The sequence below is a fragment of the Ferruginibacter sp. genome (assembly GCF_031391665.1).
Classification (GTDB): Bacteria; Bacteroidota; Bacteroidia; order Chitinophagales; family Chitinophagaceae; genus Ferruginibacter.
On sequence record NZ_JANMUN010000020.1, the window covers coordinates 1 to 57,671 of the forward strand.

General features: G+C 36.3%; 49 protein-coding genes and 1 tRNA gene (1 of these 50 running past the window's edge). 27 read left to right on the forward strand and 23 right to left on the reverse strand.

Annotated elements, in window-relative coordinates:
• On the forward strand, window positions 1-482 hold a 482-nt coding region (locus ACY651_RS01315; RefSeq protein ID WP_462248919.1), incomplete at its 5' end, for a geranylgeranylglyceryl/heptaprenylglyceryl phosphate synthase.
• Window position 483: 1 nt separating this feature from the next.
• Here ACY651_RS01315 and ACY651_RS01320 read toward each other — a convergent pair.
• The 5 genes from ACY651_RS01320 to ACY651_RS01340 form a co-directional block, all read right to left on the reverse strand.
• Window positions 484-1,923: an alpha/beta fold hydrolase gene (locus ACY651_RS01320; protein WP_462248921.1), complete on the reverse strand. Its 1,440-nt coding sequence runs from the start codon at window positions 1,921-1,923 to the stop codon at window positions 484-486.
• Between the two features lie 63 nt (window positions 1,924-1,986).
• Entirely contained in the window at window positions 1,987-2,796 is an 810-nt protein-coding gene (locus ACY651_RS01325; RefSeq protein ID WP_462248923.1) for an AraC family transcriptional regulator, read from the reverse strand.
• Window positions 2,797-2,940: 144 nt separating this feature from the next.
• Window positions 2,941-4,242, reverse strand: coding sequence for a M28 family metallopeptidase (locus ACY651_RS01330; protein ID WP_462248925.1), 1,302 nt, complete (start codon window positions 4,240-4,242; stop codon window positions 2,941-2,943).
• Window positions 4,243-4,272: 30 nt separating this feature from the next.
• The gene (locus ACY651_RS01335) at window positions 4,273-5,004 is read right to left on the reverse strand and encodes a LytR/AlgR family response regulator transcription factor (RefSeq protein ID WP_462248927.1); all 732 of its coding nucleotides are present in this window, start codon (window positions 5,002-5,004) and stop codon (window positions 4,273-4,275) included.
• A 27-nt stretch (window positions 5,005-5,031) separates the two neighbouring features.
• The gene (locus ACY651_RS01340; protein WP_462248929.1) at window positions 5,032-6,255 is read right to left on the reverse strand and encodes a sensor histidine kinase; all 1,224 of its coding nucleotides are present in this window, start codon (window positions 6,253-6,255) and stop codon (window positions 5,032-5,034) included.
• 196 nt (window positions 6,256-6,451) lie between these two features.
• Here ACY651_RS01340 and ACY651_RS01345 point away from each other — a divergent pair, with 196 nt between their 5' ends.
• Both ACY651_RS01345 and ruvB read left to right on the forward strand, forming a co-directional pair.
• Window positions 6,452-7,753, forward strand: coding sequence for an OmpA family protein (locus ACY651_RS01345; protein WP_462248931.1), 1,302 nt, complete (start codon window positions 6,452-6,454; stop codon window positions 7,751-7,753).
• Window positions 7,754-7,864: 111 nt separating this feature from the next.
• Window positions 7,865-8,884: a Holliday junction branch migration DNA helicase RuvB gene (ruvB, locus tag ACY651_RS01350; protein ID WP_462248933.1), complete on the forward strand. Its 1,020-nt coding sequence runs from the start codon at window positions 7,865-7,867 to the stop codon at window positions 8,882-8,884.
• A 63-nt stretch (window positions 8,885-8,947) separates the two neighbouring features.
• Here the strand turns inward: ruvB and ACY651_RS01355 are convergent, their stop codons facing one another.
• Together ACY651_RS01355 and ACY651_RS01360 are read right to left on the reverse strand one after the other, a co-directional pair.
• On the reverse strand, window positions 8,948-9,646 hold the full coding sequence (locus tag ACY651_RS01355; protein WP_462248935.1) for a response regulator transcription factor: 699 nt from the start codon (window positions 9,644-9,646) through the stop codon (window positions 8,948-8,950).
• A gap of 224 nt (window positions 9,647-9,870) precedes the next feature.
• Complete coding sequence (locus tag ACY651_RS01360) at window positions 9,871-10,818, reverse strand: cytochrome-c peroxidase (protein WP_462248937.1); 948 nt, start codon at window positions 10,816-10,818, stop codon at window positions 9,871-9,873.
• Between the two features lie 84 nt (window positions 10,819-10,902).
• Between ACY651_RS01360 and ACY651_RS01365 the strand changes: the two genes are divergently transcribed.
• Window positions 10,903-12,456, forward strand: a complete 1,554-nt coding sequence (locus ACY651_RS01365) for a helicase HerA-like domain-containing protein (RefSeq protein WP_462248939.1) — start codon at window positions 10,903-10,905, stop codon at window positions 12,454-12,456.
• An 85-nt stretch (window positions 12,457-12,541) separates the two neighbouring features.
• Entirely contained in the window at window positions 12,542-14,458 is a 1,917-nt protein-coding gene (locus tag ACY651_RS01370; RefSeq protein WP_462248941.1) for an LTA synthase family protein, read from the forward strand.
• 285 nt (window positions 14,459-14,743) lie between these two features.
• On the opposite strand, the gene ACY651_RS01375 is transcribed toward ACY651_RS01370, so the two are convergent.
• A complete protein-coding gene (locus ACY651_RS01375) occupies window positions 14,744-16,645 on the reverse strand; it encodes a RecQ family ATP-dependent DNA helicase (RefSeq protein ID WP_462248943.1) in 1,902 nt (633 codons plus the stop codon).
• A gap of 22 nt (window positions 16,646-16,667) precedes the next feature.
• Window positions 16,668-18,764: a heavy metal translocating P-type ATPase gene (locus ACY651_RS01380; RefSeq protein ID WP_462248945.1), complete on the reverse strand. Its 2,097-nt coding sequence runs from the start codon at window positions 18,762-18,764 to the stop codon at window positions 16,668-16,670.
• A 62-nt stretch (window positions 18,765-18,826) separates the two neighbouring features.
• On the opposite strand from ACY651_RS01380, the gene tsaE reads away from it, so the two are divergent.
• From tsaE to ACY651_RS01395, 3 genes are read left to right on the forward strand one after another with little or no spacing between them, the layout of a single operon-like run.
• Complete coding sequence (gene tsaE / locus ACY651_RS01385) at window positions 18,827-19,240, forward strand: tRNA (adenosine(37)-N6)-threonylcarbamoyltransferase complex ATPase subunit type 1 TsaE (protein WP_462248947.1); 414 nt, start codon at window positions 18,827-18,829, stop codon at window positions 19,238-19,240.
• Window positions 19,241-19,294: 54 nt separating this feature from the next.
• On the forward strand, window positions 19,295-20,509 hold the full coding sequence (locus ACY651_RS01390) for an alanine dehydrogenase (protein WP_462248949.1): 1,215 nt from the start codon (window positions 19,295-19,297) through the stop codon (window positions 20,507-20,509).
• Between the two features lie 39 nt (window positions 20,510-20,548).
• A complete protein-coding gene (locus ACY651_RS01395; RefSeq protein WP_462248951.1) occupies window positions 20,549-20,932 on the forward strand; it encodes a hypothetical protein in 384 nt (127 codons plus the stop codon).
• Between the two features lies 1 nt (window position 20,933).
• Here the strand turns inward: ACY651_RS01395 and ACY651_RS01400 are convergent, their stop codons facing one another.
• From ACY651_RS01400 to ACY651_RS01425, 6 genes are all read right to left on the reverse strand, one after another.
• Entirely contained in the window at window positions 20,934-21,605 is a 672-nt protein-coding gene (locus tag ACY651_RS01400; RefSeq protein WP_462248953.1) for an ABC transporter ATP-binding protein, read from the reverse strand.
• Between the two features lie 180 nt (window positions 21,606-21,785).
• Window positions 21,786-22,583: an acyl-ACP--UDP-N-acetylglucosamine O-acyltransferase gene (gene lpxA, locus ACY651_RS01405; protein WP_462248955.1), complete on the reverse strand. Its 798-nt coding sequence runs from the start codon at window positions 22,581-22,583 to the stop codon at window positions 21,786-21,788.
• Window positions 22,584-22,697: 114 nt separating this feature from the next.
• The gene (locus ACY651_RS01410; protein ID WP_462248957.1) at window positions 22,698-24,104 is read right to left on the reverse strand and encodes a bifunctional UDP-3-O-[3-hydroxymyristoyl] N-acetylglucosamine deacetylase/3-hydroxyacyl-ACP dehydratase; all 1,407 of its coding nucleotides are present in this window, start codon (window positions 24,102-24,104) and stop codon (window positions 22,698-22,700) included.
• Window positions 24,105-24,228: 124 nt separating this feature from the next.
• Entirely contained in the window at window positions 24,229-26,661 is a 2,433-nt protein-coding gene (locus ACY651_RS01415; RefSeq protein ID WP_462248959.1) for a DUF5686 family protein, read from the reverse strand.
• A gap of 197 nt (window positions 26,662-26,858) precedes the next feature.
• Window positions 26,859-27,899 (reverse strand): UDP-3-O-(3-hydroxymyristoyl)glucosamine N-acyltransferase, encoded by a 1,041-nt coding sequence (gene lpxD, locus ACY651_RS01420; RefSeq protein ID WP_462248961.1) that lies wholly within the window; start codon window positions 27,897-27,899, stop codon window positions 26,859-26,861.
• A gap of 55 nt (window positions 27,900-27,954) precedes the next feature.
• A complete protein-coding gene (locus tag ACY651_RS01425; protein WP_462248963.1) occupies window positions 27,955-29,136 on the reverse strand; it encodes an HD domain-containing protein in 1,182 nt (393 codons plus the stop codon).
• A gap of 262 nt (window positions 29,137-29,398) precedes the next feature.
• Here ACY651_RS01425 and porX point away from each other — a divergent pair, with 262 nt between their 5' ends.
• From porX to ACY651_RS01450, 5 genes are all read left to right on the forward strand, one after another.
• Window positions 29,399-30,955, forward strand: coding sequence for a T9SS response regulator signal transducer PorX (gene porX, locus ACY651_RS01430; protein WP_462248965.1), 1,557 nt, complete (start codon window positions 29,399-29,401; stop codon window positions 30,953-30,955).
• A 190-nt stretch (window positions 30,956-31,145) separates the two neighbouring features.
• On the forward strand, window positions 31,146-31,415 hold the full coding sequence (locus tag ACY651_RS01435) for a hypothetical protein (protein WP_462219848.1): 270 nt from the start codon (window positions 31,146-31,148) through the stop codon (window positions 31,413-31,415).
• A 127-nt stretch (window positions 31,416-31,542) separates the two neighbouring features.
• On the forward strand, window positions 31,543-32,322 hold the full coding sequence (locus tag ACY651_RS01440) for an MBL fold metallo-hydrolase (RefSeq protein ID WP_462248967.1): 780 nt from the start codon (window positions 31,543-31,545) through the stop codon (window positions 32,320-32,322).
• A gap of 64 nt (window positions 32,323-32,386) precedes the next feature.
• A complete protein-coding gene (locus tag ACY651_RS01445) occupies window positions 32,387-33,355 on the forward strand; it encodes a ComEA family DNA-binding protein (protein WP_462248969.1) in 969 nt (322 codons plus the stop codon).
• Between the two features lie 135 nt (window positions 33,356-33,490).
• Window positions 33,491-34,630, forward strand: a complete 1,140-nt coding sequence (locus ACY651_RS01450) for an acyl-CoA dehydrogenase family protein (protein WP_462248971.1) — start codon at window positions 33,491-33,493, stop codon at window positions 34,628-34,630.
• Between the two features lie 13 nt (window positions 34,631-34,643).
• On the opposite strand, the gene ACY651_RS01455 is transcribed toward ACY651_RS01450, so the two are convergent.
• The 3 genes from ACY651_RS01455 to ACY651_RS01465 form a co-directional block, all read right to left on the reverse strand.
• A complete protein-coding gene (locus tag ACY651_RS01455; protein ID WP_462248973.1) occupies window positions 34,644-35,066 on the reverse strand; it encodes a hypothetical protein in 423 nt (140 codons plus the stop codon).
• Window positions 35,067-35,206: 140 nt separating this feature from the next.
• Window positions 35,207-35,542 carry a hypothetical protein gene (locus ACY651_RS01460; protein ID WP_462248975.1) on the reverse strand — a complete coding sequence of 112 codons (336 nt, stop codon included), beginning with the start codon at window positions 35,540-35,542 and terminating at the stop codon, window positions 35,207-35,209.
• 179 nt (window positions 35,543-35,721) lie between these two features.
• Complete coding sequence (locus tag ACY651_RS01465; RefSeq protein WP_462248977.1) at window positions 35,722-37,965, reverse strand: RelA/SpoT family protein; 2,244 nt, start codon at window positions 37,963-37,965, stop codon at window positions 35,722-35,724.
• 74 nt (window positions 37,966-38,039) lie between these two features.
• On the opposite strand from ACY651_RS01465, the gene ACY651_RS01470 reads away from it, so the two are divergent.
• The 5 genes from ACY651_RS01470 (at window position 38,040) to ACY651_RS01490 (ending at window position 43,271) form a co-directional block, all read left to right on the forward strand.
• Window positions 38,040-38,121, forward strand: a tRNA-Leu gene (locus tag ACY651_RS01470).
• A gap of 97 nt (window positions 38,122-38,218) precedes the next feature.
• Window positions 38,219-39,583: a trigger factor gene (gene tig / locus ACY651_RS01475; protein ID WP_462248979.1), complete on the forward strand. Its 1,365-nt coding sequence runs from the start codon at window positions 38,219-38,221 to the stop codon at window positions 39,581-39,583.
• A gap of 349 nt (window positions 39,584-39,932) precedes the next feature.
• On the forward strand, window positions 39,933-40,427 hold the full coding sequence (locus tag ACY651_RS01480) for a YMGG-like glycine zipper-containing protein (protein WP_462248981.1): 495 nt from the start codon (window positions 39,933-39,935) through the stop codon (window positions 40,425-40,427).
• Window positions 40,428-40,574: 147 nt separating this feature from the next.
• On the forward strand, window positions 40,575-41,762 hold the full coding sequence (locus ACY651_RS01485; RefSeq protein WP_462248983.1) for a pentapeptide repeat-containing protein: 1,188 nt from the start codon (window positions 40,575-40,577) through the stop codon (window positions 41,760-41,762).
• 135 nt (window positions 41,763-41,897) lie between these two features.
• Entirely contained in the window at window positions 41,898-43,271 is a 1,374-nt protein-coding gene (locus ACY651_RS01490) for a hypothetical protein (protein WP_462248984.1), read from the forward strand.
• Window positions 43,272-43,276: 5 nt separating this feature from the next.
• Here the strand turns inward: ACY651_RS01490 and ACY651_RS01495 are convergent, their stop codons facing one another.
• The 3 genes from ACY651_RS01495 to ACY651_RS01505 all read right to left on the reverse strand — a co-directional run bounded on the left by ACY651_RS01495 (window position 43,277) and on the right by ACY651_RS01505 (window position 46,330).
• The gene (locus tag ACY651_RS01495; protein ID WP_462248986.1) at window positions 43,277-44,830 is read right to left on the reverse strand and encodes an Rne/Rng family ribonuclease; all 1,554 of its coding nucleotides are present in this window, start codon (window positions 44,828-44,830) and stop codon (window positions 43,277-43,279) included.
• 287 nt (window positions 44,831-45,117) lie between these two features.
• Window positions 45,118-45,972, reverse strand: coding sequence for a tetratricopeptide repeat protein (locus ACY651_RS01500; protein ID WP_462248988.1), 855 nt, complete (start codon window positions 45,970-45,972; stop codon window positions 45,118-45,120).
• A 34-nt stretch (window positions 45,973-46,006) separates the two neighbouring features.
• Window positions 46,007-46,330, reverse strand: coding sequence for an HU family DNA-binding protein (locus ACY651_RS01505; RefSeq protein WP_462248990.1), 324 nt, complete (start codon window positions 46,328-46,330; stop codon window positions 46,007-46,009).
• 205 nt (window positions 46,331-46,535) lie between these two features.
• Between ACY651_RS01505 and mutY the strand changes: the two genes are divergently transcribed.
• The 4 genes from mutY (at window position 46,536) to gldD (ending at window position 50,374) form a co-directional block, all read left to right on the forward strand.
• Window positions 46,536-47,615: an A/G-specific adenine glycosylase gene (gene mutY / locus ACY651_RS01510; RefSeq protein WP_462248992.1), complete on the forward strand. Its 1,080-nt coding sequence runs from the start codon at window positions 46,536-46,538 to the stop codon at window positions 47,613-47,615.
• Between the two features lie 83 nt (window positions 47,616-47,698).
• Window positions 47,699-48,130 carry a single-stranded DNA-binding protein gene (locus tag ACY651_RS01515; RefSeq protein WP_462248994.1) on the forward strand — a complete coding sequence of 144 codons (432 nt, stop codon included), beginning with the start codon at window positions 47,699-47,701 and terminating at the stop codon, window positions 48,128-48,130.
• A gap of 81 nt (window positions 48,131-48,211) precedes the next feature.
• Window positions 48,212-49,552, forward strand: coding sequence for a gliding motility-associated protein GldE (gene gldE / locus ACY651_RS01520; protein WP_462248996.1), 1,341 nt, complete (start codon window positions 48,212-48,214; stop codon window positions 49,550-49,552).
• Between the two features lie 123 nt (window positions 49,553-49,675).
• Window positions 49,676-50,374, forward strand: a complete 699-nt coding sequence (gene gldD / locus ACY651_RS01525) for a gliding motility lipoprotein GldD (RefSeq protein ID WP_462248998.1) — start codon at window positions 49,676-49,678, stop codon at window positions 50,372-50,374.
• Between the two features lie 4 nt (window positions 50,375-50,378).
• On the opposite strand, the gene ACY651_RS01530 is transcribed toward gldD, so the two are convergent.
• Both ACY651_RS01530 and ACY651_RS01535 read right to left on the reverse strand, forming a co-directional pair.
• Window positions 50,379-50,744, reverse strand: coding sequence for a hypothetical protein (locus ACY651_RS01530; RefSeq protein WP_462249000.1), 366 nt, complete (start codon window positions 50,742-50,744; stop codon window positions 50,379-50,381).
• 43 nt (window positions 50,745-50,787) lie between these two features.
• A complete protein-coding gene (locus tag ACY651_RS01535) occupies window positions 50,788-51,465 on the reverse strand; it encodes a DUF2306 domain-containing protein (protein ID WP_462249002.1) in 678 nt (225 codons plus the stop codon).
• Window positions 51,466-51,688: 223 nt separating this feature from the next.
• Between ACY651_RS01535 and ACY651_RS01540 the strand changes: the two genes are divergently transcribed.
• From ACY651_RS01540 to ispG, 5 genes are all read left to right on the forward strand, one after another.
• Window positions 51,689-52,285 (forward strand): DUF3109 family protein, encoded by a 597-nt coding sequence (locus tag ACY651_RS01540; RefSeq protein WP_462249004.1) that lies wholly within the window; start codon window positions 51,689-51,691, stop codon window positions 52,283-52,285.
• Between the two features lie 14 nt (window positions 52,286-52,299).
• A complete protein-coding gene (gene blaOXA / locus ACY651_RS01545; RefSeq protein WP_462249006.1) occupies window positions 52,300-53,142 on the forward strand; it encodes a class D beta-lactamase in 843 nt (280 codons plus the stop codon).
• A gap of 231 nt (window positions 53,143-53,373) precedes the next feature.
• Window positions 53,374-55,017, forward strand: a complete 1,644-nt coding sequence (locus ACY651_RS01550; RefSeq protein ID WP_462249008.1) for a VWA domain-containing protein — start codon at window positions 53,374-53,376, stop codon at window positions 55,015-55,017.
• Between the two features lie 46 nt (window positions 55,018-55,063).
• Window positions 55,064-55,711 carry a hypothetical protein gene (locus ACY651_RS01555; RefSeq protein WP_462249010.1) on the forward strand — a complete coding sequence of 216 codons (648 nt, stop codon included), beginning with the start codon at window positions 55,064-55,066 and terminating at the stop codon, window positions 55,709-55,711.
• A gap of 51 nt (window positions 55,712-55,762) precedes the next feature.
• On the forward strand, window positions 55,763-57,671 hold the 5' portion of the coding sequence (gene ispG, locus ACY651_RS01560) for a (E)-4-hydroxy-3-methylbut-2-enyl-diphosphate synthase (protein WP_462249012.1). 80 nt of this gene lie beyond the right edge of the window; 1,909 of the gene's 1,989 nt are visible here — the first part of the coding sequence; the start codon lies at window positions 55,763-55,765; its stop codon lies beyond the right edge, outside the window.

Genomic DNA, 57,671 nt, shown 5'->3' on the forward strand with positions numbered 1-57,671 from the left:
CATTGTTGTACCTATCACTCATCAGTGGCCGCAATGCCGATTTATTAATTGGCCAGCATGTAATAAGTGCGCCGGTGGTAAAACAAAGCGGACTCGAAATTATGCCCACCGGTTATATGGTAATTGATGGTGGCGCACCCACAACAGTTTCGTACATCAGTAATGCCACACCTATACCGGCAGATAAAAATGAAATTGCTGTATGCACTGCCATGGCCGGCGAAATGCTGGGCATGAAATTAATTTATATGGATGCCGGCAGTGGTGCCAAACGTGCCATTACCGAAAGCATGATACAAAAAGTTGCCGGCTGTATTGATGTGCCTTTAATTATTGGCGGCGGTATTATTGAACCCGAAAAAGCTTACCTCAACTGCAAAGCCGGCGCTGATGTAATTGTGGTGGGCAATGCTATCGAAAAAGATCCTGCACTTATAAAAGAAATGGCCGCTGCGGTGCATAGTGTAGCGGTTAAGGTGTAATTTATTCCACAATCACATTTACTGAAGCAGCAACCATTTTCTTATACGGCTGCTCCATAAATAGTTTTAAAAAATCTATGCCGTCAGCATAATAACCCGGACCGTGTGCCTTGTTATGAAAGATCAATAACTGTGCGTTGGGCATATAGCGTTTTATCAGCCTGTTGTAAAATGGCCGGCACCAGGGATCGGCATCGCCGGCAACAATAAGCGCAGGAATGGCAGAGTACACCGGTTTTTTAACAATGGCAGGCTCCGGAATTACTTTCCAGCAACTGCATATATCATGATTTACATTATTGAATGCATAGCCCGCTAACCAGGGTAATAACAATTCCTGTTTTTTTATCATTTCTGTATTAGCGTAAGCAATTTGCTCACTGCAATACACCGAGTAACGCATACCATGAGAGAGCGTTTTATTGCCCGAAAAATTATCATCCAATATTTCTTTAACGTATTGCTGATGGTTGCCATTTATCAATTCAGTCATCACCAACGGAACTGTTCTTAATTGCCAGTTATTCATCCGGTTGATGACCGCATCCAGCAGTTCATTCTTTGTGTAGTTGATGTGCAGGGTATCAGCCGTGTTTTTAACAACATAAGTAATGCTGAATTTTTTTTTATTGATACTACCGAAGTATTGCTGAAACCGCTGCCGTAAATTTTGGTATTGAATAGTTGCAGAGTCTTTCTCAACATTATCAAATACCTGGTTGAGTGCTTCATTAATATTGAACAAAGCATCTTCTTCATAATTGGCATAACCTGGCAGCGGTGAATTTAAAATCAATGATTTTACGGCAGCAGGATGATTTCTTAATACGGTTAGCATTAAACCTCCGCTATATGAAACACCTAACAAATTCAAAGAGTCCAGTTGTAAAACTTTTTTCAGATCATTAATATCGGCAGCACTTTCAACCGTAGTATAGCAAGAGATATCAATACCTCCGGCGATTAAGCGTTTTCGGCATTTTTTTACCGCATTCCGCTCTAAACTATCTATAGGTAAATTTTCTGTATAAGATTTTATAACTGCAGCATTTATTTCGGGGCAGTCGAGGCAAGGCTCCGCCAATTTGGTGCCACGTTGATCAAAAACAATAAATCCACCAAACTCAAAAAAATCGGAACGGTAACGCAGGGTTTCAAAATTTTTAATAGTGCTGTATCCCGGGCCGCCGGTTGTATATAACGTAATATTTTTTACAGCATCAGCCACGGGTCTTCTGGCAAACACAAAAGGTATCTTTATTTTTCTGCCTGCAGGCTTTCTCCGGTTTTCCGGCACTATCAGGTAGCCACATTTAGTAACTAATCCTGTATCCACTTTTATTAAACAGGGGCAAGGTTCAATTGCAGGCAGGTAACCTTGTGCGATAATTTTTTGTAAACTGAGAATAATAATAAAGAATGAGAGGATAAATATTTTCATACTGCTATTTGTGCCACAATGTACAACTGGCGGTAACATAAAAAGAGTAAAAACCGGACAAAATCAATAAACCCAGGCAGATAATTTTTGCCCGGTAAACTGTACCACTTCTTTTCTAAAATGGCTCATATCATAATAGCCATAATCGTATGGAGAAAATGTTTTTTTACCTGACACGTATTTGGTTAATGCAGTTCGTGCCCTTACAATACAAAAATAATTTTTAGGAGAAATGCCGATTGTGTTTTTAAAATAGCGGTACAACGTTTTATTAGTGGTAGCCAGCACTGTTGCCAGTTGATTAGTACTATACTTCATTTCGGATTGCTTAAAAGTATGTATTGCATCAAATACTTTTTGATAGCCATAATACCCGGCAAATTTTACATTAAGTAAAGTAAGGAAATAATTTTCAAGCAGGGCTATCCTTTCGTGGAGCGTATATAGCCGCTTAAATTTTTTAATGATATTGTTGGTAAATATAGTATTGAGATTAAGAACTTCGCTTCCGATTTTTGCCTGTTCAATTCCAAAGATTGCTTCAAAACCTCCCGGGTGAAATTTAACTGTAAATATGTTATCGCTGCGCAGGTTGGTTCTTTCTACAATAGCATTTCTTAGTAATAGAATATCTGTAGCAGCATCAATAAAAATTTGTTGCCTGCCATTTTTTAAAATATAAGGAGAACCAAGATTGATCCATATAGTAGGTGTAAAGCTGGGGAATAATTTAACTGTAAATTTTTCAGTGGTAATGTATTGGTTGGTGGCTTCAACAGAAGTTTCGGAAAAAAACTCAATATAGTTTGCAAGCTCTTTGCAAGGTGCCTTAAAGTTATATAGTTTTCGTATGTCGTCAAAAATTTCAACCATTAACTTTAATTTGCTGTCAGCTATATTAAGAAGTATAAAATTAATATTCTAAAGTTGTTATTCTTTTTCTAGATCATCAGAAAAGAGAAATTGTTGGCCAGAGACCAAGAATGATAAGTAAAAACTTTTTCTAATTTAAATATCTTATTTAGTTTTCTCCACCCTGCCAGGCGTATCCTTACCACTTACAATAGTTTTGCTGCTCAGCGCAATGGCTTTTATAATCTCTGCCATATTATTCATATCTAATGTTCCAATCTCATCACTTTGTTTATGATAATTAGGTTCGTTATTGGGAGCTTCTTCCATTTTAGAAGTAGAGATAGTGTGAGCAGGTACGCCCAATTCGGCAAGTGTAGCATTATCGCTGCGGTAAAATAAATTTTGTTTAGGGTAGGGGTCAGGTTCAAACTTAAATTTAGAATTGGTGAGATTGCTTTGTAAAATTTTACCCATATCAGTTTTTTCGTAGCCGGTAATGTAAGCGCTGTTGGTGCCCCATTTACTTTCTGTGCCTATCATTTCAATATTAAACATGGCCATAACTTTATCGGCATTTAACTGCTTACTAAAATACTGGCTGCCAAAGCCACCAATTTCTTCGGCGGTAAAAGCCACAAAAATTATTGTGCGTTCATTTTTTTCTTTTAGTGCACTAAAATATTTTGCCAGCATCATCACGGCTGTTGTACCTGCGGCATCGTCGTTGGCTCCATTAAAAATACTATCCTGGTTTTTATCGGGTTTACCAATACCCAAATGATCGTAATGACCGCTAAAAACTACATACTCATCTTTTTTACTTTTACCCGGCAACACACCCATAACATTTTTAAGGCGCTGCTCTGTTAATTCATTTTTAATAGAAAGATTAAGCGTTGCCGGATTTATATTACCCGTTAAAATAAATACCTGCGAAACTGCAGAAGAGAATTTTGCATTGCCGGTAAAGCGCTGCATACTTTTAAATCGTCTTGCATGAAAAGTATCCACCAGTACCACTACATTTTTTTCTGTATCAAAAATTGGAAAAACTGTTTTATTAAAATCATCATCTTTTTTTACCACTATTACTTCATAATCTTTTAATGAAGTAATATTTATTTCTGCAGCAGTGGTATTGGCAGTTACATTGTTTACAGTTAAAGAATCGGCATCTAACCTGCCCATTACAGAAACAGGTTTTGCTTTTATCATAGCAAACTCCTGGAAATAAGTTTTGCTGTTGCCAAAAAATTGCAATTTGCTTTTTGCGAATTCTGCAGCAATAAAATCTGCTGCTTTATCAATACCCGGTGTAAATGTTTTGCGGCCCTGCATATCATCAGCCGAAAGTATTTTTTCAATACGTTCCACTTCGGCAGCATTTATTATTTTATCAATATCCTGTGCAAAACAAAGCAGGCATATAAAGCCTGCTGAAACTGTTAAAAGTATTTTCTTCATTATAAATTTTTCATTATTAATTATGCATTACTAAAGGCTCATCATCTCCTTAAACTTAACCGCCTGCCTGCGGCTTACTTCAATTTTTTCGCCGCCATGCAGTTCCAATAAAAGGCCGCCATTAAAATAAGGTTCTATTTTTTCTATCATGCGCAGGTTTACAATATGCTTGCGGTTGGCCCGGAAAAATACTTTTTCATCCAGCCTTTCTTCTAAAGCATTTAAAGATTTTAAGATAAGCGGCTTGTTGGTGCCAAAAAATACTTTAGCATAATTGCCCACGCTTTCAAACAAACGCACTTCGCCTAATTTTACAAACCAGCAGCGTTCGCCATCTTTTACAAACACCTGGTCGGCTTCTGTAAGCATGCCACGGTTAATACCGGCCATAGTTGCGGCCATTTCTTTTTCATCGGCCTGTTGCAATTTTTGTAAAGCATCGGCTAAGCGTTTAGGCTCCACCGGTTTCATCAAATAATCTAAAGCATTTACTTCAAAAGCTTTTAATGCATATTCATCGTAAGCGGTGGTAAAAATTACATGCGGAGCTTTTTCCAGTTCGGTAAGCATATCAAAACCGGTTTTGCCGGGCATCTGTATATCTAAAAAAATTAAATCTGGAGAAAGGTTTTCAATTTTTTCCAAACCTTCTGCGGCATTCGCAGCTTCACCAATTACCTCTATCTCCGGAAAATCGAGTAACAGTTTTTTTAATTCATTTCTTGCCAAACGTTCATCATCAATAATTACAGCTTTCTGCATAGTGTGTTTGCTTTTATGTTCATAATTTTAAATGGTAGCCGGCATGGTTACTTTGCTCTCCACCATATTAGTGCCAATATTTTTTATTTCAAAATGTGCTTTGCCCTGATACATTAAATTTAAACGGTCCTGTGTACTTTTAATACCAAAACCATCGCCATTTCTTTTGCCGTTAAGCTGCCCGGTGTTTTGTACCGATAATTCCAGGTTATCGCCTTTAAAATCGGCTGCAATACGCACTACACCGCCATTTATTAATTTACTAATGCCATGTTTAATCGAATTTTCTACAAGGGTTTGCAGCATCATTGGCGGTACCGGCTGGCTAAGTGTATCTTTATCAATATCCATTTCTACTTTCAACCTTTCTTCAAAACGCATGTGCTCTAAAGCAAGATAATCTTTTACAATATCCAGTTCTTTTTCTAAAGTAACGGTTTCTGCTTTTTCGGCCTGCATGCTGCTGCGTAAAATATTACTCAGTTCGGTAATGGCCCTTCTCGCCCTTTCGGGGTTTTCATCCACCAATGCCCTTATACTGTTAAGCGAATTAAAAATAAAATGCGGATTGATATGCGATTTGATAGTTTTTAATTCCAGTTCTTTTACAGTGCTTTCTAATTTTAAACGGTCAATTTGATCTCTTCTGTTTTTATCAACATAATGATAAACGATATAAATTAAAAACCAAAGTGCCAGCAGTAATAAATTTTGATAAATGCCCAGCAGTTCAGATTTATCTTCAAACTTCCATTCCCCTCTGCTGTTTCTGTACCAGCCGGTAGTTTTTTTTATGTCGGATATGGTTTTAAGGTTTACAGAATCTTTAAGCGGTGTATTGCTGTAATAAGTTACTTTATCTAGTCCTGCAATGGTTTCTGTTTTTTTCGCTTTTTCTAATTTATATTTTTGAATATAATTATCAAATGAATAAGCGGTATTATGTTCTATTGCATTACCACCATAAAATAATAAAAGGCTGGTAGCACCTATGCCAATGATAAAAATTATCCAAATTTTATTAAAAGAAAATTTAAGCCAGTTGGTTCTTTTAATTATCGTTCTTAAAATATGAGTTGATATAATGCCTGAAACTAAAAATATTCCCAGGCTTATTAAATATTCGTTTTCGCCGCCATGTTGTGCAAACTGTTCGGCAAAAACCACCAGGTTAAAATAGATATGTATAAGGCCAAAAATGCCCCATCCTATAATCTGGCATAACCAATATCTTACATTTACTTTACCCATAGTGCAAATCTAAACTCCAAGATAGTGAAATTACGGTGTGTTTTGATTAATGGCTATATGGTGTTGTGGGAGGTTTTGTTATAAATCATATCAATAAAAGCTTGCATTTGCAATATTTTTTCGCCACCTTGTGCAACCCTTTAACCTCTCCGGCACTCTAAAGCGTATTAACCAAAAAAAACTTAAAAAAATCAATATGTCATTTAATTTAATTGATGCAGCAAAAGGTATGTTTACTAACGAATTGGTAAGCAAAGCAAGTTCTTATTTAGGCGAAAGTGAAAGTGGTGTTTCAAAAGCCATGAGTGGTATTTTGCCAACCGTTTTCAGCGGTTTGCTTAATTCTACTTCTACTCACGAAGGTGCAGGTGCAGTTGCACAAATGGTAGATGAGCAAAAAAGCTCGGGTATATTAGATAATTTAGGTGGCTTTTTAGGTAACGACAGTGGTAGTCTTTTAAGCAAAGGCGCTGGTTTGTTAGGCGGCTTGTTTGGTAATAAAGTAAATGGTATTACAAGCCTTATCTCCAATTTTTCAGGATTAAAATCTTCGTCAGCATCTTCTTTATTAAGTATGGCTTTGCCAGCTGTTTTAGGTTTAATTGGTAAGCACTCAACAGGTGGTGCAAGCGGTATTGCTTCTTTATTAAGCAGCCAGAAAGATAATATTGCTGCAGCAATGCCGGCAGGTTTAAACCTTAGCAGTGTACTGGGTAATATTGGTGGTAATGTTACTAATGTTGTTTCAGGTACAAAAGAAACTGCAACACATTACGCTAACGAAACAGTTGAAAAATCAAGCGGCGGTTTAAAATTTTTATTGCCATTGCTTTTATTAGTTGCTGCTGCAATGGGTGCATGGTATTTTTTTGGTAAAGGCTGTAATAATACTGCAGAAACAGTTGCACATAATGTTACCGATACTGTAAAAGCTGCAACAGAGCAGGTAAGCACTGATGTTAAAACTGTGGTTACAAATGTTGCAGGCAAATTCGATTCGTTAACTAACGAATTTGTTTATGATGCAGGAAGTAATGTAACTATTGATTTGCCAAACGGAGCCGGTAAATTAGTAGTAGGAGAAAACTCAACTGAAAATAAATTGTACAAATTTTTATCTGATGCTAACGCAACGATTGATACCGTAAAAGGCAACTGGTTTGAATTTACAAATGTGAAATTTAAAACCGGAAGCTCAGATATTACAGATGCATCAATGACACAGTTAAAAAATATAGTAGCTATCAGTAAAGGTTATCCAACGGCTCAATTTAAATTGGGTGGGTATACAGATAATACTGGTGCTGCTGCTGCAAACGTTGCGCTTTCACAAAAAAGAGCAGATGCAGTAGTTACAATGCTTAAAAAATTAGGCGCTGCTGCAACTGCAATTGCAAGTGCTAAAGGTTACGGTCCCGAGTGGCCAATTGCCGATAACACCACTGTTGAAGGAAGGGCACAAAACCGCAGGGTTGCGGTTAATGTAAAATCGAAATAATTAGTTGAAGCATAAGGGAAATAAAAGCCTCCGTTTTTAACGGAGGTTTTTTTATAACGCAACCGTTTAATTATTTATAATTAATTTTACAAAATTGATAAAAAATAGTTCATGGAAAACCCAAATTTAAACAGTGATGCGGCCTTTGCAGATAAAGAATTTGAAAACACCATCAGGCCATCTGCAATAAATGATTTTAGCGGCCAGCCCCAGATTATAGAAAATATTACCATTTTTATTAAGGCTGCTAAAATGAGGGGAGAGGCGCTGGATCATATTTTATTTCATGGCCCGCCGGGTTTGGGTAAAACAACTTTAAGCAGAATTGTAGCCAACGAATTAGGTGTAAGTATTAAAGAAACCAGCGGCCCGGTAATTGAAAAGCCCGGCGACCTTGCAGGTTTGCTTACTAATTTAGAAGCTAACGATGTTTTATTTATTGATGAGATACACCGCCTGAGTACAGTTGTAGAAGAATATTTGTATGCAGCTATGGAAGATTACCGCATTGATATTATGATTGACAGCGGCCCCAATGCAAGAAGTGTACAACTTAATTTAAATCCGTTTACATTAATTGGTGCTACCACAAGAAGTGGTTTATTAACTGCACCATTACTTAGCAGATTTGGAATAAAATCAAGATTAGAATATTATGATGCCGTTACTTTAAAAAATATTATTCTCCGCTCCTCAAAAATACTGGGCACAAAAATTACCAGTGATGCGGCTGCAGAAATATCGGGCCGCAGCCGTGGTACGCCACGTATTGCCAATGGTTTATTAAGAAGGGTGAGAGATTTTGCACAAGTAATTGGCAATGGCGTTATCGATTTGGGTATTACAGAGCATTCGCTAAAAGCATTAAATGTAGATGCTTACGGTTTGGATGAAATGGACAACAGGATATTATCTACCATTATAGAAAAATTTAAAGGCGGCCCTGTAGGCATCACAACAATTGCCACAGCTGTAGGCGAAGAACCAGGCACTATTGAAGAAGTGTACGAACCGTTTTTAATACAGGAAGGATTTTTGCAACGTACTGCAAGAGGAAGAGAAGCTACAGAAAAAGCGTATAAGCATTTGGGAAAAACACAACCCAACTCTCCCAACACTTTATTTTCATAAAAAAAGCTGTTCGGATTACGAACAGCTTTTAAATTATTTCACACCTTTAAAGGATAGGGATCCTTATTCCGAAACCACTAACCTGAAACCATTACCGTGAATATTTACGATTTCAATCTTAGGATCTTCTTTTAAATATTTACGCAATTTGGCAATGTACACATCCATACTTCTGCCATTAAAATACGTATCACTTCCCCATATTTTTTTCAATGCAATTTCACGGCTCAGTAAATCATTTTTGTATTCACTCAGCATCTTCAGCAATTCATTTTCTTTAGGCGATAAAACCTGTACTTTACCTGCAATAGTTAATTCTCTCAATCGTGGGTTAAAATGATAATTGCCCAAATCAAATTCTGCATTTACTTCTTCACGGTGCATTTCTTCGTTGCGTTTTAAAATTGCTTTTATTTTATGCAGCAGCACTTCACTGTCAAAAGGCTTGGTAATATAATCATCGGCACCCAGTTTATAACCCTGAATAATATCGTCCTTCATTGTTTTAGCGCTGAGGAAAAATAAGGGCACATCGGGATTTACATCACGTATTTCTTCTCCCAATGTAAAGCCATCCATATTGGGCATCATAACGTCGAGCAAACAAATGTCAAATTTTTCCCGCTGAAAAGCCGCTAAGCCCAGCCGTCCGTCACGCTCTAATGTTACGTCGTAATCGTTTAATTCTAAATAATTTTTTAAAACCATACCAAGGTTGGTATCGTCTTCGCAAAGTAATATTTTGGGTTTTACTGCTTCCATGTTTTATTAGTTTAATAGCAAATAAAATTAATTCATTTTTGGTACAGCGAATATAGTGCCTAATTTTTTGTTAAAGGTAGAATTGTTGCCAGCAGATTACGCTGATGTCGCTGAAAAGAGTTTTGTCTGCGGCAAAATGGGTCTGCCACGGATTACACAGATTTACACGAATTTTTTTTGCCTGAAGTAGTTTATGCAATTTTCCATCTGCGCAATCTGCGAAATCAGCGGGAATATTTTTTATCGGTCAAAGTTTTTAAAAATGCCACTAAATCTTTTTGCTCCTTTTCAGTTAAGCCAAGTGGTTGTTTTAAATCATTATCAATATTGATGGAGTTAGATACAATTTTTCCCGGATCGTTATAATAATCCACCACTTCTTCCAAAGTTTTAAACATGCCGTTATGCATGTAAGGTGCTGTTACTGCAATGTTACGCAGGCCTGGTGTTTTAAATTTTCCTTTGTCCCTTTCTTTTTTGGTGATGGCATATAAGCCGGCATCGTTTAAATCTTTTGCATTGTACAAGCCAATATTTTTAAATTCATCTGTAGTAAAATCTTCCATACGGTGGCAGTTGAAACATTTTGATTTATCACCAATAAATATTTGCCTGCCACGCTCTTCTGAGGCTGATAATTTTTTAATGTTATTGCTCCAGTCATCAAACTTACTGTCCACAGTTTCTAAAGTTTGTTCGTAAGCCGCAAAGGCAGCCGATAAATTTTTTGCGTTAGGCTGTTGTTTAAATATTTTTTGAAAAAGATTTTTATATTCTTTGCTTTCGTTTAATCTTTTAACCGCTTCATCAATGGGCAATCCCATTTCATCGGGGTTTTGGATGGGCATTAGCGATTGCTCCTGCAAGGTTACCGCCCTGCCATCCCAAAAAAAGTACGGCCGGTTTTTCATGTTTAAAACTGATGGGGTATTTCTTGCCGTTAGCTTGCCATTAATTCCGGTACTGAACGCAGCAGTATCTGCAAATGCATACGCAGGTTTGTGGCAGCTGGCACAGCTTACGGAAGAATCCAATGATAATATTTTTTCGGAAAATAATTTTTTGCCAAGAGCGGCTTTAGTTTTTATGTCAGCATTTTTTTGCTGAAAAGATGAACTGACAATAAAGAGGGTTATTGCAGTTAAAAAAAGAATGCAAAAAGACTTTTTCATTTCTACAAAATTAACAGGAACTGGCTGAAAAAATGATTTTATTCATATCAATTACAGGTCGTATCTTTCAAAAAATTATAAACAATGCCCAGTAAAGAAGCTTTTATTCAGGCCATAAAAGATGGCTACACTTTTAAAGGAGAATCAGTTAAAATTGGTTGCGCTGTTTTAGATGGCGAAGTGGTTGCCGAAGCAAGTATCAATCTCCCCTTAAAAACAATGAACCGCCATGGTTTAATTGCCGGTGCAACGGGTACTGGTAAAACAAAAACCCTGCAAATGATCAGTGAGTTTTTAAGCGATAACAGTGTGCCGGTTTTATTGATGGATATTAAAGGCGATTTAAGTGGTATTGCTGCCGAGGGTGCCACCAACGACAAAGTAAAAGATCGTTATGCTAAGCTTAGCATGGAATATAAACCTGCTTTATTTCCTGCTGAACTAATGACTTTAACCGGGCAAAAGGGTGTTCATTTAAAGGCCACCGTTAGTGAGTTTGGCCCGGTGCTGTTAAGCAAAATTTTAGGCTTAAACGATACGCAAGGCGGAGTGGTAGCTATGCTTTTTAAATATTGCGATGATACTAAATTACCCTTGCTCGATTTAAAAGATTTTATTAAAGTACTGCAATACATCGGCGACGAGGGAAAAGCGGAAATAGAAAAAACTTATGGTAAAATATCTACCACCAGTACGGGAACTATATTGCGTAAAGTAATTGAACTGCAACAGCAGGGTGCGGATATTTTCTTTGGAGAAAAAAGTTTTGAAGTAGATGATTTAATGAGAATGAGTGATGATGGAAGAGGAATGATAAATGTATTACGGGTAACCGATTTGCAGGATAAGCCCAAATTGTTTTCTACTTTTATGCTGCAGATGCTGGCAGAATTATATGCCAGTTGCCCAGAAGAAGGCGATTTGGATAAACCCAAACTGGTCATGTTTATTGATGAGGCCCATTTAATTTTTCAGGAGGCCAGCGAAGCTTTATTGCAGCAAATAGAAACAATAATAAAACTTATCCGTTCAAAAGGAATTGGTATTTTCTTTTGTACACAAAACCCAATGGACGTACCGGCGAGTGTGTTAGGCCAATTAGGTTTAAAAGTGCAGCATGCATTAAGGGCATTTACTGCAGCCGACAGAAAAGTTATTAAGCAAACTGCACAAAATTATCCTGAAACAGAATTTTATAAAACGGAAGATTTAATTACACAGTTGGGCATAGGCGAAGCATTGGTAACGATGCTGAATGAAAAAGGGATTCCTACACCGCTGGCACATGTAATGCTTTGTGCACCACGAAGCAGAATGGATGTATTAACTGATGCAGAAATTGACAGCATTGCAGGTAAATCTAAATTAGTTGCTAAATATAACAAAGCTATTGACAGCGAAAGTGCATATGAAATTTTAACTGCTAAATTGGAAGAGGCTGCGGAAAATTCCGCAACAGAAGAAAAAGCAACGGGCAAAAAAACTAAAGAAGAAAAATCAACTTTTGAAAAAGTGGCAGATAATACCATTGTAAAAAGTATGGTACGCACTGCAGGAAATACTATTGTGCGTTCTTTATTGGGCGCTTTAGGTTTAGGTGGCAGAAGCAGATCAAGCAAAAGTAAAAGTTGGTTTTAACATAGTCTGACGCCATCGCCTGACCATGTTGACCCTGAGAAACCATTACTGTTTCTCAGGCTTTTTTGTTTTGTTATCTTTGCTCATGCTTAAGAAAATTTTCTATCACCGTTTTGGGCCGGTAGCAATTGTGGCTATTTTAGTTTGTGTAATCAGCCTAATTACTAGAATTATATTACTGATAATAAGTTGGCCGGGGCTGGAGTTAAATCCATTAAAACTTATTGGAATTTTTATAATTGGATTATTTTATGATCTGGTAGTAAGCGGTTTTTTTGCTATCCCCGTTGCTTTGTATTGCTGGCTGATGAAAGATTCCTTTTATCAAAAACGCTGGAACCGTATTCCACTATTTATAATTTTTTTTCTGATTACTTTTATTTTACTGCTCAATGCAGGTGGCGAAATTATTTTTTGGGATGAATTTAGTGCACGGTATAATTTTATTGCAGTAGATTATCTTATTTATACAACAGAGGTATTGGGTAATATTTGGGAATCGTACAATATTCCTTTAATAGGAACCGGAGTAATACTTGCAACTGTTGCTGTTGTTTTTTTAGTAAGAAAAAAAATTACACTTTCTCAAAAGGTAAGTATGCGTTTTGCAAAACGTACAGCTTTCTTTTTTTTATTTTTATTGATACCGCTTGCCGGTTATTTTTTAGTAAACAACAGGGTTAAAAATATCAGTGACAATAATTACGTAAATGAATTGAGCGGCAATGGCATTTATGAATTTGGTGCAGCATTTTGGAACAACGAAATTGATTACAACCGTTTTTATATTGTGCATAACGATACGGCCAATTTTAAAATTTTAAAAGAAATGCTGCAGGCACCCAATGCAACATTCACCGGCAATCCGCTAAGTGTTGAAAGAGTAATTAAAAACGACAGCCCCGAACATAAATGGAATGTAGTATTAATTAGTGTGGAAAGTTTAAGCGGCGATTATTTAAAACATTTTGGTAATAAAGAAAACATCACACCTTTTTTAGATTCTCTTATTCCACACAGTTTATTTTTTGAAAACTTTTATGCTAGCGGCACCAGAACTGTAAGAGGGTTGGAAGCTTTATCATTAGCCATTCCGCCAACTCCCGGACAGTCGATAGTGAGACGGCCGGACAATGGCGATATGTTTACTATGGGGAATGTTTTAAAAGCAAAAGGCTACGATGTAAATTATATATATGGCGGCAATGCTTTTTTTGATAACATGGGTAAATATTTTGGCGGCAATGGATATACTGTGTTGGATAAAAGGGATGTTCCCGAAAAAATGGTACATCATACCAGTGCCTGGGGCATTGATGATGAAGCTGCGTTTGATTTTACTTTGCAGCAGTGTGATAAAAGTTTTGCAGGCGGAAAATTATTCTTTAATCATATGATGACGGTGAGCAATCACCGGCCCTACACTTTTCCTGATGGAAGAATTGATATTCCTTCGGCAGCGCAGGTAGTTCAGGGCGGTGTAAAATATACCGATTACGCCATCAATAAATTTTTAAAAGACGCACAGCAAAAGCCATGGTTTAATAATACCATTTTTGTAATTGTTGCCGATCATTGCGCTAAAAGCGCCGGCAAAACAGATTTGCCCGTTAACCGTTATCACATTCCATGTTTTATTTACGCCCCACAATTGGTTAAGCCAAATATTGAGCAACGCTTAACCAGCCAAATTGATTTAGTACCAACTGTTTTGGGGATGCTAAACCTTAACTACACCAGTCGTTTTTTAGGATATGATATTTTTAAAACTCCTGCGGGCATGGAAAGAGCTTTTATAAGTACTTACCAGGATATGGGTTATATAAGAGATGGCAAACTGGTAATATTATCTGCGCAAAAGAAAATGGAGATGTTTATACCCGACTTTGTTTCTGGTACAAACACCAAAATTGCCCCGGATAAGCTGCTGATTAATGAAGCTATTGCTTGGTACCAGGGAGCTAATTTTTTGTATAAATCGGGAGACTATAAAGTAAAATAATAACTCTAAATGCTACTGTAAGTGACTGATTTTCAATTTTTCAAATAAAATGACTGTGTATTTAGGACATTATTACATAAGCTGGCAAATTATAAAATATTTTAAAAATATTTTATAAAAATGTTGTAAAATAGTAAATTCCGCATTATCTTCGTTTCGGTTTTTCATAGGATATTGGATTTTAAAGCGGGACTAGATTTCTATCTTGGTCCCTTTTTTATTTTATACCACTCCCGATTTTTTGAAGAATGTTGTTTTGTTACTAAACAACAGTTATACAGATTCTTACAAAAAAATTCTTCCTTCTTTATCAACTGTAATTTTACTTTCTGCCTGCAAATAATTTATCACTTTCCACAGTTTTTCCTTTTTTACATCTTTAAAATACTGATGCAGTTGAGTGAAAGATAAAGGGGTGTTTTTTACAGATTGTAAAATGCCGGATGATATCAAATCAAACTCTTCTTTAGTTATGATAATACCTTTTTGATTAATACAGTTATCACACTTACCGCAATCGTTTGCAGCAGGCGCATTAAAGTATATTGAAATTAATTTACTGCGACAGGCGTTGGTGTTTTTTATATAATTAATAATTGCTGCCACCCGTTGCTCAAAATTCTTTTTTCTTTCTAAGTAGTTTGCGGTATTAACGGCATAGCTGTCGGCATACATGCGGTTTTGCAAAAGTGTAATTTGAGGTTTATCTTTTTGTGGGGTATAAATAATAATTCCATAATCGTTTAACTGGGTCAGCTCTTTTTTTAAAACAATAATATCTTTCTTTAAAAAATTAGCCAGCAGGTTTTCATTAATTGTTGATGGAAAATCAAAAATACCTTCGTAAGACCTTAGCAGCCCTTTTATAGTTGGCTCTAAACTTGGATGCATTTTTTCAAACTCTGTTAAATCATTTCTGTTAGCAGTAAATAATACTGTCGAAGGTTTAAAAACCATTTCATTAAAACTGAGCACATCTTCCTGCTCCAGCACTTTAATGGCATAAGTGGCGGTAAGTATATTTAATTTAAAAGCACGGGTAAATGTGGTAATATCTATATCATAACTTAAGTCTTCACCGGTTCCTGCTGCAATTTGTAAATGATTCATTAAAGCGGTGTACACTTTTTTTATTTCTTCTTCTGTTGGAAACCGTATATCGCTTTGCTTTTGTAAATCTTCCAGCTCTTTATTGCTGAATAATAAAACGGCATAAGCTTTTTTGCTATCTCTGCCGGCACGGCCAGCTTCCTGGTAATAATTTTCCAGGCAATCAGGTACATCATAATGCACCACTACTTTTACATCCGGTTTATCAATGCCCATTCCAAATGCATTAGTACATGTTATTACCCTTGTTTTATTGGTAATCCAGCTCTCCTGCTTTTTACTTCTTTCATCATTATTTAAACCTGCATGATAATAATCGGCATTAATTTTATTCATCAATAACAGATCAGTAATTTCTTTTGTATGCTTCCTGCTTTTACAATACACTATTGCTGTGCCGGGTACATTTTTTAAAATTTCTAATAATTTATTTTGTTTGGAAGCAACGTTAAAAACACTGTAAGAAAGATTAGGCCTTTCGAATGATTGCTGAAAACGTTGATGCGTTTTGCCGAACAATAATTTTTCACAGATATCGTCCTGAACAATTTTAGTTGCAGATGCTGATAATGCCAATGCCGGCACATTGGGTAATAACTCCCTCAGGTTTGCAATGCGTAAATAAGGTGGCCTGAAATCGTATCCCCACTGCGAAACACAATGAGCTTCATCTACTGCCAGCAAATTTATATTCATGGCAGGCAGGTATTCTAAAAATAATTTTGTTTCTAATCTTTCAGGAGAAACGTATAAAAATTTATAATTACCATAAGCTGCATTTTGCAAAGTTTTTTTTACTTCAATAAAACTCATGCCACTGTACACTGCCAATGCATTAATGCCTTTTCTTTTTAAATTTTCTACCTGGTCTTTCATTAATGCAATAAGCGGACTAACTACCAGGCACAGCCCATCTTTTGCAAGTGCAGGTATCTGAAAGCAAATTGATTTGCCACCGCCGGTGGGCAGTAAGGCTAATGCATCTTTTCCCTGCAGTACTGCATTAATAATTTCTTCCTGCAGCGGCCGAAAAGTATCGTAGCCCCAATATTGTTTTAGTATTTCGCTAGAAGTCAACAGCCAGTAATTTGACCTGAAATTAAATTACTTTCTTGTAATTCAACCTAACTGAATTTACCGCCAGCACTACATCGCTAAAACCCATTGCCAGCGCTGCAATACCCGGATGTAAAAACCCCATAGCAGCAATAGGTATGGCCACTACATTATAAATAAATGCCCAAAATAAATTTTCTTTTATAGTGATAAAAGTATGTTTACCTAAACCTAATGCCAATGGTAAATGCTTAATGCCGTTATTGGTTAACACCACTTGTGCAGTTTGCATAGCCAGTTGCGATGCCTGTGAAATGGAAATGCCGATAGTTGCCTTCGCCAATGCAGGCGCATCATTAATTCCATCACCGATCATTGCAACCGGTGATACGGCATTCAGTTGTTCAATTATTTTTAATTTTTCTTCCGGTGTTTTTTCTGCATACACTTCATCAATGCCAATTGCTTTTGCCAATTTTGTACATTTTTCTAAACTATCACCACTTAATAAAACTGTTTTTATTTTTTTTGAATGGAGATAATTAATTACGTCAACTGCTTCTTCTCTTATTTCATCATCCATATCAAACCAGCCAATTAAAATATTATTTTTTGTAAGATAGGCAGTATGGGTTTGATCTTCGTTTTTCCCCAGCTGATAGATATTACCCTCCGCATCGTCTGCCTTCATACCAACACCTTTTATCTCTTCAATTTTTTTCCAATTAACAGGATTATTTATTTTCCATTCTGCAACTATTGCTTTTGCAATGGGATGATTGGAGTATTTCTCGATGGAAAAAACAATGCGTTTAAAACTTTCTTTATCAATGTCTATACATTCTATATTCGAAATTTTAAATTCGCCGTTTGTCAGCGTTCCTGTTTTATCAAAAACAACTGTAGTAATATTTTTAAACAGCTCTAAACTTTTTGCATTACGAAAAAGGATACCTTTTTTTGTTGCCCTGCCCAAGCCAACTGCAATTGCCGCAGGAGTTGCAAGGCCCATGGCACAGGGGCAGCTGATAACCAATACTGCAATACTTCTCATTAAAGAGCTGGTAGCAGAAATATCAAAAGCAAAATAATTCAGCACAAAAGTTAATACAGCAATGCCGATTACTACAGGCACAAATACGGCACTTATTTTATCGGCCAGTTGTTGTATCGGTGGCTTTTCTCCCTGCGCCTGTTTTACTAAATTTAAAATATTACTCAGCACCGTATCTTTTCCTACTGCAGTAACCTGGGCTTTTACAGTGCCATCGGTAAATAAACTTCCGCCAATTAAACTGTCTTTTTTTTGTTTGTGTATGGGTTTGCTTTCGCCGGTTAATAATGCTTCGCTAACATAAGCATCGCCCCATAAAATTTTACAATCCGTTGGTACCTGCTCGCCGCTTTTAATTAATATCAAATCACCCACATGCAGCTGGGTATTCTCTACAGCAAAAATTAATTCTTTATGTTCTTCATCAAAAGCAATCATATTGGCCATTACTTTTTGGTTGCCGGCTAATTTATTTAATGCTTTTTGTGTGGTAGAAACCGATTTGTGTTCTATCCATTCTCCTAAAAAAACCAATGTTATAATTGTTGCAGTGGTTTCATAAAAAACATAATCCATCCCATAATTACCCAACGTACCAATTAAACTGTATACGAATGCAGCTAATGCGCCAATGGCAATTAAAACATTCATGTTAGGCATGCCTCTGCGTAAACTTTTAAAAGCGCTAACACCAAAATAACTCATGCCCACAAAGAATACTGGTAAGCAAATAGCCATTTGTATCCAGGGGTTCATTAAAAAATGAATATGCCATGGCAGCATATGCAACATTAAAACCAAAGTAAATGGCAGGCAAAATAGAAAACGCTGTAAATGATTACTGAAAAAAGTTGTTCGTTTTTGGTTAGTAGTTGTTAGTCCTTCGTTTTTAACCTGGTAACCTAAATCAGCAATACCTTTAGAAATTTCTTCTTTTGATTTGCTGCCATTAAGTTCAAAATTTACATCGCCGCCGATAAAATTTACTTTTACGTCCTTCATCCCTTCTTTTTGAAGGTACCTTGTAATAGACAGTGCACAGTTGGTACAATCCATTCCTTCTACTTTCCATTCAATTTTTTCCATAGCTCAAAATTATTTATTGCATTTGTTACCCAATTACTAAACAAGGAAAATATCTTTGCAACATGGAGGTAATTTTTAAGTTAGATAATATACAGGAAGCGGCGTTAAAGTTTTTATCAAATGTGGATAGCAGTAATGTTTTTGCATTTTATGGAGAGATGGGTGCCGGTAAAACAACTTTTATACATGCGTTGTGTGATGCTATGGGTGTAAAGGGAAAGGTATCAAGCCCTACATTTTCTATCATTAACCAATATACCACAGCTGAAAATAAAACTATTTATCACCTGGATCTATACCGGCTTAAAGATGAAACAGAAGCTATTAACGCAGGTGTGGAAGATTGTTTGTACTCCGGCAATACCTGCTTTGTGGAATGGCCGGAAAAAGCACTTAGTATTTTTCCTGATAATACTTTTAAAGTAACTATTACAATGATAGATACTGATGCCAGAAAAGTCAGTATTAATTTGTAATTTGAGTGGCACAATAATTATCAACTTTTAACTTTTAACCATCAACTTTTTACTGTGGCTACTACCAAACCTTTTGTATCGCCTTCTTTTACTTACGAAACTTTAGAAGAAACTTTAGATATAAAACCCAAAGGCGAAGCGTTGTTTATTGGCATACCTAAAGAAAATTCTTTTAGCGAAAACCGGATTGCCCTTACTCCCGAAGCGGTAAGTGTAATGATTGCTAATGGGCACCGTGTAGTGGTGGAAACCGGAGCAGGCCATGGCGCCAGTTACAGCGATAATAATTACAGCGAAGCAGGTGCTAAAATTGCCCTGGATAAAAAAGAGGTGTACGAATGTGATATACTGGTAAAAAGTGCACCGGTAAGTAAAGCCGAATGCGAACTGCTGCAGCCCGGCCAATACATTATTTCTCCAATACACTTAGCCGTAATGGAAAGAGAAATTTTACAGAAGATGATGGATAAAAAAATTACGGCTTTAAGTTTTGAAAATTTAAAAGACGATAGCGGCCATAACCCTATTGTACGCAGCATGAGCGAAATTGCAGGCAGTGCTGTAATGCTTATTGCCGGGCAGTATTTAAGTAATGCTAATAATGGTAAAGGGGTTTTGGTAGGTGGTATAAGCGGCATACCACCCACAAAAGTTATTATTATTGGTGCAGGTATTGTTGGCGAATATGCTGCAAGAACAGCTTTAGCCATGGGTGCAAGTGTAAAAATATTTGACAACAGTATTTACCGTTTAAAGCGTTTACAAAATAATATTGGCGGACGGCTATGGACCTCCGTTATAGAACCTAAAATTTTAGCCAAGCAATTAAAAACCTGCGATGTGGCAGTAGGTGCTTTAAGCAGCGCCGGTGGCAGAACACCTATTGTGGTAACTGAAGAAACGGTTAGCAGCATGCGGCCCGGCAGTGTTATTGTAGATGTAAGCATCGACCGTGGTGGTTGTTTTGAAACCAGTGCTGTAACTACACACGAAAAGCCGGTGTTTTTAAAATATGATGTGATACATTATTGTGTACCCAATATACCCAGCGGTTTTGCCCGTACTGCATCACAGGCAATTAGTAATGTACTGATGCCTTTGTTATTAGAAACCGGCGAAGATGGGGGTATTGATAATGTGATATGGTATAAAATAAATATCCGCAGCGGTATTTATTTATTTAAAGGCAGCCTTACCAATTTTTATTTAAGTGAGAGGTTTGATTTAAAATATACCGATTTGAATTTGCTGATAGCGAGCAGGAGGTAGTTGGTCTCTTGGGCTGAAATAGAAAACTTTAATATTGTTATGGTTAAAAAAATATTTTTTATAATTGCAATTATAATTACAACATTCGTAAGTGCTTCTTCGCAAGTACAAAATAGAATATCTTTAAAAGGAATAGAAGGCAATGAGATTAAGTTGAGCCAATTGGCGGACACGGCGGTAAAATTAATTACAACAATTGATTTGCCCTTCAATCGGAATACTGTAACTCTTTATTTAACTGATCTTGGATACCCTCCAACAATTGCTGTACAAGTTACTGTTGGCGGGAATGTTTATAATCTTTTTAAAGATAAATTAAGAGTCGGGTCTTCAATAATTATTGAAGATTTGAAAATAAAAAACCCAAAAACTGGAGTGGAAATATTTTTTAAAGGCAGTAGATATAAAATAATTGCAGAGTAATTTACTTATACTTCCCAATCCCAATCACTTCCTCACAAAACTCATACTCCTGTTTATCGTTGCTGCTTACAATTACTAATTTATCAGCAGTGTAATTTTTAATAAGATTGTGGTATAGCGCAATGCCATCTGCATCTAAATTAGTAGTGGGCTCATCCAATAATAAAATGGGTGTGTTGCTGAAAAAAGCCTGCGCCAGTTTTAAGCGTTGCTTCATGCCACTACTGTAATAACGTATTTGTTTGTTGGTGGCATTTTGTAAACCCACGGTTTGTAATATTTCGTCAATAGAAACTGAATTAATGAGTGGCTTAAATTGTGCATGAAACAGCAGCATTTCTTTTGCCGTCATTTCTTCTATCAATTCTAAATAAGGAGCGGCAATGGAAATGTGTGTATAGAGTTGTTCGTTGTTAGTTGGTAGTTGTTCGTTTTTAAATTCGATAGTACCTTCGTTGTGTGTGAGCGAACCGGCAATTACTTGTAATAATGTTGATTTGCCCGACCCGTTAGAACCGGTAATAGCATACGTTTTACCTGAATGAAATTGATATGTGAAGTGGCGGAAGATCCACTCACGGTTAAATCTTTTGCCAACGTTGTTAAGCCTCACCCCAACCCCTCTCCCAAGGAGAGGGAACTCGATTGGGGAGTTTGATTCTTTTTGGCTCATATATTTTAGAAGAGATTTTTTAAATACGCTTAGATAAAAGCTCAATAATGATATACCGTACAAGAGTGCGACGCCAATGAAGTTGATTAATATTAAATGTTGGGCTCAAAAAAATTAACAGCGCAATCTCCGCTTATATCTTCTCCATTTCCCTTCCCCGGGAAGGATAGGATGGGCTTCCTACTCATCATCCCCACTTCCTTTTGTAAATCTTTTTATTATTCCTCTGCCGCTTTCTCTTATAAAAGTTACAATTTCATCTCTCTCATCTGTTGCAGGAAATTCCTCTTCAATTAAATTTAATGCCTGCGATGTGTTCATGCCTTTGTTATAAATTATCCGGTAGATATCGAGAATTTGATTGATCCTGTCTAACGAAAAACCACGGCGCTTTAAACCCACAGAATTTACACCGGCATAACTTAATGGCGTTCGGCCTGCTTTAATATAAGGCGGCACATCTTTACTAACCAAACTGCCACCAGCAACAAATGCATGCTGCCCAATTTGTACAAACTGGTGTACAGCACACATGCCTGCCAGAATGGAATTATCACCCATTACCACATGGCCGGCCATTTGTGTATTGTTGCTCATGATGCAATTATTACCCACAATGCAATCGTGTGCTATATGGCTGTACGCCATTATCAGGCAATTATCTCCCACCTTTGTTGTCCACCTGTCTTTACTGCCACGGTTAACCGTAACAAACTCACGTATAGTGGTATTGTTACCAATTTCTACGGTAGTTTGTTCGCCTTCGTATTTTAAATCTTGCGGAATGGCGGCAATAACTGCACCGGGAAAAATGCGGCAGTTTTTTCCAATTCTTGCACCTTCCATAATGGTAACGTTGCTGCCTATCCAGGTACCTTCGCCAATTTCTACATTGGGATGAATAACACTGAAAGGATCAATTTTTACATTGGTAGCAAGCTTTGCACTGGGGTGAATGTATGTGTGGGGGTGAATCATCTTCTTTGGTTAATTGGTTAATTTGTTTATTGGTTTATCAGGTTATTGATTGTTGATTAGTGCAGATAAACGAATTTACTGATTTACAAATTAACCAATCAACTAATAAACTATTCAACTTCTCTTCACCAGCTGCGCTGTTAAATCTGCCTCTGTACACAATTTATTGCCAACATACACGCTGCCTCTCATAATACAAATACCACGGCGTATGGGCTCAATCAATTCCATTTTTAAAATCATTGTATCGCCGGGCACTACTTTTTGTTTGAATTTACAATTATCTATTTTTAAAAAATAAGTATCGTATTGTCCTTCGGGCATGGCGTTAATACAAAGTATGCCGCCGGTCTGTGCCAATGCTTCTATTTGCAACACGCCGGGCATTACCGGGTTGCCGGGAAAATGACCCTGAAAGAAAAATTCGTTAAAGGTTACATTTTTAATACCCACAATTTGCTTATCGCTCAGTTCAATTATTTTATCTACAAATAAAAATGGAAAACGGTGCGGTAAAGTTTTTTCAATTTGCTGCTGCGTATAAACAGGTTGTTGATTGGGATTGTAAATAGGAATATCCTTAGTGTGTTTATTTTTTTTGATGTATTGTTTTATTTTTTTTGCAAACTCCACATTGCTGCTGTGGCCGGGGCGGTTGGCAATTATATGCGCTTTAATAGGATAACCAATTAAAGCAAGGTCGCCGATTACATCTAATAATTTATGCCGTGCAGGTTCGTTTGGAAAACGCAGTTCCAAATTATTTAAATAACCTTCGCTTTTAACTTCTACTTTGGTACGGCCAAATGCTTTTGCAAGGCGGCTCATTTCTTCTTCGGTTACCGGCTTATCAACAACAACAATTGCGTTATTAATATCACCACCTTTTACCAGGTTATTATCTAACAGCATTTCCAGCTCATGCAAAAAACAAAAAGTACGGCAGGGTGCAATTTCTGTTTTAAATTCATTTATTGTTTTAATGCTGGCATGTTGTGTGCCCAGCACAGGGCTGTTAAAATCTATTAGAGTAGTGATGTGATAATGTGTTGCTGGCAGCGCCGTCATATCCACTCTTTTCACATCATCGTAATGAGAAATGTTGGTATCGATAGTGTACCATGCTTTGGCTGCATCCTGTTCTACTACTCCGGTTTCTTCAATTATTTCTACAAAGGGTTCGCTGCTGCCATCAATGATAGGAATTTCGGGGCCGTTAATTTCGATAAGGCAATTATCTACACCCATGCCAACCAATGCTGCTAAAATATGTTCAACTGTACTTACTTTGGTATCACCCTGTTCTAATGTTGTACCTCTTGATGTATCGGTTACCAAATCGCAATCGGCTTTTATTACAGGCATGCCGGGTAAATCTATCCGCTGAAATTGAAAACCAAAACCTGCATTGGCTGGCTTTAGAGTCATATCTACATTTATACCCGTATGCAGGCCTGTGCCGGAAATACTTACCGATGCAGCAAGTGTATGTTGTTTATCTGGATTGAAATTGATATCCATCAGCGTTAAAAATTTGTTGGCAAAGATAGTGAAGAACGGACAACAGACCATAGACTGCTGACCACTGAATACGGGGTGAGTAGTGCGCTATACTGTTGTCCGTTGTCTATCGTCCGTCGTCTATTTAAAACTGAAACTGAAAACTGCCAAAAATTCCAAAACGGGAACTTTTATTATCAGGCAAAGGCCTTGGCAAAACACGCCAAACAAAATCGAGCCGGAGTATTTTAAAAATGTTATCAATGCCGGTACCCACTTCTAAATATGTAGTACCATTTAATGTTTTAAAAGTATTGCTGCTGTTGTTGAGTGCAGTATTTGCAGCACTTAACGAACCCCAAACTGTTTTTGCATTCCAGAACTGGCGCCATTTTAATTTACGTGTAACAGGAATAAAACGGAATAAGCCCGAGCCCACATTATGCTCTACATTAATGCCAGCATATTTATCACTTAAATATTCGAAGCGGTTCATCAGGTTAAAACTTCCGGGGTCATAATAATAAATATCGTTGCCGGGATGATTCTCTAAAAAAGTAAAAGGCAGTGCGCCAGTAATTTTACCTGCATAAACTTTATAATAGAAAGAACCATAAGGAGAAATTTTCATGTAATCTTTTACCGATAAACCAATTTTAGTATAGCTGTAAGCGCTGTTTACAACACCTGAAAAACCTTTTGCCAGCATCAGTTCAGTTACCGGATATTTTGTACCCATCGAATAACGGAAATAATCGCCTTCTATAAATTGTTCCAGATAAGCAAAGCGTAATTTTAATGCCACTTCAAAATTCGTAAGCGGCTCACCTTCTTTTACAGGAAAGGTTGTTTTAAAAGGTAAATTTTTAAGCGGCTCGTATTTACGGTGGCTGATAAACCATTCAGTAGAAAAGCCTTTACCCAGTTCGTTAAAAATTTCAAAACGTGTATCCTGCAGTTGTATAAATTTTCTGGTAATATTTGGCTTGCGTATAGCAAGAGAAAAAATATTATCCTGCCCCACATCACCAATCTGGCTGATGCCATTATCAATATCATTTGAATAAGAAAGATGCAAGCGAAAACGTTTGGGGTCTCTTTTTACAATCCAGTAAGCTTCTGCTTTCCCTTTAAATTTTTTATCGCCAAAACCATACGCTAAATAAGTATGAAAATAAATGTGCTTATTAAAACCGGTAGTAGTGCCTAAATCAAAACGTAGCCTGGTGCCTTCCCAATTGTTGGCGCTTATCCAGTTAAACCATGGCCCAATTTCAAAATTGGTTAATGTTTTATAACCGGTGCCAATAAATTTTAACGTGTTTTGCAGGCGCTGAAATTTAGGCATTGCAAGCAATTTATTAATGGTAGTGTAAATGGCTTTTTCATTTTTAGATAAACTGTCGTGGCGCAATACATTCCATACAGAATCGGTTTGTGCATTACTGCCCGGTGTTGTTTTAGTTATTTCTTCAACAGTTTGCTGTTTAAATAAATTGGTAATAGAATCGCTGTTGATAATAATATTTCGGTAGCTGGTTGTTTTACGGCCAATGAAGGTGAGTGACTGTTTACCCAATACTTTAAAATCGGCAAAAAATTTATCCCGGTTTAAAAAATAAACGCTGTCGTTTACAGGAATAAATTCCTGGAAAACGCTGATGCGGTCGATATAATTTATGTTGGCATCTTTACCCAGGTACAAATTTATTTTTAGTATTTGAAAAGTAATGCCCATAACCCAGGCATCGCCTTCAAAAGTATTTTGCCCTGTGCGTTTGGGTGTAAAAACAAAATGAAATATTTTTTTACCGTTAACCACCTGTGTATCGGGCACAAAAAAATTGTAGTACACATCAGCATTTTCATTAAAAGGGCCAATAAAATCTTTATCCATAACATTAACGTAATTGCCATACACATTTACATTCTGGTTCATTACACCCATCATTTTGCTGATGCTTTCATTTTTAAAACCAATGGTTTTGCTGGCTTTAATATTTTCAAAAAACTTTTTAGTGTTGCGCTGAAAAGCATAGTCGCTTACACTTTCTAAAAGATAGGCGGGTAAAAAAGGTTCTTTTTCGCTGGTGCTGTCAATATTATCAAACACAAAAGAAAAAGGTTTTAAAAGAAAATTCTTTTTAGCTCTTTCCGGTTTAAAATTTTTGATATCTACTTCTAATTTATTATAAGCTTCGTAACCAAAGTTGGGCAGGTTGTATCTGTTGTACTGTTTCTTTTTGCTCATTATCTTTTTCCACAAAAACAAACCTTTATTAAATTTTGTTTTTACAATTACTGCATTGGTAGCGGCGCCACGCTGCAACTTAATAATAATTTTTTTATTATTTACAGTATCGCCGATGGGGATTTTATATAACTCGTAACCCACATAACTTACCACCAGTGTGTCTTTTAAAAAATTACTGATGTAAAAAGAAAAATTACCTGCACTGTCGGATGTTTTACCAATACCCGACCGTGTAAAATAAATGGAAGCATAACTAACAGGCTCTTTGGTATGGGCATCCTGTATAACACCTGAAAAAGTGAGGCTTTGTGCACGAAGCTGCACTGTGAAAAAAATTACTGCAGTAAATAAAACGAAACGTAAAATGCTCAATGTAAAATATTATTGATACTGATTAATAAATTCAGATTAATTGTTTATTATTTTACAACTAACCTTTTTTAATTTATAACGCTGTTGTTATAAATTAAAGATTACATAAGCAGCAAAAGCGTTGGCAGGTAAATAAAAGCTTTACGAAATTATTTTTTTTCTGTTAAAGCAGCTATTTGTTTTTCTAATTCTTTAATTCTTTTTTCCAGCTCGGGCAATTTGCGGCTGGTAGCCTGACTGCGTAAAGCAGCGGTAAACTCGTATGCAGGTGAGCCGGTAACAACTTTACCTGCCCCTAATGATTTGCTTACGCCACTTTGTGCATTAATTTTTGCGCCATCGCCAATGGTAATATGGCCAACCACACCTGCCTGTCCGCCAATCATAACATTATTGCCAATTTTTGTGCTGCCGCTTATGCCACTTTGAGCAGCAATAATGGTGTTGTTACCCACTTCTGCATTGTGCCCAATTTGCAAAAGGTTATCTAATTTTGCGCCAGCTTTAATTAATGTACTTCCCATCGTTGCTCTGTCGATAGTGGTATTAGAACCAATCTCTACACTATCCTCAATAATTACATTACCAATTTGCGGAATTTTTTTAAAGGTACCATCAGCCTGTGGTGCAAAACCAAAACCATCGCCGCCAATAATAGTGCCGGCATGTATCACCACAGTTTTTCCAATAATACAATCATGATAAATTTTTACTCCCGGATGAATCACTGAATTTTCTCCAACTATCACATTATTACCTAAATAAACATTGGGGTAAATTTTTACACCATCTGCAATAATAACTTTTTCGCCCAAATAAGAGAAAGCCCCAATAAAAACACTGTTGCCAATTTTTGCTGTTGCATCTATATAAACAGGCTGCTGAATGCCCGTTAATTGCTGTTGTTGTATTTGCTGGTATTTATCTAACAGTACTGCAAAAGAAGTGTACGCATCCGGCACTTTTATAATTGTTGCTGCCACAGGCTGTTTTAATTCCTGTGTTTCATTTACAATAATGATAGATGCGTTTGTGCTGTACAGGTATTCCTCGTATTTTGGGTTAGATAAAAAAGCTAACTCACCGGCTTGCGCTTCTTCAATTTTACCAAACGAGCCTACAGTAACATCGGCGTTGCCTTCTACTTTGCCGCCAATTATTATTGCTATTTGTTGTGCAGAAAATTGCATATTTTATTATTCAGTCAGTAAGCCAATAGCCATTTACAATTTTAAAATTATTATTTCACCGTAAGTAACAAATGTAATATTTTTTAATCTTACCCTTCATATTTTGATTAATTAATGCATTATCCACTTCGGATATATCTTTAACGCTGCCATCTTTAAACAAAATATAAATGTGCTCATCATCAAAATTATACGTACTGCTTACTGCTTCTCCGGTAAAAACAAGAAAAGCAGCTTCTTCTTTAGATATATTTAATTTGATACCGGCTTCAGTAGTTTTTTCTGCAATTAAATTTTTATCAACCGGCTCCGCATAATATTTTACTTTTAAAAGCTGACGGTTAATAATGCCTTTACACAAGGTTGATAAAACTTTGTCTTCATGCGTACTCCACGCTTTAATTGCAGCAAGCACATCATAATCATCTAATCCGCAAAATTCAGCAATGGTTATTTTACTTTCAGGTTCGTTAATTAATTTGTTCAGCGGCATTGGCGCAACGGCTTCTATTTGCTTGGCCCTTTTTATTATTTGCTGCAGCATTTGCTCGGCACAAAGCACCGTTTTATGCAGGTAAACCTGCCAGTACATAAGGCGGCGGGCCACTAAAAATTTTTCAATTGAATAAATAGCTTTTTCTTCTACCATTAATTCGCCATTGTGTACAGCAAGCATTTTTAAAATACGGTCGTAGCCAATTACACCTTCGTTTACACCGCTAAAAAAACTATCCCTTGTTAAATAGTCCATACGGTCCACATCTAACTGACCGGTAATAAGCTGGTGTAAAAATTTTTTAGGGTGAATGCCGGTAAAAATATCTATTGCTAATTGTAATTGGCCGTTGAATTGTTCATTCAGTTCTTTCATTATCAGTAACGAAATTGCTTCGTGATGCATACCTTCTATCAATACATTTTCAAGCGCATGGCTGAAAGGGCCATGGCCAATATCATGTAAAAGAATGGCGATTTTTGCAGCCTGGTTTTCTTCGCCAGTTATTTCAACGCCTTTGCTTTTTAATTCGCTTAAAGCATTGCTCATTAAATGATAAGCGCCTAATGAATGATGCAACCTGGTATGCACCGCACCGGGATAAACTAAATAAGCCATAGCCATTTGATTAATACGGCGCAGGCGCTGATAATAAGGATGGGCAATAATTTGATAAATAAGTTCATCATCTACTGTGATAAAACCATAAACGGGATCGTTAATTATTTTGCGAAAGGACATATAATAAGTTGACAGATGATAGTTGGCCGTTAACAGCCAGTATATATTTGTTAAAAGATGTACAAAGCTAAATAAAGCACGGCATCATTGATATAAAAAATTAAATTTGTAAAAATTGAAAAGTTGCTCTTTTTTAAAAACTGCTTTATACGCTACGATAAAAGCTCAGTAAAGATATGAAGTTGAAGAGTGCGACGCCAATGAAGATGACTAGCATTAATAAAGCCGGGAACAAAAAAATTACAAACACCAAACCATCAATATGAGCATAGCAAAAATACTTTGGGTAGATGACGAAATTGACAGTCTGAACAGCCAGATAATGTTTTTAGAAAATAAGGGCTACGAAGTGCAAACCAAAACCAATGGCTTTGATGCCATTGAATTTGTAAAAGAAAATATTGTGGATGTAGTGTTGATGGATGAAAGCATGCCCGGACTAACGGGCCTGCAAACACTGCAGCAAATAAAAGAAGTGAACAGTAATTTGCCAGTAGTGTTAATTACAAAAAACGAGGCAGAGAATTTAATGGATGAAGCCATTGGCTCACAAATAAGCGACTATTTAATTAAACCCGTTAACCCCAACCAGGTTTGGCTGAGTTTAAAAAAAATAATTGATAATAAAAGACTGGTGGCAGAAAAAACTACTTCATCTTACCAGCAACAATTTGGAAGTTTGTTTATGGCCCTAAACAATAACCCTGATTATAATGAGTGGATGGAGATTTATAAAAAAATAGTTTTTTGGGAACTGGCTATGAAGAACAGTGACAGTCCTGAAATGCAGGAAGTATTCGACTCACAAAAAAACGAAGCCAATACCGAGTTTTTTAAATTCGTAAGCAGAAATTATGCTTCGTGGGTTGGTCCTAAAAGCACAGGTGCACCAATATTGAGCAATACTTTGATGAAGATGAAAGTGTTTCCGCATTTGGAAAAAGGCACACCTTTATTTTTTGTGCTGATAGATAATTTACGTTTTGATCAATGGAAAACCATACAGCCCATTTTTGCAGAAAGCTTCCGCATACATGAGGAAGAAACTTTTTATTCTATTTTGCCCACGGCTACACAATATGCCCGTAACGCCATTTTTGCCGGGTTGCTACCAATAGATATTGAAAAACAATTTTCGTCGCAGTGGAAAAATGATGATGAAGAAGGAGGGAAAAATATGTTTGAAGAAGATTTTTTTAAAGCACAATTAAAGCGGATGGGCAAAGGCGATTTAAAATATTCGTACACTAAAATTACCAATAACCACGACGGGCAAAAATTAGTTGATAATATTCATAACATGCTGAGCAATGATATTAATATTATCGTGTACAATTTTGTAGATATGCTGAGCCATGCCCGTACCGAAATGGAAGTGCTGAAAGAATTGGCAGGCGACGAAACCAGTTACCGCAGTATTACTGAGAGTTGGTTTACGCATTCGCCTTTGCATGCTGCACTTAAAAGAATTGCGGATAAAAAATTAACATTGATTGTAGCTACAGATCACGGAAGTGTAAGGGTAAAAACGCCGGCAAAAGTAATTGGCGATAAACAAACTACAGCCAACCTGCGGTATAAACATGGCCGCAATTTAAATTACGAAGCAAAAGAAGTATTGGCTTTTCGTGATCCAAGGGAAGCTGGATTGCCGGTACCTAATGTAAACTCCAGTTTTATTTTTGCCAAGGGCGATTTGTTTTTATGTTATCCCAACAATTATAATCACTTTGTAAATTATTATAAAAATACTTTTCAGCATGGCGGTGTAAGTTTGGAGGAAATGATTGTGCCGGTGATACGGATGACGAATAAGTAGAGCCAGAAGCCCCCCTCCGCCCCCTCCGATAAGGATCGGGATAAATTACGGGGGAACTGCGAAGTTTATAAATATTTAAACAGCTTTTTATTTATCAACGATTGTTGAAAAGTAAAACAAGTAGAACTACCTTACTGCTTTACTTTTGTAGTGCTTAAAATTCACGATTCACCATTGACGATTCACGGGAATGAAATACACACAAAACATATTAGATAAAATTGAAAAAATTGCGGAAGAAGCCGGTTATGTAATCCGTTACGAGCGGGGCAATTTTCAAAGCGGTTATTGCATTCTGCAGGCAAAAAAGGTAGTGGTGCTTAATAAATTTTTTCAAACTGAAGGAAGGATAAATACTTTGGTTGACCTAATGCCGCAATTAGAAATAAATTTTGATGCCCTTACTTTGGAAAGCCAGAAGATGTATGAAGAAGTGATGAGTGCTGAGGCCAGTAAGTAATTAGGAATTTGTTTTTCAATTCAGACAGCTTTTAATTTAAATACCGGTTCAAAATATTCGTACAGTTTATCCAGCACCCTAATTCCCAATTACAAATTCCTAATTCCCAAATCGCTATTTTTGCCGGGTGCAAAGCCCCCAATTAAAAATAACATTTCTCGGTACCGGCACCAGCAGCGGTGTGCCAATGGTTGCCTGCCCTTGTGCAGTTTGTACATCCTCCAATACAAAAGATAAAAGATTACGCAGCAGTATTTTGGTTGAAAGCGATACAACAAAAATTGTTGTTGATACTACTCCCGATTTTCGTTACCAGATGCTGAGGGCTGATATAAAAAAATTAGATGCAGTGTTGTTTACCCATCCGCATAAAGATCATATTGCTGGCTTAGATGATATACGGGCTTATAATTTTTTTCAGCAAAAACCAATGGAAGTATATGCTAACTCTTTGACCGAAGAAGCTATAAAAAGAGAATTTGCGTACGCTTTTTCCGATAAAAAATATCCCGGTCTGCCACAATTAAATTTAAACACCATTGATGAAAAACCTTTTTACATTGGCGATATTCCTGTAATTCCTGTACCGGTATGGCACCATAAAATGCCCGTGTTGGGGTTTAGGTTTGGTAAGTTTACCTATGTTACCGATGCCAACAGAATTGAAGAAACAGAAAAAGAAAAAATAAGGGGCAGCGAAGTAATGGTACTAAATGCTCTACGTAAAGAAAAACATATTTCTCATTATACTTTAGATGAAGCCGTTGCCGAAGTGCAGGGCCTGAATATTCCGCAAAGTTATTTTACCCATATCAGCCACCAGTTAGGCAGGCACGAAGATGTAAACGCCGATTTGCCTGAAGGTATTGAATTGGCCTGGGATGGTTTACAACTGCATTTTGATTAATTACCACTTTAGGGTATTGTTTGGGTTAATTACAACCCCTATTTTGTATTTAATTCAGTTGCTTATGTGGAAACAAATAATTTCCTCCTATTTTACTTTCACCAAAAAAGAACGCACCGGCACTATTGTACTGCTGGTATTAATTTTGTTATGTACTGTTTTACCTTTTCTGTACCCTTTTTTTATTACAACAACACCAGCAGATGGCGCTGCTTTTAAAAATGAAATTGAATCGCTTAAAATAAAACAACCCGACAGCACCAACCGGTTTACAAAAAATAATTTTGATGAAGATAATTACCAAAATTATTATCAGCCAGCCGAAAAAAATTACCGCAATAAAAGTTTTAAGGGAGAACTTTTTTATTTTGATCCCAATACTGCAACTGCTGCAGATTGGCAAAGGTTGGGCGTTAGAGAAAAAACTATTGCCACCATTCAAAACTATTTATCAAAAGGCGGTCATTTTTATAAGGCTGAAGATATTGGTAAAATTTGGGGATTGCATCCTGATGAAATAGAACGACTGCTACCTTACATCAACATTGCACAAAAAGAAAATAATTACCCTCAAAAAAATTACGAACAAAAAACCTCTGAAACGAAAATTTTTGATAAACCAAAATACACCATTTCAACTGTTGATGTAAATAGTGGAGATACAACTGCATTTATTGCACTGCCTGGTATTGGCAGCAAACTGGCACAACGCATCATTAATTTCAGGAATAAACTGGGCGGCTTTTATAAAGCAGAACAGGTGGCAGAAACATTTGGTTTGCCAGATTCAACTTTTCAAAAAATAAAATCAAGGTTAAATATCAGCAACGCCTCAATAAAACAATTTAACCTTAACTCCGCCACTGTTGAAGAAATGAAAACCCATCCTTACATTCGCTATAATATCGCCAATGCCATTGTGCAATACAGAACGCAGCATGGTAATTTTGCGACTGTTGCAGATATTAAAAAGATAATGATGGTTACTGACGAAGTGTTTAATAAAGTGGCGCCATATCTTACCATTCAGTAATAATTTTTCATGAATTGTGCTAATTAAATTGAAGTGTACAAATATGAAATACACTTTATTTTTAAAAGTTGCTGTTCCTCTTTAGGGGATAGTGGTAAAATGCCATAAATTTGCTGCTCAAAGATTAGATACATTATGAATTTTCAGCAAAGTGAACTAACACAGCAAGTCGCACAAACTGCCAAAGATTTTGCGGTACAATATATTAAGCCCCACTTAATGGAATGGGACGAAAGCCAGGAATTTCCCCTGCATATTTTTAAAGAAATGGGAAAGCTGGGTTTGATGGGAGTTTTTGTGCCGGAGCAATATGGCGGCAGTGGCATGGGTTATTTTGAATACAATGTGGTAATACAGGAAATAGCAAAAGTTTGTGGATCTATTGGGTTATCATTAGCTGCACATAATTCATTGTGTACCGGCCATATTTTAGCATTTGGTAATGAAGAACAAAAGAAAAAATATCTCCCCAAATTAGCAACAGCAGAATTTTTAGGGGCATGGGGTTTAACAGAAGCCAATACCGGCAGCGATGCAGGCAACATGAAAACTACGGCTGTAAAAGATGGTAACGACTGGATATTAAACGGCACCAAATGCTGGATCACCCACGGAAAAAGTGGTGATGTGGCGGTTGTAGTTTGCCGTACCGGCGAGCCAAGAGCAAAAGATAATTCAACTGCGTTTGTGGTAGAACGTGGTACACCTGGTTTTAGCGCAGGTAAAAAAGAAAATAAGTTAGGGATGAGGGCAAGCGAAACTGCCGAAATGATCTTTGATAATTGCCGCATACCTGATGCAAACCGCCTCGGTAATGCAGGCGCAGGCTTTAAGCAAAGCATGAAAGTTTTAGATGGTGGACGGATTTCTATTGCTGCATTAAGTCTGGGTATTGCAAAAGGAGCTTACGAGGCATCTGTGCAATATTCCAAAGAGCGTTACCAGTTCGATCAGCCTATTGCAAACTTTCAGGGCATAAGTTTTAAACTGGCAGATATGGCTACAGAAATTGCCGCCGCCGAATTATTAATTGATCAGGCCTGCTATTTAAAAAATAATGGCCTGCCTATGACGAAAGAAGCGGCCATGGCAAAATATTATGCCAGCGAAGTGGCCGTAAAAGTTAGTACAGATGCGGTACAAATTTTTGGCGGTTATGGTTACACCAAAGATTTTCCGGTAGAAAAATTTTACAGGGATAGTAAGTTGTGTACAATTGGCGAGGGCACAAGTGAGATACAGAAATTGGTGATAAGCAGGGAGGTGTTGAAGTAAGATTAATAGCCACTCATTTTATTTTTTCAAATTCAATAATTGCCGGCAAAGATCTGCGTAAATAAAATTTACTTATTGTAAATCTTAATTTATCAGCAGCAAGTGTAAAGCTATGTACAGGAAATCCATTGTAAGAGCTTAAAATGTCCCTCATATAAATCTTGTTCATAGTATCATCAAAATAATAATCGTATGAAGTAGAATGATTTATTGGGTAGTTTGGATTTAGAACAGTATCCATATAAGTATTTGAATTAAAGGCAACCATTGAGTAGCCTGAACCCTTGTCAATTAGTTTATTAGTTTCAAAATTTAGCGTATCTAAACGAAGTGTTGTTTCTATCCAAACTCCTTTAAATGAACTCTCCGCCTCATGCTTATTTTTATTACATGAAAAGAAAAATACCAACATTAAAGTAAAACTAATTAGCCGCATATAGTTTTTAAGAGTTGACAATACTAATCGACCTTCCGTTGCTTTAATAAATTTATTTTTTTTACTACATACACATATACCGACTAAACTAAAAAGCCACCCCAATAACGAGATGGCTTTACTATTAGTTTCCAGGGAAATTATTTTTTATCTCCACCAAACATTCCACTCAATTTATCTTTTACATTGTCAAAAACTTCTTCGGCTTTGTGGGCTGCATTTTTTGCAAACTCTTCTACTTTTTCGCCAGCCTGGCCGGGTATTACATCACTAATTTTATCCATCATACTTGGTGCTTCAGCAACTGGTGCGGCTGCGGCAACGCTTTCAGGAGTAGCAGCAAACATATTGTCAACAGCACCACCCAGCATGGGAAATTTTTCTTTTACAAATTCTTTAATGGTTTCAAGGCTTTTAGCAGCCTGCTCCGTAGTAATACCAGCTTTGGCGGTAAGGCGGTTAATTAATTCCTGCATAATTTTCAGTTTTAAATTTTGATATACAAAGATGATGTGTTTTTTAATAAATTGGTTGCACCACAAGTAAAGCTAATGTTAAATAGATCATGGACGATGGACCACAGACCACAGATTATTATGAGGGGTTAGTGGTTATAACAAAAAGGAGTTAGATATTCAGGCTCCAAATCCGTCGTCTATTCTGTATCATATCTGTCCACCCTCTCAATACCCGGCAGCGCCACCAACCGCTCTACTAATTCATCCAGCTCATCTTTATCATGTACAAATATTTTTATGTTACCTCTAAAAATTCCTTCGGCAGCTTCTATAGTCATTGCCGAAATATTAAATTTCATTTCGCCACTGATGAGGTTGGTAATTTTATGAATAACACCCACATCATCTACACCAATAATTTTCAACCCGGTTAAAAAAGATATTTCTTTATTTTTTGCCCATTTTGTTTTTACCACACGGTGACCGTAATTAGATAATAACCTTGTGGCATTGGGGCAATTGGTTCGGTGAATTTTTAATCCTTCGCCGGTGGTTACAAAACCAAATACATCATCGCCTGGTATGGGTTTGCAGCAGTTGGCTAAAGTATATTGAATTTTATCGCTGCTTTCGCCAAAAATAATAAGTTCGGCATCCTTATCTTTTTTAGCATGCAGTTTAGCGTGTGTATCTGCATCATGTTTTTCTTCATGCTCATGTTTTACCGGTTTGGGTAAAAATAACCTGTCGCCGGATGCCGTAAAATCTTTTAATTCTTTAAGGTCAATTTTTTTTATGGCAATTTCATATAATAAATCAAGCGAAGAATTGAGTTTGTAAAACGAAGCCAGCTCTTCCATGTTATGCTGCGTCATCATACCGCCAATGGCTTCCAGTTTTTTTTGCAGAATGTATTTACCATCTTCTGCAACTTTTCTTTTTTCTTCTTTTAAAGTGTCTTTAATTTTTGTTTTGGCTTTGGTGGTTACCACAAGGTTCAGCCATTCTTGATTGGGCTTTTGTTTGGCGCTGGTAATAATTTCTATCTGGTCGCCGCTGCGTAGTTTAGTGCCAATAGGCACCAATTTATGATTCACTTTTGCACCAATGCACCTGCTGCCAACTGCGGTGTGTACACTAAAAGCAAAGTCAAGTGCTGTTGCACCTGTAGGCAACATCCTTATTTCTCCTTTAGGTGTATATACATAAATTTCCTCTGCAAGAAAAGAGGTTTTAAAATCCTGTAAAAAATCCAGGGAGTTAGTATCCTGGTTGCCCAGTGCTTCCCGTATTTGCTGAAACCATTTATCAAAGCGGCTTTCGTCATCTTTACCTTCTTTATATTTCCAGTGTGCAGCCAAACCTTTTTCAGCAATTTCATTCATGCGTTTGGTACGTATCTGCACTTCTACCCATTTACCCTGAGGCCCCATTACGGTGGTGTGCAAGGCTTCGTATCCATTGCTTTTGGGGTTGCTCAGCCAGTCTCTTAAACGTTCAGGGGATGGATTGTATTCATCAGTAATTATGCTGTACACTTTCCAGCATTCTTCTTTTTCTTTTTCAAGAGAAGCGTTTACCAAAATGCGTATGGCAAATAAATCATACACTTCTTCAAAGCTTACGCCTTTCTTTTTTATTTTTGTCCAGATGGAATGTATGCTTTTTGGGCGGCCATAAATTTCAAAATCAAAATCAGCTTTCTCTAATTTTTCTTTTAAAGGCCTTATAAAATCGTTGATGTATTTGGTACGTTCTCTTTTGGTATCGTTTAATTTTTGAGCAATGTAACGGTAAGTATCCGGCTCCATATATTTCATGGCCAGGTCTTCCATTTCGGTTTTAATATTGTATAAACCCATGCGGTGTGCCAGTGGGGCATAAACGTAAACGGTTTCGCTGCTTATCTTTAATTGCTTCTCCCGTTTCATGCTGTCCAGCGTACGCATATTATGCAGGCGGTCGGAAAGCTTTAATAAAATTACTCTTGGGTCATCGGTAAGCGTTAGTAAGATCTTTTTAAAATTTTCAGCCTGCTGGGTGGTGTTGGTGTCCATCACCGTGCTTATTTTGGTGAGGCCGTCTACAATTTTTGCAATCTCGTTTCCAAATTCTCTTTTAATATCGTCAAGGGTAATGTCAGTATCTTCCACTGTGTCGTGCAGTAATGCACAAATAGTGCTGCGTACGCCCAGGCCTATTTCTTCTACACAAATTTTAGCCACAGCCAGCGGATGTAAAATATAAGGCTCGCCGCTTTTGCGCCGCATGGTTTTATGTGCCTCTACCGACATTTCAAAAGCCGTACGAACCAGCTCCTTATCGCCGGATTTTAATTTAGGTTTTAAAACACGGAGCAGGCCACGGTACTGCCGCAGAATCTCTTTTTTTTCTTCTTCTTCAGTGAGGTTGTATTTCGGTATGTCTGTTATAGTTTCCATCTGTTAGAACGAATTTACGGAAAACAATTCTGTTTCTATTTTTTACAGAAATCCCTTACTTTTGCACCCCTTAACCGGATGTGGCGAAATTGGCAGACGCACCAGACTTAGGATCTGGCGGAGCAATCCATGTAGGTTCGACCCCTATCATCCGGACTTTTTCAAGTTAATTGGTTAATTAGTTAATTGGTATTCAAGCGTGAATGCTACAACTAATTAACCAATAAACAATTTAACTAATTAACATTAAGAAATGGCTACAGTAGTAAGAGAAAACATTGGTTTATTGCACGATAAACTAATTGTAAAAGTTAGTAAGGATGATTATTTTCCTTCTTTTGATAAAAAATTAAAGGAGTACAGCAAAAACGCAAATATCCCCGGTTTTAGAAAAGGAATGGTACCAGCAGGCATGATTAAAAAAATGTACGGCGGTTCTATTTTTACCGATGAGGTTATTAAAACTGTAGAAAAAGAATTATATAATTACCTGAATGCCGAAAAGCCAGAAATTTTCGCTCAGCCTTTGCCATTAACCAACGATGTAGCTAAAATGGATATTAATAATCCGGCTGATTATGAATTTGGTTTTGAAATGGGATTGAAGCCTGATTATTCTTTGGCTGAAATCAGCAAAGCAAAAATTACCCTGCATAAAGTAAAAGCTACCGATGCAATGGTGGAGGAAGAAATAAACCGGATGCAAATTAAAGGCGGTAAAATGACAGAGCCTGAAACGGTAAATAACGAAGAAAATGTTTTAAACATTTTATTTAAGGAAAGCGATAAAGAGGGTAATGCTGTAGAAGGGGTAACAAAAGAAAATTCGGTAATACTTAAATATTTAACTGCCGCTACGCAGAAAAAATTTATGGGTAAAAAAGTTGGCGAAGTTGTAACCGTACAATTAAGCAAAGCTTTTGACGAAGATAAACTGGCAATGATAGTGCAGGATTTGGGTTTTGAAAAAGATGATGCCGCCGCCGCAAAAAAATATTTTAATCTTGAAATTGTAAAGATTGGTTTAGTTGAAAAAAGAGAATTGAACGAAGATTTTTTTAAAGAAATTTATCCTGCAAAAGATATTAAAAACGAAGATGAATTAAAGGTTGCTATTAAAGAAGAAATACAACAATATTGGGATGCACAAAGCCGTAATCAAATGCAAGATCAATTGTATCATTATTTAATTGATGAAACAAAAATGGAATTTCCTGCAGATTTTTTAAAGCGCTGGTTGCAAACCGGAGGCGAAAAACCTAAAACTGCAGAAGAAGCTGAAGCCGAATTCCCTGGTTTTATCAACCAGTTAAAATGGACTTTAATAAGCGATAAATTAATACAGGAAAATAAACTGCAGGTTACCAACGAAGAATTAAGGGATAGTATGAAGGCGGAAATAATGAAATACTTTGGTGCCATGAGTATGGGTGATGATACCAGCTGGATCGAGAGCTATATCGACCGAATGATGAAAGATGAAAAGCAGGTGGATAGCAGCTATCGCCGTTTAATTACAGATAAATTATTTAGCTGGATAGAAACCCAGGCAAAGTCAAAAGAAAAAGAAGTAACTGGCGAGGAATTAAATGGCATGATGCATAATCATCATCACTAATAAGATAAGGTTGTTAAAATAAATTAACGTGTTTAAATATTTATCCCGGTTACAATGGTAATCGGGATTTTTATTACTGTAATTCCAGCCCGTACATTTATTAAAAAAATTTAATTTAAGCTGGAGTTAATAAAAGTATAGATTGTTTACAGAGTTTGGCATGGTATTGTTATAATGGTGTTGAAGGCAGGCTGAAAAATTAAATGAAACCTGCCCAATAGTAAAGGGTGATAGCATATAAAGAGGAGAATTTTACCCAAATCGTGTATTTAAATACAATTTTAAAATAAAACCCACCATCAGTTTTAAAAATTAGCTGAAGGGAATACTAAAAACTAAAACAAATTTTATGAAAAAGATCATTTTAATTGCTACCGTAGTAACTGTATTTGTTGCTTGTAAAAGCAAATCTACTTTAGATGCCAATAAAAACATGGTGCTGGTAGATACAACTGGCTTGTCGCTAAGTAATGGCTCTACAGATGTTTCAAAAAACAATGCAAACGTTAACACAAATAATAATGCAGGTGTAACCCCGGCAAGAAGAAGAACAAATAGCGGTACTAATGCAGGTTCTTCTAACAACGGTAATTCAAATACTTCAAACCAGGGCACAAGCACAGTTCCAGCCAAGGAAAAAGGCTGGAGTGATGCAGCAAAAGGTACAGCAATAGGTGCAGGTTCTGGTGCAGTATTGGGAGCGATCTTAAGCAAAAATAAAGCTAAAGGTGCGGTGATTGGTGGTGTTATAGGAGGTGCTGGTGGATATGCAATTGGCAGATCTAAAGATAGAAAAAGTGGCCGTGTTGCAAGACAAAAAGCAAGAAAGGCAGCTACTAATTAAGTAGTGCTGTACAAATAAAATTAAATGCCTCCGGATTTTCGGGGGCATTTTTATTAGATGAAACAGCAATAAAATTTTATACCCACTTTATGGTATTGACAAAAGTTTATGGAAGTTGTATTTTACTAATAATAAATTACAACTGTTATGGATGCAAAAGATATGCTGGGCATTATAGCTGCCTTGATACCTGTATTGGCAACAGGTTTATTTGGTTACTGGCAATTTCTTAACCAGCGGAGATCAATTCAATACAGCGAGAATATAAAGAGCCTTTACTCAGCCTCAAAAGAAGAAGTACTGGCATCTATTGCCAACCTGGTTACGTTTAAAAAGTCGCCACAAATGCGCCGCATTACTCAGGACGTATTAATAAACAGGTTATATACCGAACTGGATTATAATGTTTGCAATGCAATTGGAAGCCAGTTGGTAAGTATGATTGAAAGAAATAATCCGGCAGAATTGAATTATATTATTCAGAGATTGATTGAAATAAACTACAATTATTTTTTGCAAACATATGGCATTGGTCAACGGGCTGCCGATTTAAAAGACATATTAGGTAAAGTAGAAAAAGATTATGCAGAGCAAATAAAACATAAAGACGATGAAACAAAAGTGATCGGGCTTGCGGTTGATATTAAAAAAAGGGTTACTGAAAAATGGAATGAATACAATACAGTTAAAGATTTGAATGATTACCGCCTGATGTGGCACAAACAGGTAATTGCAGATACTATTGGAATGATATTAAGCAGTGCCACCAGCAGGCAGTTTAATAATATTAGTGTAAATTTTGTTGCCAACGATTTTAATTACTGCACTTTTAGAAATATAGCTATCCACAACTGCTCTGTAAAAAAATCTGCATTTAGCCAGGCATTGCTGCAGCAGGTAAAACTGGATAATGTGTATATTAATGATGCCATTTTTAGCAGTAGCATTTACGAGGATATGGAGTTGAGTAACGGCAAAATTATTAAAACCACTTTTCACGGATCAAGTTTTAGAAACGTAAAATTTTGCAACATACAAATGGATGATGTTTGTTTTTTAGGTTGCAGTTTTATCGATTGCACTTTCGATAATAAGGTAACGGGCATTAACCCTGTTAGTATGTATCAATGCGAATTTTCAGGCATTCCGCCTGTATTTATAAATGCTGTTACCAGTTTAACTAACAGCGACTTTGCAAGTTATTTAGAAACTACAAAAATATCAGGCTCCCGTTTAAGCAGTATTAAAGAGCATTACGAAAAGTGGTTTAATAAACCTTCAGAACCGGCAGCAGCACCCCTACCAATTATTAAAGAAAAAATAAAAAATCAATGATTTAAAAGCAACAACTATAATATCTACCCTGTTTTTCGTTTAACAAATTCTTAGCACTGCAATTATAAGATAAATTTTATTCCCTCCGTTGTGTGGTTGTTCCCTCCCCATTCATAATTTTAAAACAAACCAGCCATGCTAACTCAACGGGTTTATCTTTCGTTTGTGCTTTGCACTTTTATATTATTTTCCTGTAACAATAAAAAAGTAAAAAACACTGCCGGGGCAGTGGCAGCAACAATTTCAGACACTGTACTAGTGCAGCCCGATGCAGTCATTGATCTTTCTGGGTACAGCAAAGCTTTTACAGAAAATGTTACACAAACATTTACAGCACCGCCACATAAAATTTCTGTTTTAACTGCTAAGAAAGGGCTAAGGGTAACAGTTAACCCGGCGGCATTGCAAAAAGAAGACGGCAATGCTGTTGATGGAAAAATAAATGTTAGCATAATTGAATTAACCACCAGCGAAGATTTATTTAAGAGCAATGCCGCAACTGTAAGTAATGGGAGATTACTTGCTTCGGGAGGAAGTTATTTTATTGGTATGGAATGTAACGGACAAAAATTAAAAATTAAAGAAGGTAAAATTTTAAATATGGAATTTCCAAAATTAAAAAATAATGAGATGGAGTTATTTTATGGCAACAGAAATAATGAAGGAAGTATGAACTGGCTAAAAGCAGAACAACCGCTTGTATTTAATACTGCTCAAAATTTTGCTGATTATAATCCGCCTTATCCAGACACTGCAGCCTGGAAGCCTTATTACAGTAAATACCATTTGTACGATTCGCTAAACAGTAAGGTGATTTTTAACGGTAAGCAGATAACAGTAAAAGAGATGGTGGACATTTTACAAAAAAAAGGTATCGATAAAAATATTGATTCGCTTTATATTGATTGGAGAGATACGTATTACAAAGGTTGTTTTTTAGGCGAACATCGTTACAGAACAATTAGTTGGAAAAAATACAGGGTTATTTCGTGTGAAGATTTAGAAGCAGAAAAAGATTCGCTTGCAAAGGAGAGAATAATAAAAATTCAGCATGATATTGCTAATAAAAAATATGATGAGGCGTGGGAAAAAGCAAATGAAGAAAATTCACTTACTGGCCGGTTGCAAAAATATTACTCACCTTCTTCGGTTACTAAATTAGGATGGATAAACTGCGACAGATTTTATGACAACCAAAAAAATACAGAAGTGCCTCTTGAACTGCCCATTACATTTAATGCTCCCGTTATTGAATACTTTATTATCTACAAATCTTTTAATGGGATGATGAGTGGAAAATTGGGGAAAGAAAAAACGCAACAGTACATCTTGTCAAAATTACCCGAAGGCGAATCAATTACTTTAATTGCATTCACAAAAAACAACGGGCAGCTTTTTCACTGCAAAGAAGAATTTATAATTCAAAAAAATAAACCTGTAAAGCTTGACTTTAAAAATATCTCTGCAGAAGAAATGAATATAATATTTGGTAAGAATGTGAGGATATAATTTCCCTACAGCTTTATCTCCTCATCACTGTCATCAAAAAAATGAAACTCGGTAAGGTGGTAATTAGTATTTTGCTTAAGCTTAATTTTTTGTTTGAATTTGCGTTTCCATTTACTCAGCTTGGAGTTAAAGAAAATGCCTTTGGTAAGGTAAGCGTATAGTATAGGATGTACTTCTACAGTTAATCCTTTATGCTTTTGCATAATGAGGTAGTTCAAGTTCTTTTCTATCTCATCTTCCAATATTAATGTAGAAGAAATTTTGCCGGTGCCTTCGCAGCTGGGGCAAATTTCTGTAGTGTTAATAGTCATTTCCGGCTTCATACGCTGGCGGGTAATTTGCATTAACCCAAATTTACTTATAGCCAGCACTGCATGTTTTGCCCTGTCGCTACGCATAAAACCTTCCATCGCATCAGCAAGCTTTTTCTTGTTCTCCATCAACTTCATATCAATAAAGTCAACTACAATAATGCCGCCTAAATCTCTAAGGCGTAATTGTCTTGCTATTTCTTCAGCAGCTTCTAAATTTGTTTCCAAAGCATTTTGCTCCTGGTTATTGCTTACACTTTTGTAACCACTGTTTACATCAATTACATGCAACGCTTCAGTATGCTCTACAATTAAATATGCACCACTGGGCAGGTTAACCGTTTTTCCAAAAGCAGCTTTTACCTGTTTGGTAATACCAAAACTGTCAAAAATAGGGGAGCCGTTATTGTAGTAAGAAACAATATCTGCTTTATCAGGTGCAATGCGCTGAATGTAGGTTTTAGTATCTGCAAAAATTGTTTTATCGTTTACAACTATCTTATTAAAATCTTCACTCAATAAATCTCTTAATATACTGGTGGTTTTACCCAGCTCATTTAAAATTCTTGCCGGAGGTGCGGCGCTTTTTAAATTGGTTTGTATCGATTTCCAGGTGGCAATCAAACTTAAAAGGTCTTCATGTAATTCAGCCGTGTGTTTTCCTTCGGCAGCAGTACGCACAATTACACCTAAATTTTTGGGCTTAATAGCTTCTATAATTTTTTGTAATCTTTTTCTTTCGTCCGACGAGTGTATTTTACGGGAAACAGCAACAATATCATTAAAAGGAGTAACTACCACAAAACGGCCGGGCAAAGATAATTCGCAACTAAGGCGTGGGCCTTTGGCTGCAATTGGTTCTTTTAAAATTTGCACTAAAATGTTGGGGCGGCCACTTAGTATTTCTGTAATCTTTCCTGTCTTTACAATTTCAGGTTCTACTTTAAATTTAGCAAAATCAAAACCTGTTTCGCTTTTATCGTTAATAGCTTCGGTTGTAAATTTTAAAATGGAACGAACGTAAGGACTAAGATCGGTGTAATGAAGAAAGGCGTCTTTTTCAAAACCTACATCAACAAATGCGGCATTTAAACCAGGGATTAATTTTTTTACTTTACCAAGATAGAGGTCACCCACGCCAAAGCTGGCATCAGTTTTTTCACTGTGCAGCTCTACCAGTCTTTTATCTTCCAGCAGTGCAATCTCTACCCCCTGCGGCGCAGCATTAATAATAAGTTCCTTGGTCAAGCGTAAATTTTTGATAAGACCGTTACATCATGGAAAGGGAATATACCTGCATACAATAAAGGCACTATCAATTAAGCGACAAAAACTGTACTGCATACAGATAAATTGTGTCCCGATGGGGAATCGGGACACCGTAAGAAAAATTAATTATTTTTTCTTATGACGGTTCTTTCTTAAACGTTTTTTACGCTTGTGTGTTGCAATTTTATGACGCTTTCTCTTTTTACCACAAGGCATAACTAGTCTTTTTTGTGTTTAAAATAATATGTTTAATTCGTTGTGTTCTTTTATTGCAAATGCTTTATCCGCACTTCTATCTCTTTACTGTATTCAGGATTGTTGGCAACCCTTTTCATTTCCATGTACCATTTAATGGCTTCGGTTTTATCTCCTTTATTTGCATAAGCATCGGCTAAAAATGCTATGGCTTCTAAATTATTGGGTTCGGCTTTTACTACTTTAGTTAAACGGTCAATTGCTTTGTCGTATTGCCCTGATACATATCCACCCACACCTAAAACCAATTGAGCCTTCATATTTAAAGAATCTTTTCTAACAACAGCCAGCAATTGCTGAATGCCTTTCATAGTTTCTTCGGGCTTTCCTGTGCGGCCTTTGCCATAAATGTAGCAACTGCCTAATCCAATTTTTAAATCGTCGCTTTCGGGATTTAAAGTAATAGCCTGTTCAAATAACTCTATCGCCTGTTCTGTTTTCCAATCTAATTTAGCGGCATCCTGTTCTGCTCTCAGGTTATCCAAAATTAATTGGGCAGCAAAGGTGAGGTTTTTTTCTGACTTATCCAACTTAGCAGCGGCCGATAAATAATATATATAAGGTTCAAAAGCACGGGCACTGTCTTTCCAAAAATTAGCAAGCTGATTATTGGCTGCAATTTGCTGGTTAAGTACATCACCACGGGTTACACTATTCTCTAATTTGCCAAGTGTAAGTACCTGCGAAGCAGTGAGTTTTTGTTTTGCTTCGGTTATATATTGGGTAATATTAAATGCAGGAGCCGCTGTTTTTGCTTCGGCAGATGTATTGGCAACTGTAGTTTTTTTTGAAATTGTTCTTCCAAAAAAGAAAAGGCCTGCAACTAAAATTAATCCTGTTGCACCAAGTAATAATTGTTTATTCATAAAATTCCCCCGTTATTTTCGGGACAAAGGTACATTAGTCTTCGCCTTCATCGTGGTTTTCGGCTGGCTCTTTAATGTTTTTAGAAGATTTTATTTCCTGCATAAATTCTTTGGCAGGTTTAAAGGCGGGTATAAAATGCTCCGGTATTTCCACCGCAATATTTTTTTTAATGTTGCGGCCAATTTTGGCAGCACGTTTTTTTATAATAAAACTGCCGAAACCTCTTATATAAATATTTTCGCCAGAAGATAAAGATTTCTTTACTTCTTTAAACATTGTTTCAAGGGTTACTAAAACATCTACTTTCGGGATGCCTGTTTTGTCGGAAATTTGGTTGATAAGGTCTGCTTTTCTCATAATAGGTTTATGTTTCTGTAAGAAAAATACAAAAAAAGGTTGAAAATTCCAAATAAGATGGTGATTATCAACTACTTTGTCTTGCACAAATATATTCACCTTTTCCAAAAAAGGTATTAACCTGTTGATTATTAACTGCATCTGCTTTATTTGATATCTATAAATATTTTGTGATAACAACTTTATAAAATTGACATTTGCGGATATGATTTCTCAAAAATTTTTTTTTACGACTGCCCTTTTGAAGTGGAACAATACATCCAATAACCGGCCAATGCCCTGGAAGGGAGAAAAAGATCCTTATAAAATATGGTTAAGCGAAATTATTTTGCAACAGACAAGGGTAGAGCAGGGCTGGGATTATTATAATCGTTTTGTAGCTGCTTTTCCTGATATTAATAAATTAGCTAAAGCACCCGAAACAAAAGTTTTTAAACTTTGGGAAGGGCTGGGATATTATACACGGTGCAAAAATTTAATAGCTACTGCAAAATTTATTGCTAAAGAAAAGAAAGGTAAATTTCCTGATAATTATGATAATATTTTAAAACTGCAAGGTGTTGGTCCTTATACAGCTGCAGCCATTGCATCTTTTGCATATAATTTGCCCTATGCAGTGGTTGACGGAAATGTGTTCAGGGTTTTATCACGTTTTTTTAATGATGATACTGCAATTGACAGTACAGAAGGAAAAAAAATATTTACTGCACTTGCACAGGAATTATTAGATAAAAAACAACCCGGTATTTATAACCAGGCGCTAATGGATTTTGGTGCTGTAATATGTAAACCAAAGTTGCCTTTATGTAAGCAATGTGCGCTGCAAAGCAGTTGTGGCGCATATTTAAAAGGATTAGTAAATGTTTTACCGGTAAAAGAAAAAAAGGTACCACAAAAAACAAGATGGCTTTTTTATTTTATTATAGAACATAATAGCAAAGTATATGTGCGTAAACGTGGTACAAAAGATATATGGGAAAACCTGTACGAATTTGTTTTGGTAGAAGCTACAGCAGCAACAGATGCTGTACGATTGGAAAAACTACCTGCTTTTAAAAAGCTGTTTAAAAAAGGCACTTATAACATTGAAACCATATCAAAACTCTATAGCCAAAAGTTAACACATCAAACTATACATGGCCAGTTTATTAAAATAAAATTAAAAAATAAAGTTGAAATAGAAGGGTATCAATCCGTTTCGCAAAAGGAGTTAGCCAGCTTACCTTTCCCCAAATTCATAACAACCTATTTGAAAGATAAAAATGTATCTTTAAATTTGTTATAGCACTAAACCTGATACTTAGACAGTATTAAATCAATTTTAAAAATCCTTTTCTCTTTAAGGGATAAGGGGCAAAATAAAATTTTATGAGAGGCGTAAACAGGGTAATGTTAATTGGCAACCTGGGTAAAGACCCGGACATACAATTTTTGGAAGGCAATATTGGGGTTGCTAAATTTTCTTTAGCAACCACCGAAACTTTTAAAGACAGAAGTGGTAAATTAATTTCGCAAACAGAATGGCATACAGTGGTGTTGTGGCGTGGCCTAGCCGATCTGGCTCAAAAATATTTACACAAAGGCAGCCTTGTTTATATCGAAGGCCGTTTAAAAACCCGTAGCTGGGAAGATAAAGATGGCAATAAAAAATTTGCAACTGAAGTGGTTGGGGATAATTTAATTATGCTGGAGAAAAGAAGCGACGGCACTCACCCGGCGGCAGGCATTGAAGGTATGGAAGGAATTAGCGGTGCCGATATTCCGCCAATTGATGATGGTACAGAACGTTTACCATTTTAAAAAAAATAAACTTTTTGTTTAGATTTTAATAAGTAAAGTTGATGAATATAACTTTACAATTGTTGACTTAAATATTTTATTTTGGATTATCATTCGGTTACCGGTTTTATTAATTATTTTCCATTAACATTATTGGCAATTACTCTTGCGGCTAATGCCGTGCTTATCTTTCTGGCTATCTTACTTTTTATTATTTCATTTTTAGTAGCCGGTTCCGAAGTTGCTTTTTTCTCACTAACGTTTAAAGATATTAACCTACTTAAAACCAAGCAGCAGCCTGCATACCGGCGTATAGTTAATTTGCTGGAACATCCAAAAACGCTGCTAGCTTCCATGCTGATTGCCAATAGTTTTGTAAACATTGGCATTATTTTAATCTCCAACCTTTTAATTGATGACTGGATTACGGGCATGCAGTTTAACTTTTTAACCGTTTTTTTAATTAAGGTTGTAGCGGTTACTATTTTGCTGGTTTTATTTGCCGAAGTATTACCAAAAATTTGGGCCACACACCATAAAGTATGGTTTGCTGCAACCGCTTCTTTAATTGTTGAAATATTCACCAGTATTTTTTACCGCTTTAGCAAACGTATGGTTAGATGGAGCGATGGTATTGAAAAGAAATTTTCTTCGGATAACACCGCTGCAATGGACAGCAGCCATTTGGATTATGCCATCGATCTGCTGCCCGACCACGAAGCAACAGTAGAAGAAAAACAAATTTTAAAAGGGATAAGAAAATTTGGCGATACTACTGTTAAGCAAATTATGCGTACACGGCTGGATGTAAGTGGCATAGATATTAACAGCAGCTTTGTAAATACAATAAAAAAAGTAGAAGAGTTGCATTACAGCCGCCTGCCGGTGTATAAAAATAATTTAGATGAGGTGGTAGGCATGGTGCATACAAAAGATTTACTGCCGCACTTAAACGAAGCCGATAATTTCGACTGGCATACACTGATGCGGCAACCTTATTTTGTACACGAACAAAAATTGATTGAAGATTTATTGCAGGAATTCCGTAACCGCAGAAACCATTTTGCTGTGGTGGTAGATGAGTTTGGCGGCACATCGGGCATTGTAACGCTGGAAGATATTATGGAAGAAATAATAGGAGATATAAAAGATGAATTTGATGATGAGGAAAGTGTAAATAAAAAAATAGATGACTTTACCTATATTTTTGAGGGCAAAACAATGATAAACGATGTGTGCAAGGCTATGAATTTGCCGGTAGATACTTTTGATAATGTACGGGACGACAGTGATTCACTTGCAGGGTTGGTTTTAGAAATTGCCGGCGAATTTCCACAGGTAAATGAAGAAGTAGTAAGCGGAGATTTTACCTTTTTACCTTTAGAGATAAATAAAAACAGAATTGATAAAGTAAAAGTTATCATTAAACAAACCGAAGAATAATTAAACAGTAAATATTAAATGTTCTATTTTAAATATTCTTTAAGAGCTCTACGTACAATATTCAATGAAAAACATTTGCAGTTTTTCAAGTCTGTTCACCAGCTTCAAACTCTTTATTACCTTTTGCCTATTGCCCATTGCGTATTGCTTTTTTCCTGTAATTCAACTTATACATCAAAGAAAAAAGGGTATTACAATATTGATTTTCCTGAAAGAAAATATACCAATTTTCAGCAGGAAGGTTTTCCTTACACTTTTGAATATCCTGTATATGCAAAAGTTATTAAAGACAGTACTTACTTCGACAGTAACCCCGAAAATCCTTACTGGATAAATATTGATTTTCCACAGTTTGGGGGAAGGGTTTTTTTAAGTTATAAAATTATTGGCGGCAAAGCCATTTATAAATTAAAACAGCAAAATGGAACTTATAAAGATTCGGCTGGCATTAATAAATTCGACAACATGGTAAATGATGCTTATAATCTTACCAATAAAAACCAGGCCATTACCACTTCCATTACAGACAGCGTGATGCATACGCCCAATGGCATTACCGGTATATTTTTTAAAGTGGGCGGCAATGCAGCAACGGCAAAGCAATTTTTTTTAAGCGACACAACAAAAAATTTTATAAGGGGTGCTTTGTATTTTGATGTAACACCCAATGCGGATTCCTTAAGGCCGGTGCAGGATTTTTTGCAAAAAGATATTGAACATATAATAAACAGTTTCCGCTGGACGAATAAAGCTGCAGGCGCAGAAAAATTGCCTGCAGCAACAGTTAATGCTGTTCAGCCAGAAATTAAAAGCACAAAATAATAAACTACTTATTTTCTTTTTTCACTTCTGCCACAGGCTTTACATCTTCAATCACTTTAGGTACAATTCTCCCCCTGGAAAAATTGGAGAACTTAAATTCACGAACGTATATTTTATTTTTTTTACTTTTTTTGGAAGTTTTTGTTTTGGCTTTTGCAACGGATGCTTTATCGGAAACAGCTTCATTTTTTATTGCCGTTTCGGTAAGCGGTACTGTGGTAATTGTTTCTTCTTTACTTTCTTGTAAAGGGGTTTCTTCTTTGTACATTTTTTCTAACGTACCATTGCTTTTAGTATTGTAATAATCAACAACACCATACACACTTGCTGCCGAAAAAAGGCCGATACCTGCATAAATAATTGCTTTCATGTTTTTTGTTTTAAATGATGGAAATTTGGTTTAAGAATTTTTATTAATTAATGCTAAATGTTTTTAAATAAGATTTACTTTTTCTAAAAATAAAATATTCTGCCACCAGCATATTACCCAGCACACTTATCCAAAGCGATATTTCGTAATTATACAGATGATCTACGCCATAGTAATCAAACAAAATATGATAAATTCTAAACGTAACTGCTGTCATTGCCATGCTGTAGCTGCGGATCATCCAGTTTTTATGTGCCAGCACATTTTTTACTTTTATGGTTTGTAAACCTTTAGCGGTGCTGAAAAACCAATAAACTGCCATAAACATAAACAGCATCCTTTCCCAAAAACTTCCTTTTGCAAAAAAACTCATGTACAATCCGGTAGGCGCACCAATTATTAAAACCACCAGCACATAAATTTTCCCCATCCAGATATGTATCACTTTTCTTTTCTTTAAAATATAAGTGGAGAATTGTGTGAGGGCAGCAATGATGCAAAACATACCTGCAAAAATGTGCGTATAAAAACTGAATTTATAAACTGGTTTTAAAAACAGCATGGCCCGTTCTTCTATAAAAATAAAGTTCTGGCTGAATGAAAAATAAGGGAGTGTATTTTTTACCAGCAGCAAACTAAAAAAAACAACCGGTATCCAGAATAATGCAGCAAAAAAATAACGGATGCTGCTTTGCAAGGTTAGCTGGCGGCTGTTATGCATAAAGGTTGGTTTGAATTGTTATGGATAGCCGAACCAAAATTTCTCCATAAATATTATTGTTACAAATTTGTTAAGGCCTTTAAATAACCCTGACGGCGGTGAAAGCCCGTCAGCGGTTATGAAGAATTTGAGTAAAAGGAGCACTAATGTTTAAACAGAACTTATAGTCAGATTGCAAATAATTTTAAAAATTTTGCTGCATGTTTGTTGTAAATTTGCCGCCATGATTGCAATAGATAATATTTTAGTGAGCGACCAGGTGGTGAACGAGCAATTTGTTTGCGACCTAAGTAAATGTAAAGGCGCCTGCTGCGTAGATGGTGAAGCAGGTGCACCGCTTGAAAAAGCTGAACTTGAAAAAATTAATGAAGTATTTGATAAAGTGCTGCCGTATTTAAATGCAGAAAGTAAAAAAGAAATTGAAAAGCAGGGCCGCTATGTTTATGATAAAGAGTATGGCTGGGTAACACCCACAATTGAAAGTAAAGTTTGTGTGTACGGCATTAAAGATAAACAGGGGGTTGTAAAATGTGGTATTGAGCAGGCTTACCTTGATGGAAAAGTGGAATGGAAAAAACCTATCAGTTGTCATTTGTTTCCGGTAATTACTAAGGAGAGTAAACGCAGCAATAATATTTATGTTAATTACGAACCACGGGAAGATAATTGCAAAGCTGCCTGCAGCCTGGGTAAAAAATTAAAAGTGCCAGTGTATGTTTTTTTAAAAGAATCGCTGGTGCGTAAATTCGGACAAGAATTTTATGATGCTCTGGATGCAACTGCAAAACATATAAATGCCCCAACCCCTAAAGGGGCTTAAAATACATTTTATTTATGTCGAGATTTTATTTAAAAAAACAAATTAGTATTGCGAATTGCCTGTTGCCTGTTGCCTGTTGTCTGTTGCTTATCGCTTCCTGCAGTGTAAACAAAGCAAAAATTGATAACAGCCTGAAAAAATATTTTGATGAAAACAAAGTGGATGGCTGTTTTACATTACTGAATAATGCAGATGGGAAAGTTACTGTGTATAATATGCAGCTGGATACGCAGCGTTTTTCTCCTGCATCTACTTTTAAAATTGTAAACTCTTTAATTGGTTTGCAAAGTGGCGTAATTACCAACGACACCATGATGATTAAATGGGATGGAATTAAAAGATGGAATGAAGACTGGAATAAAGATATGGGAATGACCGAGGCTTTTAAAGTAAGCAGCGTGCCTTATTACCAGGAAGTGGCGAGAAGAATTGGAAAAGATACTATGAAAAGATGGATAGACAGTATTGGTTATGGCAATAAAAATATCAGCGGACCAATTGATTCTTTCTGGCTGAATAATACATTAAAAATTTCGCCAGATGAGCAGTTGGGTTTGATGAAAAGATTATACTTTGATCAATTACCTTTTAGAAAAAGTGTACATGAAATGGTAAAAGGTGTAATGCTGCAGGAAGATAATGCGGCATACAAATTGAGTTATAAAACCGGCTGGGGTTTTGATGAGCAAAAAAATAATATTGGCTGGCAAACCGGTTGGGTTGAAGAGAATAACCACGTGTATTTTTTTGTAACATTTGTAAAAGCTGGCAAAGAAGAAATTGATATGAAAGCTGTACGAAAAAATATTACAATGGGTATTTTAAAACAATTAGGTTTTTTTGAGGGGAAGAAATAATGATTTAATTCAAAATAAAAATGGCAAAGCTACTTTTTGTGATTTTTATTTTTCTTCTTGCCATTATTGCTTTTTTCGCTATTCGTTCATTATTCAAAAAACGGGGTAGTAATGCCCGAAAAGGATTTGATATTCCTGAGATAGAGATTTACCAGGGTTAGATGATTTTTCCGTTCATTAACAGATTTAACAATTTGCACCAATAGTTATTTATTAATTTGCCAACATAATATGTTTAGTTTTCAATACATAGAATTTTTATTAGCATTAGCAGGCGTGCCAATTTTGGTATTACTGTTTCTATTGGCATTAAACTGGAAAAAGAAAACTATAAAAAAAATTGGTGATGAAAGGCTGGTGAAAGAAATGATTAAAAATTATTCGGCCCAACGCTTTGCAATAAAATTTATTTTGATAGTTACGGCTTTTGCATCGGCTGCTTTTGCACTGGCTAATTTACGTTCGCCGCAGGGTGCAGCAAAAGTTACCCGTAATGGTATTGATGTAATGATAGCATTAGATGTAAGCAAAAGTATGCTGGCGCAGGATGTTAAACCATCGAGGTTGGAAAGAGCAAAGCAGGCAATTGGCAAACTGATTGATAAATTAGGTAACGACAGAATTGGCATTGTTGTTTTTGCAGGTAAAGCCTATTTACAAATGCCGCTAACCGGCGATTATGGCGCAGCAAAAATGTATTTATCTTCTGCCACGCCGGATATTGTACCCACACAGGGAACCGTAATTGGTGATGCATTAAAAATGTGTTACGCATCTTTCAACACTAAAGAAAAAAAATATAAATCTGTTATTTTAATAAGCGATGGCGAAGACCACGACGAAGCTGCAACCAAGATTGCAGAAGAAATGGCTGCTGAAGGTGTAGTAATAAATACTGTTGGTATTGGTTCACCTGACGGTTCATCAATTTTTGATCCTGCTACCAACCAAACTAAAAAAGACAATGAAGGAAATGTAGTAATTACAAAATTAAACGAGGCCGAACTAATGAGCATCGCTGAAAAAGGAAACGGTATTTATCAACTCTACAATAATACAGATGCTGTGGTGGCAAAATTGGATGCTCAATTAAATACAATGGATCAGCGGACGGTTACAGAAGATTCGTTGGTGAATTACGAAAGTTTTTTCCAGTATTTTTTAGTGCTGTCTTTATTGTTGCTTGTAATTGAAATGTTGATCTCGGAAAGAGTAAATACTAAAAACAAAAAGCAGGTGCCGGTTAAATTAGCAACTTCATTGCTTATGGCCATCTGCTTATTGCCGGTTGGCGCTTTTGCACAAAACGAAAAAGAAATTATAAAAAAAGGGAATGAGGCTTATAGTAAAAACGAGTTTGATAAAGCTGCAACGGAATATCAAAAAGTAACCACAAAAACACCAGAGAATGCAACGGCACAATATAATTTAGGGAATGCATTATACAAAAATAAAAAAACTGATGAGGCAGTAAACGCTTACGATAATGCTTCCGGAAACTTAACAGTAAAAGATGATAAAGGAAAAGCATTTTATAATAAAGGCGTTGTGTTGCAGAACAACAAAAAAATACCTGAATGTATTGCTGCCTATAAAAAAGCTTTAAAATTAAATCCGCAGGATGAAGATGCCAGGCAAAATTTACAAAAGGCTTTGCAGCAAATAAAAGAACAGCAAAAACCTAAGGAAGATCCCAAACAAAAAGAGCAGCAAAAGAAAAAAGAAGAACAAAAGCAGCAACCCAAGCCTTCTAAAATAACAAAAAAAGATGCAGAAGAAAAACTGAAAGCTTTATTACAGCAGGAAAAAAATCTGCAGGATAAATTGAGAAAGGTAAATGTTTCTTCGCCCAATAAACCGGACAAAGATTGGTAATAGCTTACCGCAATAAAGTTAACCCGGGCTATAAATAATTTTTTATATGTTAATTTCTCTTCGGGTAATTAATGTTTTCTCAAATATTTTACTGGTAACAATTTTATTTAGCTGCAACAGTTCGCCTGCCATAAATTTTAAGAAATCGTCATCACAAAAAAATAATTTTAAAGTAGCACTGTTGCCTTATGGCAATTTTGATAAAGCTTTATTAAGCTATGTTAAAAATGAAACAGCAATTTTTTATAATTGCGAAGTAGTTTCACTAAAATCAGCAGATCTTCCTTCGTTTGCATTTTATCCACTTCGCAACCGGTACAGGGCAGATAGTTTATTAAAATACGAAAAAAATATTCTTCCTCAGCATGTTGATGCAATTGCAGGACTAACCAATAAAGATATTTCTACTTCTAACGGAAAAATAACCGACTGGGGCATTTTTGGTTTAGGTATGTGTCCCGGCAAAGTTTGTGTTATTTCTGTTTACCGTTTGCAACGGGCATCTAAAACAACGGCGCTTTTAAAAGAGCGTTTAATAAAAGTTGTATTGCATGAGTTGGGGCATAACCTTGGCCTGCCGCATTGCACCAGTAATCCAGCATGCTTAATGACAGATGCAGGCGGCAGTATTAAGCAGGTTGACGGAGAAAATAAATGGTTGTGCGAAAGTTGTAAATCTAAACTCAGCAACTAAACTTTAGCTGTTACAAATTGTTACCTTTGCAATCATCATTATAATTAAAAAATGTACTGCGAAAGTTTAACTGAATACAAGCGTCTTAAAACAAGAGAAGTAAAAGTGGGCAATCTTTTATTGGGCAATAATCATCCCATAAGAGTACAAACCATGACGACCACCGACACTATGGATACAATGGCAACTGTGGAGCAATCCATCCGTTGTATTGAAGCCGGTGCAGAATTGGTGCGTATTACAGCACCGTCAAAAAAAGAAGCAGAAAATTTACAACACATAAAAGATGAATTAAGAAAACGTGGTTATGATACACCATTGGTTGCCGATATTCATTTTACACCCAACGCTGCAGAAATTGCAGCAAGAATTGTAGAGAAAGTGAGGGTGAACCCCGGTAATTATGTAGATAAGAAAAAATTTGAACAGATAGAATATACCGATGCAGAATATGCAGAAGAAATTGAAAGAATAAGAGAACGCTTTACGCCATTGGTTTTAATTTGTAAAGAACATGGTACTGCTATGCGTATTGGTACCAATCATGGCAGCTTAAGCGATAGGATAATGAGCCGCTATGGCGATACGGCTATGGGTATGGTGGAAAGTGCGATGGAGTTTTTGCGTATTGCAAGAGCAGAAGATTATCACCAGATTATTTTAAGTATGAAGAGCAGTAATCCGCAGGTGATGGTGCATGCGTATCGTTTACTGATCAATCACATGCTGGAAGAATTTGGCGAATGTTACCCACTGCACTTAGGCGTAACCGAAGCTGGCGACGGTGAAGATGGAAGAATAAAAAGTGCGATTGGTATTGGTACTTTATTAGAAGATGGTATTGGTGATACGATAAGGGTGAGTTTAACCGAAGATCCTGAATTAGAAATACCAGTTTGTAAAGATATTGTGAAGCGGTATGCAGCTATTGCGGCATCTCCAATTGCGGATGCTTTAACTTTAAATGCATCACGTTTGCCTTACTCGCCGTTTGAATATAAAAGAAGAGAAAGTTTTGAAGTAAGTAATATCGGCAGTAAACATGTACCGGTTGTGGTTGCAGATTTTAGTAAATTCGAAAAAATTACCCCGGAAGATTTACAGAGCATTGGTTACACTTACGATGCTGCAACTGATAAATGGAATATTGGTGATGCAGCTGCGGATTATTTATATACTTCAGCTCAGGTAGATTTTGCTTTACCGGGAACATTAAAAGTTATTCTTCCGCATATTACCTGGCTGTTAATGGTAAATGAAGATCCCAAACATTCTGAAAAATATATTCCAATTTTAGATGCAGATGAATACCTGAATGATTTAATTGTAAAATCATCGCACATTAATTTTGTAATGATCGATTGTTATTCAGAAAATTCTCCCGATCAGCAACTGGTAAAATTATTTGCAAAAATTAAGGCAGATAAAACTGCCGTACTTTGTTTAAGCTCTACCAATAAAAATGCCATGCAAAGTATTCGCAGAATGTTTGTGGAGCTGGCGTATAACGAAATAAAAAATCCTGTAATAATTATTTGCGACAGCAACAATGCAACAATGGAAGAAAGTTTAATTCACTATTCCATAGAAGCAGGAGGTTTATTGCTGGATGGGTTTTGCGATGGCGTTTGCTTTGGATATCAATACGGAAACAAAACCATTGCTCCGCAAACAAAAATATTAAATTCCATTGCATTTGGAATTTTACAGGCCACCCGTACAAGAATTTCTAAAACAGAATACATCAGTTGCCCCAGTTGTGGCAGAACTTTATTTGACCTGCAGGAAACCACTGCAAAAATTCGTGCCGTTACCAATCATTTAAAAGGCGTGAAGATTGCTATTATGGGTTGCATTGTAAATGGCCCCGGCGAAATGGCCGATGCAGATTTTGGTTATGTGGGCAGTGGGGTGGGCAAAATAACTTTGTATAAGGGTAAAGAAGTAGTGAAAAGAAATA

Bases quoted from the DNA above. Each gene is read 5' to 3' on its own strand.
- ACY651_RS01445 (WP_462248969.1), top strand. From the start codon at position 32,387: ATGTGGAAACAAATAATTTCCTCCTATTTTACTTTCACCAAAAAAGAA.
- ACY651_RS01370 (WP_462248941.1), top strand. From the start codon at position 12,542: ATGCTTAAGAAAATTTTCTATCACCGTTTTGGGCCGGTAGCAATTGTG.
- ACY651_RS01320 (WP_462248921.1), bottom strand. From the start codon at position 1,923: ATGAAAATATTTATCCTCTCATTCTTTATTATTATTCTCAGTTTACAA.
- ACY651_RS01330 (WP_462248925.1), bottom strand. From the start codon at position 4,242: ATGAAGAAAATACTTTTAACAGTTTCAGCAGGCTTTATATGCCTGCTT.
- ACY651_RS01425 (WP_462248963.1), bottom strand. From the start codon at position 29,136: ATGTCCTTTCGCAAAATAATTAACGATCCCGTTTATGGTTTTATCACA.
- ACY651_RS01540 (WP_462249004.1), top strand. From the start codon at position 51,689: ATGATTGCAATAGATAATATTTTAGTGAGCGACCAGGTGGTGAACGAG.
- ACY651_RS01515 (WP_462248994.1), top strand. From the start codon at position 47,699: ATGAGAGGCGTAAACAGGGTAATGTTAATTGGCAACCTGGGTAAAGAC.
- ACY651_RS01450 (WP_462248971.1), top strand. From the start codon at position 33,491: ATGAATTTTCAGCAAAGTGAACTAACACAGCAAGTCGCACAAACTGCC.
- ACY651_RS01500 (WP_462248988.1), bottom strand. From the start codon at position 45,972: ATGAATAAACAATTATTACTTGGTGCAACAGGATTAATTTTAGTTGCA.
- ACY651_RS01345 (WP_462248931.1), top strand. From the start codon at position 6,452: ATGTCATTTAATTTAATTGATGCAGCAAAAGGTATGTTTACTAACGAA.
- ACY651_RS01480 (WP_462248981.1), top strand. From the start codon at position 39,933: ATGAAAAAGATCATTTTAATTGCTACCGTAGTAACTGTATTTGTTGCT.
- ACY651_RS01355 (WP_462248935.1), bottom strand. From the start codon at position 9,646: ATGGAAGCAGTAAAACCCAAAATATTACTTTGCGAAGACGATACCAAC.
- ACY651_RS01550 (WP_462249008.1), top strand. From the start codon at position 53,374: ATGTTTAGTTTTCAATACATAGAATTTTTATTAGCATTAGCAGGCGTG.
- ACY651_RS01360 (WP_462248937.1), bottom strand. From the start codon at position 10,818: ATGAAAAAGTCTTTTTGCATTCTTTTTTTAACTGCAATAACCCTCTTT.
- tig (WP_462248979.1), top strand. From the start codon at position 38,219: ATGGCTACAGTAGTAAGAGAAAACATTGGTTTATTGCACGATAAACTA.
- ACY651_RS01485 (WP_462248983.1), top strand. From the start codon at position 40,575: ATGGATGCAAAAGATATGCTGGGCATTATAGCTGCCTTGATACCTGTA.
- ruvB (WP_462248933.1), top strand. From the start codon at position 7,865: ATGGAAAACCCAAATTTAAACAGTGATGCGGCCTTTGCAGATAAAGAA.
- tsaE (WP_462248947.1), top strand. From the start codon at position 18,827: ATGGAGGTAATTTTTAAGTTAGATAATATACAGGAAGCGGCGTTAAAG.
- ACY651_RS01400 (WP_462248953.1), bottom strand. From the start codon at position 21,605: ATGAGCCAAAAAGAATCAAACTCCCCAATCGAGTTCCCTCTCCTTGGG.
- ACY651_RS01410 (WP_462248957.1), bottom strand. From the start codon at position 24,104: ATGGATATCAATTTCAATCCAGATAAACAACATACACTTGCTGCATCG.
- lpxD (WP_462248961.1), bottom strand. From the start codon at position 27,899: ATGCAATTTTCTGCACAACAAATAGCAATAATAATTGGCGGCAAAGTA.
- ACY651_RS01340 (WP_462248929.1), bottom strand. From the start codon at position 6,255: ATGGGTAAAGTAAATGTAAGATATTGGTTATGCCAGATTATAGGATGG.
- mutY (WP_462248992.1), top strand. From the start codon at position 46,536: ATGATTTCTCAAAAATTTTTTTTTACGACTGCCCTTTTGAAGTGGAAC.
- porX (WP_462248965.1), top strand. From the start codon at position 29,399: ATGAGCATAGCAAAAATACTTTGGGTAGATGACGAAATTGACAGTCTG.
- ACY651_RS01505 (WP_462248990.1), bottom strand. From the start codon at position 46,330: ATGAGAAAAGCAGACCTTATCAACCAAATTTCCGACAAAACAGGCATC.
- blaOXA (WP_462249006.1), top strand. From the start codon at position 52,300: ATGTCGAGATTTTATTTAAAAAAACAAATTAGTATTGCGAATTGCCTG.
- ACY651_RS01435 (WP_462219848.1), top strand. From the start codon at position 31,146: ATGAAATACACACAAAACATATTAGATAAAATTGAAAAAATTGCGGAA.
- ACY651_RS01335 (WP_462248927.1), bottom strand. From the start codon at position 5,004: ATGCAGAAAGCTGTAATTATTGATGATGAACGTTTGGCAAGAAATGAA.
- ACY651_RS01325 (WP_462248923.1), bottom strand. From the start codon at position 2,796: ATGGTTGAAATTTTTGACGACATACGAAAACTATATAACTTTAAGGCA.
- ACY651_RS01490 (WP_462248984.1), top strand. From the start codon at position 41,898: ATGCTAACTCAACGGGTTTATCTTTCGTTTGTGCTTTGCACTTTTATA.
- ACY651_RS01455 (WP_462248973.1), bottom strand. From the start codon at position 35,066: ATGCGGCTAATTAGTTTTACTTTAATGTTGGTATTTTTCTTTTCATGT.
- ACY651_RS01535 (WP_462249002.1), bottom strand. From the start codon at position 51,465: ATGCATAACAGCCGCCAGCTAACCTTGCAAAGCAGCATCCGTTATTTT.
- ACY651_RS01530 (WP_462249000.1), bottom strand. From the start codon at position 50,744: ATGAAAGCAATTATTTATGCAGGTATCGGCCTTTTTTCGGCAGCAAGT.
- ACY651_RS01460 (WP_462248975.1), bottom strand. From the start codon at position 35,542: ATGCAGGAATTAATTAACCGCCTTACCGCCAAAGCTGGTATTACTACG.
- lpxA (WP_462248955.1), bottom strand. From the start codon at position 22,583: ATGATTCACCCCCACACATACATTCACCCCAGTGCAAAGCTTGCTACC.
- ACY651_RS01380 (WP_462248945.1), bottom strand. From the start codon at position 18,764: ATGGAAAAAATTGAATGGAAAGTAGAAGGAATGGATTGTACCAACTGT.
- ACY651_RS01365 (WP_462248939.1), top strand. From the start codon at position 10,903: ATGCCCAGTAAAGAAGCTTTTATTCAGGCCATAAAAGATGGCTACACT.
- ACY651_RS01395 (WP_462248951.1), top strand. From the start codon at position 20,549: ATGGTTAAAAAAATATTTTTTATAATTGCAATTATAATTACAACATTC.
- ACY651_RS01555 (WP_462249010.1), top strand. From the start codon at position 55,064: ATGTTAATTTCTCTTCGGGTAATTAATGTTTTCTCAAATATTTTACTG.
- ACY651_RS01465 (WP_462248977.1), bottom strand. From the start codon at position 37,965: ATGGAAACTATAACAGACATACCGAAATACAACCTCACTGAAGAAGAA.